At 64.9% G+C, this 56546-nt stretch carries 49 protein-coding genes, 2 pseudogenes and 1 riboswitch (2 of these 52 only partly in view); of the genes and pseudogenes, 30 read left to right on the top strand and 21 right to left on the bottom strand.

The window, feature by feature from the left end:
• A protein-coding gene (locus tag NGM28_RS11860) for a 1-acyl-sn-glycerol-3-phosphate acyltransferase (RefSeq protein WP_240066294.1) crosses the window boundary here: on the bottom strand, positions 1-313 show its 5' end (the start). Its footprint begins 854 nt before the window's first position; only the first 313 of its 1167 coding nucleotides appear in the window; the start codon lies at positions 311-313; its stop codon lies beyond the left edge, outside the window.
• A 125-nt stretch (positions 314-438) separates the two neighbouring features.
• Here NGM28_RS11860 and NGM28_RS11855 point away from each other — a divergent pair, with 125 nt between their 5' ends.
• From NGM28_RS11855 to NGM28_RS11845, 3 genes are read left to right on the top strand one after another with little or no spacing between them, the layout of a single operon-like run.
• A complete protein-coding gene (locus tag NGM28_RS11855; RefSeq protein WP_056795571.1) occupies positions 439-621 on the top strand; it encodes a CPXCG motif-containing cysteine-rich protein in 183 nt (60 codons plus the stop codon).
• Entirely contained in the window at positions 621-881 is a 261-nt protein-coding gene (locus NGM28_RS11850; protein ID WP_240066295.1) for a putative signal transducing protein, read from the top strand. The genes NGM28_RS11855 and NGM28_RS11850 overlap by 1 nt, the downstream gene beginning before the upstream one ends.
• 15 nt (positions 882-896) lie before the next feature.
• Positions 897-1517, top strand: coding sequence for an SOS response-associated peptidase (locus tag NGM28_RS11845; protein ID WP_240066296.1), 621 nt, complete (start codon positions 897-899; stop codon positions 1515-1517).
• 97 nt (positions 1518-1614) lie between these two features.
• Here NGM28_RS11845 and NGM28_RS28970 read toward each other — a convergent pair whose 3' ends face one another.
• The gene (locus tag NGM28_RS28970; protein WP_502943848.1) at positions 1615-2358 is read right to left on the bottom strand and encodes a methyl-accepting chemotaxis protein; all 744 of its coding nucleotides are present in this window, start codon (positions 2356-2358) and stop codon (positions 1615-1617) included.
• Between the two features lie 114 nt (positions 2359-2472).
• A pseudogene (locus NGM28_RS28965) lies at positions 2473-2673 on the bottom strand (HAMP domain-containing protein); the annotation flags it as partial.
• Positions 2674-3907: 1234 nt separating this feature from the next.
• Between NGM28_RS28965 and NGM28_RS11835 the strand changes: the two are divergent.
• Entirely contained in the window at positions 3908-4723 is an 816-nt protein-coding gene (locus tag NGM28_RS11835) for a M48 family metallopeptidase (RefSeq protein ID WP_240066298.1), read from the top strand.
• Between the two features lie 108 nt (positions 4724-4831).
• Here NGM28_RS11835 and NGM28_RS11830 read toward each other — a convergent pair whose 3' ends face one another.
• The 3 genes from NGM28_RS11830 to NGM28_RS11820 all read right to left on the bottom strand — a co-directional run bounded on the left by NGM28_RS11830 (position 4832) and on the right by NGM28_RS11820 (position 7682).
• Positions 4832-5416 carry a TMEM165/GDT1 family protein gene (locus NGM28_RS11830; protein WP_213661110.1) on the bottom strand — a complete coding sequence of 195 codons (585 nt, stop codon included), beginning with the start codon at positions 5414-5416 and terminating at the stop codon, positions 4832-4834.
• Positions 5417-5506: 90 nt separating this feature from the next.
• A riboswitch (yybP-ykoY riboswitch) is annotated at positions 5507-5628 on the bottom strand.
• 38 nt (positions 5629-5666) lie between these two features.
• Positions 5667-6665, bottom strand: a complete 999-nt coding sequence (locus tag NGM28_RS11825) for a methyltransferase (protein ID WP_252090256.1) — start codon at positions 6663-6665, stop codon at positions 5667-5669.
• Between the two features lie 51 nt (positions 6666-6716).
• Positions 6717-7682 (bottom strand): 2-hydroxyacid dehydrogenase, encoded by a 966-nt coding sequence (locus tag NGM28_RS11820; protein ID WP_252090254.1) that lies wholly within the window; start codon positions 7680-7682, stop codon positions 6717-6719.
• Between the two features lie 317 nt (positions 7683-7999).
• Between NGM28_RS11820 and NGM28_RS11815 the strand changes: the two genes are divergently transcribed.
• The 10 genes from NGM28_RS11815 to NGM28_RS11770 all read left to right on the top strand — a co-directional run bounded on the left by NGM28_RS11815 (position 8000) and on the right by NGM28_RS11770 (position 20965).
• Positions 8000-9682: a fatty acid--CoA ligase gene (locus NGM28_RS11815; protein WP_252090252.1), complete on the top strand. Its 1683-nt coding sequence runs from the start codon at positions 8000-8002 to the stop codon at positions 9680-9682.
• Positions 9683-10010: 328 nt separating this feature from the next.
• Positions 10011-11897 carry a DUF1302 domain-containing protein gene (locus NGM28_RS11810; RefSeq protein WP_240066302.1) on the top strand — a complete coding sequence of 629 codons (1887 nt, stop codon included), beginning with the start codon at positions 10011-10013 and terminating at the stop codon, positions 11895-11897.
• Positions 11898-11923: 26 nt separating this feature from the next.
• Entirely contained in the window at positions 11924-13288 is a 1365-nt protein-coding gene (locus NGM28_RS11805; protein WP_213659604.1) for a DUF1329 domain-containing protein, read from the top strand.
• A 266-nt stretch (positions 13289-13554) separates the two neighbouring features.
• Positions 13555-16272 (top strand): winged helix-turn-helix domain-containing protein, encoded by a 2718-nt coding sequence (locus NGM28_RS11800; protein ID WP_240066303.1) that lies wholly within the window; start codon positions 13555-13557, stop codon positions 16270-16272.
• A gap of 113 nt (positions 16273-16385) precedes the next feature.
• The gene (locus NGM28_RS11795; RefSeq protein WP_252090250.1) at positions 16386-17993 is read left to right on the top strand and encodes a tetratricopeptide repeat-containing response regulator; all 1608 of its coding nucleotides are present in this window, start codon (positions 16386-16388) and stop codon (positions 17991-17993) included.
• On the top strand, positions 17990-18682 hold the full coding sequence (locus NGM28_RS11790) for a sensor histidine kinase (protein WP_240066305.1): 693 nt from the start codon (positions 17990-17992) through the stop codon (positions 18680-18682). Before NGM28_RS11795 ends, NGM28_RS11790 begins: the two co-directional genes overlap by 4 nt.
• A gap of 181 nt (positions 18683-18863) precedes the next feature.
• Complete coding sequence (locus NGM28_RS11785) at positions 18864-19142, top strand: AbrB/MazE/SpoVT family DNA-binding domain-containing protein (protein WP_252090248.1); 279 nt, start codon at positions 18864-18866, stop codon at positions 19140-19142.
• Positions 19139-19486, top strand: a complete 348-nt coding sequence (locus NGM28_RS11780) for a type II toxin-antitoxin system ChpB family toxin (protein WP_252090246.1) — start codon at positions 19139-19141, stop codon at positions 19484-19486. The genes NGM28_RS11785 and NGM28_RS11780 overlap by 4 nt, the downstream gene beginning before the upstream one ends.
• A gap of 19 nt (positions 19487-19505) precedes the next feature.
• Positions 19506-20150: an MBL fold metallo-hydrolase gene (locus NGM28_RS11775; protein ID WP_240066308.1), complete on the top strand. Its 645-nt coding sequence runs from the start codon at positions 19506-19508 to the stop codon at positions 20148-20150.
• A 95-nt stretch (positions 20151-20245) separates the two neighbouring features.
• A complete protein-coding gene (locus NGM28_RS11770; RefSeq protein WP_252090244.1) occupies positions 20246-20965 on the top strand; it encodes a YiaD family glycine zipper/OmpA-like lipoprotein in 720 nt (239 codons plus the stop codon).
• 148 nt (positions 20966-21113) lie between these two features.
• On the opposite strand, the gene pta is transcribed toward NGM28_RS11770, so the two are convergent.
• Entirely contained in the window at positions 21114-23204 is a 2091-nt protein-coding gene (gene pta / locus NGM28_RS11765; protein ID WP_240066310.1) for a phosphate acetyltransferase, read from the bottom strand.
• 32 nt (positions 23205-23236) lie between these two features.
• Entirely contained in the window at positions 23237-23539 is a 303-nt protein-coding gene (locus NGM28_RS11760; protein ID WP_240066311.1) for a DUF3565 domain-containing protein, read from the bottom strand.
• Here NGM28_RS11760 and NGM28_RS11755 point away from each other — a divergent pair.
• The 3 genes from NGM28_RS11755 to NGM28_RS11745 all read left to right on the top strand — a co-directional run bounded on the left by NGM28_RS11755 (position 23538) and on the right by NGM28_RS11745 (position 25890).
• Complete coding sequence (locus NGM28_RS11755) at positions 23538-24023, top strand: FKBP-type peptidyl-prolyl cis-trans isomerase (RefSeq protein ID WP_213659612.1); 486 nt, start codon at positions 23538-23540, stop codon at positions 24021-24023. The genes NGM28_RS11760 and NGM28_RS11755 overlap by 2 nt on opposite strands.
• A gap of 146 nt (positions 24024-24169) precedes the next feature.
• Positions 24170-24652 (top strand): glutathione peroxidase, encoded by a 483-nt coding sequence (locus tag NGM28_RS11750; RefSeq protein WP_011532251.1) that lies wholly within the window; start codon positions 24170-24172, stop codon positions 24650-24652.
• A gap of 134 nt (positions 24653-24786) precedes the next feature.
• Positions 24787-25890 carry an NADH:flavin oxidoreductase gene (locus NGM28_RS11745; RefSeq protein WP_252090242.1) on the top strand — a complete coding sequence of 368 codons (1104 nt, stop codon included), beginning with the start codon at positions 24787-24789 and terminating at the stop codon, positions 25888-25890.
• Here the strand turns inward: NGM28_RS11745 and NGM28_RS11740 are convergent.
• Positions 25859-27061 (bottom strand): glycosyltransferase family 4 protein, encoded by a 1203-nt coding sequence (locus NGM28_RS11740; RefSeq protein ID WP_240066313.1) that lies wholly within the window; start codon positions 27059-27061, stop codon positions 25859-25861. The genes NGM28_RS11745 and NGM28_RS11740 overlap by 32 nt on opposite strands.
• Positions 27062-27195: 134 nt before the next feature.
• Here NGM28_RS11740 and NGM28_RS28960 point away from each other — a divergent pair.
• Positions 27196-27963: pseudogene (locus NGM28_RS28960) on the top strand (PAS domain-containing protein); the annotation flags it as partial.
• A 162-nt stretch (positions 27964-28125) separates the two neighbouring features.
• A complete protein-coding gene (locus tag NGM28_RS28955) occupies positions 28126-28557 on the top strand; it encodes a methyl-accepting chemotaxis protein (protein WP_431196945.1) in 432 nt (143 codons plus the stop codon).
• Positions 28558-28651: 94 nt separating this feature from the next.
• Here the strand turns inward: NGM28_RS28955 and cysZ are convergent, their stop codons facing one another.
• Complete coding sequence (gene cysZ, locus NGM28_RS11730) at positions 28652-29380, bottom strand: sulfate transporter CysZ (protein WP_240066314.1); 729 nt, start codon at positions 29378-29380, stop codon at positions 28652-28654.
• Positions 29381-29708: 328 nt separating this feature from the next.
• On the opposite strand from cysZ, the gene trxB reads away from it, so the two are divergent.
• Positions 29709-30671, top strand: coding sequence for a thioredoxin-disulfide reductase (trxB, locus tag NGM28_RS11725; RefSeq protein WP_240066315.1), 963 nt, complete (start codon positions 29709-29711; stop codon positions 30669-30671).
• A 122-nt stretch (positions 30672-30793) separates the two neighbouring features.
• Here trxB and nadC read toward each other — a convergent pair whose 3' ends face one another.
• Positions 30794-31642 (bottom strand): carboxylating nicotinate-nucleotide diphosphorylase, encoded by an 849-nt coding sequence (gene nadC, locus NGM28_RS11720; RefSeq protein ID WP_240066316.1) that lies wholly within the window; start codon positions 31640-31642, stop codon positions 30794-30796.
• Positions 31643-31884: 242 nt separating this feature from the next.
• Here nadC and NGM28_RS11715 point away from each other — a divergent pair, with 242 nt between their 5' ends.
• The 4 genes from NGM28_RS11715 to NGM28_RS11700 all read left to right on the top strand — a co-directional run bounded on the left by NGM28_RS11715 (position 31885) and on the right by NGM28_RS11700 (position 37852).
• Positions 31885-34041 carry a DUF1631 domain-containing protein gene (locus NGM28_RS11715; RefSeq protein WP_252090238.1) on the top strand — a complete coding sequence of 719 codons (2157 nt, stop codon included), beginning with the start codon at positions 31885-31887 and terminating at the stop codon, positions 34039-34041.
• Between the two features lie 191 nt (positions 34042-34232).
• The gene (gene ampD / locus NGM28_RS11710; RefSeq protein WP_240066318.1) at positions 34233-34799 is read left to right on the top strand and encodes a 1,6-anhydro-N-acetylmuramyl-L-alanine amidase AmpD; all 567 of its coding nucleotides are present in this window, start codon (positions 34233-34235) and stop codon (positions 34797-34799) included.
• On the top strand, positions 34796-35626 hold the full coding sequence (gene ampE / locus NGM28_RS11705) for a regulatory signaling modulator protein AmpE (protein ID WP_240066319.1): 831 nt from the start codon (positions 34796-34798) through the stop codon (positions 35624-35626). Before ampD ends, ampE begins: the two co-directional genes overlap by 4 nt.
• 213 nt (positions 35627-35839) lie before the next feature.
• Positions 35840-37852 carry a methyl-accepting chemotaxis protein gene (locus NGM28_RS11700; protein ID WP_240066320.1) on the top strand — a complete coding sequence of 671 codons (2013 nt, stop codon included), beginning with the start codon at positions 35840-35842 and terminating at the stop codon, positions 37850-37852.
• A gap of 149 nt (positions 37853-38001) precedes the next feature.
• Here NGM28_RS11700 and NGM28_RS11695 read toward each other — a convergent pair whose 3' ends face one another.
• Both NGM28_RS11695 and cra read right to left on the bottom strand, forming a co-directional pair.
• The gene (locus NGM28_RS11695) at positions 38002-38778 is read right to left on the bottom strand and encodes a TatD family hydrolase (protein WP_252090236.1); all 777 of its coding nucleotides are present in this window, start codon (positions 38776-38778) and stop codon (positions 38002-38004) included.
• Positions 38779-38780: 2 nt separating this feature from the next.
• Positions 38781-39776 (bottom strand): catabolite repressor/activator, encoded by a 996-nt coding sequence (gene cra / locus NGM28_RS11690; protein ID WP_240066322.1) that lies wholly within the window; start codon positions 39774-39776, stop codon positions 38781-38783.
• A gap of 296 nt (positions 39777-40072) precedes the next feature.
• Here cra and ptsP point away from each other — a divergent pair, with 296 nt between their 5' ends.
• The 3 genes from ptsP to NGM28_RS11675 are packed head-to-tail and all read left to right on the top strand — an operon-like array spanning position 40073 to position 45589.
• A complete protein-coding gene (gene ptsP, locus NGM28_RS11685) occupies positions 40073-42925 on the top strand; it encodes a phosphoenolpyruvate--protein phosphotransferase (RefSeq protein ID WP_252090234.1) in 2853 nt (950 codons plus the stop codon).
• Position 42926: 1 nt separating this feature from the next.
• Positions 42927-43874 carry a 1-phosphofructokinase gene (pfkB, locus tag NGM28_RS11680; protein ID WP_240066324.1) on the top strand — a complete coding sequence of 316 codons (948 nt, stop codon included), beginning with the start codon at positions 42927-42929 and terminating at the stop codon, positions 43872-43874.
• On the top strand, positions 43874-45589 hold the full coding sequence (locus tag NGM28_RS11675; protein WP_252090232.1) for a PTS fructose-like transporter subunit IIB: 1716 nt from the start codon (positions 43874-43876) through the stop codon (positions 45587-45589). The genes pfkB and NGM28_RS11675 overlap by 1 nt, the downstream gene beginning before the upstream one ends.
• A gap of 36 nt (positions 45590-45625) precedes the next feature.
• On the opposite strand, the gene lepB is transcribed toward NGM28_RS11675, so the two are convergent.
• Entirely contained in the window at positions 45626-46402 is a 777-nt protein-coding gene (lepB, locus tag NGM28_RS11670; RefSeq protein ID WP_252090230.1) for a signal peptidase I, read from the bottom strand.
• A gap of 75 nt (positions 46403-46477) precedes the next feature.
• Entirely contained in the window at positions 46478-46702 is a 225-nt protein-coding gene (locus tag NGM28_RS11665) for a DUF3820 family protein (protein ID WP_252090228.1), read from the bottom strand.
• Between the two features lie 203 nt (positions 46703-46905).
• Between NGM28_RS11665 and NGM28_RS11660 the strand changes: the two genes are divergently transcribed.
• The gene (locus tag NGM28_RS11660) at positions 46906-47382 is read left to right on the top strand and encodes a ferritin-like domain-containing protein (RefSeq protein WP_240066326.1); all 477 of its coding nucleotides are present in this window, start codon (positions 46906-46908) and stop codon (positions 47380-47382) included.
• A 109-nt stretch (positions 47383-47491) separates the two neighbouring features.
• Here the strand turns inward: NGM28_RS11660 and NGM28_RS11655 are convergent, their stop codons facing one another.
• Positions 47492-48997 carry a sensor domain-containing diguanylate cyclase gene (locus NGM28_RS11655; RefSeq protein ID WP_252090293.1) on the bottom strand — a complete coding sequence of 502 codons (1506 nt, stop codon included), beginning with the start codon at positions 48995-48997 and terminating at the stop codon, positions 47492-47494.
• Between the two features lie 461 nt (positions 48998-49458).
• On the opposite strand from NGM28_RS11655, the gene NGM28_RS11650 reads away from it, so the two are divergent.
• Positions 49459-49698, top strand: coding sequence for a hypothetical protein (locus NGM28_RS11650; protein ID WP_252090226.1), 240 nt, complete (start codon positions 49459-49461; stop codon positions 49696-49698).
• Entirely contained in the window at positions 49695-49946 is a 252-nt protein-coding gene (locus NGM28_RS11645) for a DUF3077 domain-containing protein (RefSeq protein ID WP_252090224.1), read from the top strand. Before NGM28_RS11650 ends, NGM28_RS11645 begins: the two co-directional genes overlap by 4 nt.
• 109 nt (positions 49947-50055) lie before the next feature.
• Here NGM28_RS11645 and NGM28_RS11640 read toward each other — a convergent pair whose 3' ends face one another.
• The 5 genes from NGM28_RS11640 to NGM28_RS11620 form a co-directional block, all read right to left on the bottom strand.
• Positions 50056-51366, bottom strand: coding sequence for an OprD family porin (locus tag NGM28_RS11640; RefSeq protein WP_252090223.1), 1311 nt, complete (start codon positions 51364-51366; stop codon positions 50056-50058).
• Positions 51367-51572: 206 nt separating this feature from the next.
• The gene (locus NGM28_RS11635) at positions 51573-51788 is read right to left on the bottom strand and encodes a hypothetical protein (RefSeq protein ID WP_240066783.1); all 216 of its coding nucleotides are present in this window, start codon (positions 51786-51788) and stop codon (positions 51573-51575) included.
• A gap of 130 nt (positions 51789-51918) precedes the next feature.
• Entirely contained in the window at positions 51919-53334 is a 1416-nt protein-coding gene (locus NGM28_RS11630; protein WP_252090221.1) for a heavy metal sensor histidine kinase, read from the bottom strand.
• 123 nt (positions 53335-53457) lie between these two features.
• On the bottom strand, positions 53458-54129 hold the full coding sequence (locus NGM28_RS11625) for a heavy metal response regulator transcription factor (protein WP_011532275.1): 672 nt from the start codon (positions 54127-54129) through the stop codon (positions 53458-53460).
• A gap of 9 nt (positions 54130-54138) precedes the next feature.
• Positions 54139-56546 carry the 3' portion of a multidrug efflux RND transporter permease subunit gene (locus tag NGM28_RS11620; protein ID WP_252090219.1) on the bottom strand. 685 nt of this gene lie beyond the right edge of the window, so the window shows 2408 of its 3093 coding nt (coding positions 686-3093); its start codon lies beyond the right edge, outside the window; its stop codon occupies positions 54139-54141.

Here is a 56546-nt window from a genome sequence, read left to right as displayed (position 1 = left end):
GGAACAGGTAGGCAGTGCCGGACTTGAGCTGTTCGACGCCGGTGTAGGTGACACCGTCGGTGGCGCGGTCGATGGTCCGGTCGACGTAGTACTCGACTTTATCCTGCAGCGTGGCGACGCACTGCACGCCCGCGAACTCCTGGCGCAGGCGCCGGGCGATCAGCGGTTTGAGCAGCCAGCCGAAGGCGCCCGCAGCGCGCGGGAAGCGGAAGTGGGTGAGGATATCGAGGAATGCCGGGTCGCTGAGCAGGCGCGCCAGAACGGCAGGGACCTCAGCGTCGTCGTACGGTCGGATGGCATCGAATTCGCCCATCATGCTCTCTTGTTGGAAACGGCTAGGGTAATAAGGTAGGGGTGGGGCCCGAAAAACGGCTCGGACACACGCAGGCCCTGTAAACAGACCGGCAATTATACGCACAAGTCACTCGGGAGGCCGCGATGCTGGAAACTGCGATCTACGATTGTCCCTATTGCGGTGAAGAAGTCGAGACGACTGTGGACTTGTCGGCTGGCGATCAGGAGTACATCGAGGACTGCCAGGTCTGCTGCAAGCCCATCCGTTTCGTGTTGCAGGTGCATGGCGAGGAATGGATGCTGGACGTCTATGGCGAGAACGACTGATGCAGCGAATCTATGACCCGGAAAACCTGCTGGAGGCGCAGATGCTGGTCGGCATGCTGGCCAGCGAAGGCATCGAGGTGCACCTGGTCGGGCGCGACCTGATGGGCGCTGTGGGCGAGCTGCCGGTGCAGGGGCTGCTGGGCCTGGCGGTACCCGATGAGCAAGCCGGTTACGCGCGACAGTTGATCGACGCGTACAATACTGCCCAGCCGCTTGTCGGCGAAGCGCCGGAGAGTTATCCCGGTACCCTGATCTGCTAGGTTCTGAAATCGCCCATGTGTGGACGCTACGCCCTGTTTCGCTGGACCCAGGCCTTCGCCGGCCTGCCTGGCTTCCCTTCGAGCCAGCAGGCCCAATGGAACATCTCGCCCGGTGCCTCGGTGCTGATCCAGCGTCAGCTCGATGGCCAGGCGCAACTGGCCAGCGCCCGCTGGGGGCTCACCCCGGCCTGGCTGACCGACCTGTCGCGCACCCCGGCCCAGGCCCGCGCCGAAACCCTCGCCGAGCAACCCATGTTCCGCGAAGCGCTGCGCCAGCGGCGTTGCCTGATGCCGGCCAACGGTTTCTACGAATGGCGCGGTACGGCGCGCAAACGCCCGTACTGGGTGACGCCGGGGGAGGGGGCTTCGCTGTTCTTCGCGGCGGTGTGGGAAGTCTATCCGGTGCAGGAGCAGGCGTGGCTGAGTTGTGCCGTGGTGACGCAAGCGGCGATGAACCAGCGTCGGCCGTTGATCCTGGACGAAGCCGAGCAGGCGATCTGGCTGGATCCGCAGACGTCGCTGGCGCGGCTGCACGAGTTGCTGGCCAAGCCACCGACCGCTTTGCGCGAAAGGGCGTTGGCATATTTCGTCAATGATCCGAAGCTCAATGGGCCGGAGTGCCTGACGCCCGCTTGAGCTGTAGGAGCGGCTTTAGCCGCGATACAAACGCGGTGCCTGGCACCGGCATTGCCGGTGTTCGCGGCTAAAGCCGCTCCTACAGGTCTGCTGCATTTCAGACCCTGAACTGATTGATCAGGCGCCGTTGCTGCTCTGCCAGCTTGGTCAGCTCGGCGCTGGCCTGGCTCGACTCGTCGGCGCCACCGGCCACCTCGCCGGCTACCTGGCCGATGTTGATCACGTTGCGGTTGATGTCCTCGGCCACCGCGCTCTGCTCCTCGGCGGCGCTGGCGATCTGGGTGTTCATGTCGTTGATCACCGATACCGCCTGGGTGATGCTCTCCAGCGATTCGGCGGCGCGGCTGGCCTGCTGCACGCTGACATCGGTCTTGCCCTGGCTTTCCTCCATCACCCTGACCACTTCCCGCGTGCCTTGCTGCAACTGCTGGATCATCTGCTGGATTTCTTCGGTGGCCTGCTGGGTTTTCTGCGCCAGGTTGCGCACCTCGTCGGCGACCACCGCGAAACCGCGGCCTTGCTCGCCGGCCCGGGCGGCCTCGATGGCCGCGTTCAGCGCCAGCAGGTTGGTCTGCTCGGCGATGGCGCGGATGGCCACCAGGATGGCGTTGATGTTCTCGCTGTCGCGGGCCAGGTCCTGGACCACGGTGACGGCACGGCCGATTTCGGTGGCCAGGGCACTGATCGAGTGCGAGGTGCCGCGCACGATATCCAGGCCTTCGTTGGCGGCGCGGTCGGCGTCGCTGGCGGCCTGGGCAGCCTGGGTGGCGTTGCGCGCCACATCCTGGGCGGTGGCGGTCATTTCGTGTACGGCGGTGGCCACCTGGTCGATCTCGGCCATCTGCTTGTGCACGCCCTGGTTGGTGCGGATGGCGATGTCGGCAGTGTGCTCCGACGAGTCGCTGACCTTCTGCACCGAACTGACCACCTGGCTGATCATCGTCTGCAACTTGGCCAGGAAGGTGTTGAAGCCCTTGGCGATGGCACCCAGCTCGTCGGCGCGGTCGCTTTGCAGGCGGCGGGTCAGGTCACCCTCGCCCTGGGCGATATCGTCGAGCATGGCGACCATCTGCTTGAGCGGCCGGGCGATGCCGTGCGCCAGCAGCCAGATCACCAGCAACCCCAGCGCGGCGATGCCCAGGCCGACCACGGTCATGCCGGCGATATCGGTGCGGCGCTGTTCGGCCAGGTCTTTCTGCAACTGGTTGACGTCGGCCATGACGGTACTGAGCGGCAGCTCCAGCAGCAGGGTCCAGCGGGCGTCGGTGCTGGCCACCTTGAACGGCAGGTACAGCTCGATGCGGTCCTTGGCAGTCTCGACCTTGTAGTGCAGGTCTTCGCCGACGAGGTTCTTGAGGGTGCTTGCTTCATCGGCATCCAGCACGTCGCTGGCCTTTTCGCCGAACTTGGCCGGGTCGCGGGTGTAGGCCACCAGGCGGCCGTTGCTCGACACCAGGGCCAGTTCGCCGGCGCCATTGTAGAGCTGGCGATCGGCGGCATTGAGCAGGTCCTGGATGAAGTTCACCGACAGGTCGGCACCGGCCATGCCCTTGAACTGGCCGTCGACCATGATGGGTTCGACGAAGGAGGCGAGCATGACCATCTTGTCGCCCACTTTATAAGGGGCTGGGTCGATCACGCAGGCCTTCTTCGACTCTTTCGGGCACAGGTAGTACTCGCTGGCGCGCACGCCAGTAGCCAGCACGGTGCGGTCGTCGACGTCGGCCAGCTTGTCCTGGCCGAGGCTGCCATCGCCGTTGCGGAACCACCAGGGCAGGAAGCGGCCGCTGGCGCTGTCGATGCCGACCATGCTGCTGCCGACATAGCGGGCGTCGTCGTGGTCGAGGGCGTTCGGCTCCCAGCCCAGGTAGGCACCGAGCACGCTCGGGTTGGCCTCGACGGTGCGCTTGAGCTGGTTGATCAGGTGTTCGCGGTCGACCCGCATCAGTGGCCGGCCGTCGGCGCCTTGCATGCCGATCATCGCGTTGCCGGTGGCCAGGCCGCGGGCGATCGACAACGGTGCTTCCAGGCCGCGCTGGATCTCACTGACCTGGGTGCGGGCCAGCGCCGACAGGCGCTGTTCGATCACACTTTCGAACTGTTGCTGGGTGCGCTGCTGTACCAGCGCCTGGGTGCGTTCGCCGGAGTACACGGCATAGAGCACCAGGGCGGCGACAATGCTCAGTACGATGGCACCGGCCAGGGCGGCCACGGAAAACTGGATCGACTTGAACTTCATGGAAGGCTCCGCGCGCAAGGAGGTCGTGTCCCAGGGTTATCGGCGGGCTAATACGAAAGCATGAGGGGTGTGGATAAATCTTCCCTGCGGCTCTGGCGGGGCCAGGCGACTAGGCCTAGGATACGCGGCACGTAAAAAGGGAGTGTTTCAAATGCGTAAGTCATTCGTTGTCAGCATGTTGAGCGCCAGCGTCCTGCTGGGCGGCTGCCAGGCGGTCAATACCACCAGTGGCGGTGCCGTGGGCGTCGAGCGCAAGCAGTACATGTTCAGCATGCTCTCGACCGATGAGGTCAACCAGATGTACGCCCAGTCCTATCAGCAGACCCTCGGTGAGGCGTCGAGCAAGGGCGTCCTGGATAAAAGCAGTGCCGACGCCAAGCGCGTGCAGGCCATCGCCGATCGCCTGATTGCCCAGGCGCCACAGTTCCGGCCGGATGCCGCGCAGTGGAAATGGGAAGTCAACGTCATCAAGAGCGACGAACTGAACGCCAACTGCGGCCCGGGCGGCAAGATCATCGTCTATACCGGCCTGATCGATCAGCTCAAGCTGACTGACGCCGAGATCGCCGCGGTCATGGGCCATGAGATTGCCCACGCCCTGCGCGAGCATGGCCGTGAAGCGATGTCCAAGGCCTATGGCGTGGAAATGGCCCGCCAGGGCGCGGGTGCGTTCCTCGGCCTGGGCCAGGACAGCATGGCGCTGGCCGATACCGTGGTGAACTACGCCATGACCCTGCCCAACAGCCGCGCCAATGAGAACGAAGCCGACCTGATCGGCCTGGAGCTGTCGGCCCGCGCTGGCTACGACCCGAACGCCGCGATCACCCTCTGGAACAAGATGAGCAAGGCGTCCGAAGGCGCGCCGCCTGAGTTCATGAGCACCCACCCGGCGTCGAGCAGCCGGATCGCCTCGTTGCAAGCGGCGATTCCGAAGGTGATGCCGCTGTATCAAGCCGCCAAGAAGTAAGTCACCGCGCCTCCCTGTAGGAGCCGGCGTTGCCGGCGAACACCGGCAACGCCAGTGCCATGCACCGCGGCGCCTGGTTCGCCAGCAAGGCTGGCTCCTACAGGATCCTCAGCCTATCCAGCCGCTGGTCTTCATCGCCGAATACACTGCGACGACGGCCAGCACGAAGAACGCCGCCGCCGCCAGTCGACGGATCAGCGTCAACGGCAGTTTCTCTGCGGCGAAGTTGCCCGCCAGCACCACCGGCACGTTGGCAATCAGCATGCCCAGGGTGGTACCGATGATCACCATGATCAGGTGCGGGTACTGTGCCGCCAGCATCACCGTGGCGACCTGGGTCTTGTCGCCGATCTCGGCCAGGAAGAAGGCGATCAACGTGGTCAGGAACGGCCCGAAGCGGCGTGCGTTGCTGGTTTCGTCATCGTCCATCTTGTCCGGCACCAGGGTCCACAGCGCGGTGGCGGTGAAGCTCGCGGCGAGGATCCAGTGCAGCACGGATTCGGTAAAGAAGCTGCTGACCCAGGCACCCACGGCGCCCGCGGCGGCGTGGTTGGCCAGGGTGGCGGCGATGATGCCGGCGATGATCGGCCAGGGTTTGCGAAAGCGAGCAGCGAGGATGAGCGCGAGCAGTTGCGTCTTGTCGCCGATTTCGGCGAGGGCAACGATGGCGGTGGGAACGAGCAGAGATTCCAGCATCAGGATTCCTACGGGGGCGGGTCGACACGGCTATGACACGTACGACCTCCCCGCCCCGGGTAAGGTGTGCGTGTCATAGGTCTTGTCAAACCCTGGACCTGTCTGCGCAGATCGTGGGTCGCACGCGCCATGGCCTGTGGGCCAAGTGTGTTGACGCGTACCGGGCGAGCGAGGGGCTCGCGGGAGACTACTCCCCTAGGACGGAGCGGATTCTGCCTACGCCGGGCGGTTTCGGCAAGCCCTGTTTTTACCCGCGTGTCGCCCGGTAGATGCGAAAGCCCTGTGCCTCGGCGCGGATTTCGCAGTTGCCCAAGGCGCCCTCGATGAGCGGCTGATAGCGCAGGAAGCTGTTGGCTACCAGGCGAATTTCGCCACCTTTTCGCAGATGTTCACCGGATTTTTTCAGCAGGTTTTCCGAAGCTTGGTAATCGGTGTGCACCCCGGTGTGGAATGGCGGATTGCTCAGGATCAGGTCCAGTTCACCCGGTGCGGCGTCGATACCATCACCGCTGATCACGTCGCCTTCCAGACCATTGGCTGTCAGGGTCAGGCGGCTGGCGGCGACGGCAAAGGCATCGACATCCAGCAGGGTGACCCGGCTCTGTGGGTAACGGCGCTTGATCGTTGCGCCCAACACGCCGGCACCACAACCGAAGTCGAGGACATGCCCACTGGGCAAACCGTCGAGGTGTTCCAATAGCAGGGCGGTGCCTTTGTCCAGGCGCCCATGGCTGAACACGCCTGGCAGGCTGACCACCTGCAAGGGGCCATCTTCCAGGGGCAGCTCGAAGCGCTCGGCCAGGCTCTCCAGCGGCTTGGCCTCGGGGGCGTTGTCTACGGTCACCTGCCACAGCTGGCAGTGGCGCGCGCTGTCGAGCTTGCGAGGCTTGCCGAACGCCTGCAGCTGTTTCGCCGCGCCCTCGATGCCGCCGCGTTTCTCACCGACCAGGTACAGCTCGCGCCCGGCCAGGCGCGCGGCCAGGGCGTTGAGCAGGTAGGCGGCCAGTTCACGGGACTTGGGCAGGAACAGGATAGCCGCGTCGAAAGCCACTTCGGGCACGCTCACACCATGGTGGCAGCGGCCGCCGAAACGGCTTTCAAGCAGAGCCTGGTCGCCTGCGTGCCAAGTCCAGCTGTGGGCCTTGGGCAATTGGCCGAGCAGGCCATCGGCGGGGGCGCCGGCGATCAGCAGCGGCCCCTGGAACAGCTCCGCCTGGCGGAGCATTACTTCACTGCGCGGGTCCATAAACGGCGCCTCCTGGAAAAAGTCGCGCAGTGTACCAGAGCCTTCGCCGGCTCAGCCGACCACTCGCCGCGGTTGCCCGGCAAAGAATGCCTGGGCGTTTTCGGCGAGCTGGCCGACGATGCGCTGGCGTGACTCCACCGCGCCCCAGGCGCTGTGCGGGGTCACGATCAGGCGGGGAATATCCGCCGCCAGCAACGGGTTGCCATTGACCGGCGGCTCGACACTGAGCACATCGGTTGCCGCGCCGCCCAGGTGACCGCTGCGCAGGGCATCGGCCAGGGCCTGTTCATCGATCAGCCCGCCACGGGCGGTGTTGACTACCAGTGTACCGGGCTTGAGCAGGGCCAGTTCGCGGGCGCCGATCATGTGCCGGGTGCGATCGTTGAGCGGGCAGTGCAGGGTCAGGGCGTCGACCTGAGGCAACAGTTCATCGAGTGGCAGCCGATCATCGCGGGCCGGGCGCCCAGGGATCTGCCCGCTGAGCACGCGCATGCCGAACGCCTCGGCCAGCCGCGCCACCGCACCACCCAGCTCGCCATGGCCGAGCAGGCCGAGGGTCTTGCCTTCGAGTTCGACGATGGGGAAATCCAGCAGGCAGAACTGGCTGGCCTTGGCCCATGCACCCCTGGCCACGGCCTGGTGGTAATCACACAGGCGCGTGGCCAGGGCCAGCAGCAGGGCCAGGGTGTGCTGGGCCACCGACGGCGTGCCGTAGCCCTGGCAGTTGCACACGGTGATGCCTTGAGCGCGGGCGGCGGCCAGATCGACGTTGTTGGTGCCGGTGGCGGCGACCAGGATCAGCTTGAGCTGAGGGTTGGCGGCCAGGCTGGCGGCGTCGAGCATCACCTTGTTGCTGATCACCGCCACGGCGCCCCGCAGGCGTTCGGCCACTTGCTCGGGACGGGTAGTGGCGAACAACTGAAGTTCATCGAACTGACCTTGCAGTGGGGAAAGGTCGAGGTCACCGAGGTCCAGGGAAGGGTGGTCGAGAAACACGGCGCGACGTGGATTGGGCATGGGGTCTCCGATGTGGGAGTGGTTCGGTCGCCGCGGTGGGTTTGGTCGGCGGGACTCTGTAGGAGCGGGTTTACCCGCGAACACGGGCGAAGCCCGTGCCATGCACCGCGTTGCCTGATTCGCGGGTAAACCCGCTCCTACAGGGGGCGCGATCCAACCTGGGCAGTGTCTGGCTCACCGGTGCCGTTCGTCAACGCCGGCATCGCCGCTCATACCTTTGCGCGGCAAATCATTCCTTCGGCTGATTTGACCGGCGCGTCACCGATCTAGAGTGGATCCCAGAGCTGTCCGGCCCGCATTACAGAAAAGGGATACCCATGTTGCAGACGCGCATCATCAAGCCCGCCGAGGGCGCCTACGAATTTCCGCTGCTGATCAAACGCCTGCTGATGTCCGGCAGCCGCTATGAAAAGACCCGCGAGATCGTCTACCGCGACCAGATCCGCCTCACCTATCCGCAATTGGGCGAGCGCATCGCTCGGCTTGCCAACGTGCTGACCGCAGCCGGCGTCAAGGCCGGTGACACGGTGGCGGTTATGGACTGGGACAGCCACCGTTACCTGGAGTGCATGTTCGCCATCCCAATGATCGGCGCGGTGGTGCACACCATCAACGTGCGACTGTCACCGGAACAGATCCTCTACACCATGAACCATGCCGATGACCGCCTCGTGCTGGTCAATAGTGATTTCATCGGCCTCTACCAGGGCATCGCCGGACAACTGACCACGGTGCAAGGGACCGTGCTGTTGACCGATGGGCCGGACAAGACTGCCGACCTGCCGGGCCTGCACGGCGAGTACGAGCAACTGCTGGCAGCGGCCAGCCCGCACTACGACTTCCCCGACTTCGACGAGAACTCGGTGGCCACCACGTTCTACACCACCGGCACCACCGGCAACCCCAAGGGTGTGTATTTCACCCACCGCCAACTGGTGCTGCACACCCTGGCCGAAACCTCCGTGCTCGGCAGCCTGGACAGCGTGCGGTTGCTGAGCAGCAACGATGTCTACATGCCGATCACGCCGATGTTCCACGTGCACGCCTGGGGCATTCCCTACGCGGCGACGATGATGGGGATCAAGCAGGTCTACCCCGGGCGCTACGAGCCAGACATGCTGATCAAGCTGTGGCGCGAAGAGAAGGTGACCTTCTCCCACTGCGTACCCACCATCCTGCAGATGCTGCTCAACTGCCCGTCGGCTGCCGGCCAGGACTTTGGCGGCTGGAAGATCATCATCGGTGGCAGCGCGCTCAACCGCGCGCTGTATGAGGCCGCACTGGCCAGGGGCATTCAGCTCACCGCCGCCTACGGCATGTCCGAGACCTGCCCGCTGATCAGCGCCGCGCACCTGAACGACGAGCTGCAGGCCGGTAGCGAGGATGAGCGTACCAGCTACCGGATCAAGGCCGGGGTGCCGGTGCCGTTGGTGGAAGCAGCCATCGTCGACGGAGATGGCAACTTCCTGCCTGCGGATGGCGAGACCCAGGGCGAGCTGGTGCTGCGTGCACCCTGGTTGACCATGGGGTATTTCCGCGAGCCGGAGAAGAGCGAAGAGCTCTGGCAGGGTGGCTGGCTGCACACCGGCGATGTCGCCACGCTCGATGGCATGGGGTTCATCGATGTCCGCGACCGTATCAAGGATGTGATCAAGACCGGTGGCGAGTGGATCTCGTCGCTCGACCTCGAGGACCTGCTCAGCCGCCATCCGGCGGTGCGTGAAGTGGCGGTGGTCGGCGTGCCAGACCCGCAGTGGGGCGAGCGACCATTCGCACTGTTGGTGGTGCGTGAGGGGCTGAACATTGATGCACGCAGCCTGAAGGAACACCTCAAGCCTTTCGTCGAGCAGGGGCATATCAACAAGTGGGCAATCCCTAGCCAGATCGCCATTGTTACTGAAATTCCCAAGACCAGTGTCGGAAAGCTCGACAAGAAGCGCATCCGCGTGGACATCAGCCAATGGCAGGCCAGTAACAGCGCATTCCTCTCCACGCTGTAACCGCCCTCGCGGGTCGCGCTCGCCAGATCGCGACCCGCACGCTAGAGAGGGTGGTGTCTTGTCAAACGGCAAAATTGAGCCATGCTTCACCACTGCCAGCGCACAGGCCGGTCTTTTGGGGCAGGCCAACAGCAGGAAGCGCAAATCACACTTTAGAGGGATCTAGCACCTGTGACCGCTGGCTATAGTCGGGCCAGGGGATTTTCAGGAATGGGGGAGGGCGCCGCGCATTGTCGTGGCGCCTCGGGCAGGAGCCGGCTTCACCAGGCGCTCGGCCGTTTCTGAAAGGACTCACTGCCATAACAAAAAAGTACATGGAGTAGCGTCGATGACATCTGCAAACCCGTTCTGGCGCCGGGCACGTCTGCCCTTGGCCGTCAGCCTCGCTTCCACGCTTGCAAGTCCTGCTTTCGCGGTCAGCTTCAACATCGGTGAAATCGAAGGCCAGTTCGACTCGTCGCTCTCCATCGGCGCCAGCTGGTCGACGGCCAACCCTAACAAGGACCTCATCGGGGTCAACAACGGCGGCAAGGGGTTGTCGCAGACTTCCGACGATGGCCACCTCAACTTCAAGAAGGGCGAAACCTTCTCGAAGATCTTCAAGGGCATCCACGACCTCGAGCTCAAGTACGGTGACACCGGCGTGTTCGTCCGTGGCAAGTACTGGTACGACTTCGAACTGAAGGACGAACACCGTGAGTTCAAGGATATCAGCGACTCCAACCGCAAGGAGGGCGCCAAGTCCTCGGGCGCGGAGTTGCTCGACGCCTTCGTCTATCACAACTACTCCATCGCCGACCTGCCGGGCTCGGTGCGCCTGGGCAAGCAGGTGGTCAGCTGGGGTGAGAGCACCTTCATCGGTGGCGGCATCAACTCGATCAACCCAATCGACGTGTCCGCGTTCCGTCGTCCGGGCGCCGAGGTGAAGGAAGGCCTGATCCCGGTCAACATGTTCTACATCTCCCAGAGCCTCACCGACAACCTGTCGGCCGAAGCCTTCTACCAGATCGAATGGGACCAGACCGTCGTCGACAACTGCGGCACCTTCTTCTCGCAGCCAGACATCATCGCCGACGGTTGCAACAACAACCTGCGTGTGCTCAACAGCAGCCGCACGGTGCCTGTGGCGGCCCAGCAGTTCCTCGCCACCCGTGGCGTGAACATCAACGAGGAAGGCGTGATGGTCGGCCGTGGCCCGGACCGTGACGCCCGTGACAGCGGCCAGTTCGGCGTCGCCATGCGCTACATGTTCGAGCCGCTGGACACCGAGTTCGGTGCCTACTTCATGAACTACCACAGCCGCGCGCCGATCTTCAGTGCCACCGGTGCCGCGCCTTCGGTATACGCCGGCCTGGCGGGTCTGCCGGCCCAGCTGAGGTCGCTGGCGCCGATTATCGTCGCGGGCAACTCGAAGTACTTCGTCGAGTACCCGGAAGACATTCGCCTCTATGGCCTGAGCTTCTCCACCACGTTGCCCACCGGCACGGCCTGGAGCGGCGAGTTGAGCTACCGCCCCAACGCCCCGGTGCAGTTGAACACCACCGATATCCTGTTCGCTGGCGTGCGTCCGATCGGTGGCGCGCTGGCCAACGCTTCGCTGCTCAACGGCGTTCCCGGCCAGGACCTGCATGGTTATCGCCGCAAGGAGATCACCCAGTTCCAGACCACCCTGACGCACTTCTTCGACCAGGTGATGGGCGCCAGCCGCATGACCGTTGTCGGCGAGGTGGGTGTCACTCACGTCGGTGGCCTGGAAAGCGCCCACGAAGTCCGCTACGGCCGCGACCCGGTCTATGGCCCTGGCCCGCTACCCGCCACGGGGGGGGCCGACACCTGCCAGGCACTCAATGCCAGCACCATCGCCGGTGCCGGTGCAGGTGCCTCCACCGCCAACCTCAACCGCAAGTGCGAGAACGACGGCTACACCACCAGCACCTCCTGGGGCTACCGCGCCCGGGTGATCTGGGACTACAACGACGTCTTCGCCGGGGTCAACCTCAAGCCCAACGTGGCCTGGTCCCACGATGTCTCCGGCTACTCGCCGGGCCCGGGCGGCAACTTCGAAGAGGGCCGCAAGGCGATCAGCCTGGGCCTGGACGCCGAGTACCAGAACACCTACACGGCCAGCCTGTCGTACACCAACTTCTTCGACGGCAAGTACACCACCGTGGATGACCGCGACTTCGTCGCCCTCAGCTTCGGCGTGAACTTCTAAGAACACTGATCCAGGACGACAACAGAATGAAGATGACCACACGTCTGCTGCAAGCCGGTGTACTGGGCCTGTCCCTGCTGGCGACCAGCGTCATGGCTGCGGTTTCCGCCGATGAAGCAGCCAAGCTAGGCTCGACCCTAACGCCAATGGGGGCGGAGAAAGCCGGTAACGCCGATGGATCGATCGGCCCTTGGGAGCCGCTGTCGAAGTCCGCCGGAACGGTCGATGCCAAGGGTTTCCTCTCCGACCCCTATGGCAGCGAGAAACCGCTGTTCACCATCACCAAGCAGAACGCTGCCCAGTACAAGGACAAGCTTTCGCCTGGCCAGATGGCGATGCTCGAGCGCTACCCGGACACCTACAAGATCCCGGTGTACAAGACCCACCGCGGTTCCACCGTGCCTGACGATGTCTTCGCCGCGATCAAGGAAAACGCAACCAAGACCACGCTGGTCGGCGGGGGCAACGGCCTTGAAAACTTCCGCACCGCCATCCCGTTCCCGATTCCGAAGGATGGTGTGGAAGTGATCTGGAACCACATCACCCGCTACCGTGGTGGCAGTGTGACGCGCCTGGTCACGCAGGCCACCCCGCAGCAGAACGGCTCGTACAGCCTGGTGTACTTCAGGGACCAGTTCGTCTTCCGCGACAAGATGAAGGATTACGACCCGAGCAACCCAGGCAACATCCTGTTCTACTTCATGCAGGAAGTGACCGCGCCAGCGCGCCTGGCCGGTACCGTGCTGCTGGTCCACGAAACCCTCGACCAGGTCAAGGAACCGCGCAAGGCTTGGATCTACAACGCTGGCCAGCGCCGCGTGCGCCAGGCACCGCAAGTGTCGTACGACGGTCCGGGTACCGCCGCTGACGGCCTGCGTACGTCCGACAACCTGGACATGTTCAACGGCGCGCCAGACCGCTACGACTGGAAGCTCGAAGGCAAGAAGGAGATGTACATTGCCTCCAACGCCTACAAGCTCGATGACCCGAAGCTCAAGTACGCGGACATCATCAAGCCTGGCCACATCAACCAGGACCTGGCGCGTTACGAGCTGCGCCGTGTCTGGCACGTGGTCGCGACCCTCAAGCCTGGCCAGCGGCACATCTACGCCAAGCGTGACTTCTACATCGACGAGGACACCTGGCAAGCTGCGGTGATCGACCAGTACGACGGTCGTAACCAACTGTGGCGCGTCTCCGAGGCCCATGCCCAGCCGTACTACAACGTGCAGGTGCCGTGGTACACCCTCGAGGCCATCTACGACCTGCAATCGGGCCGCTACCTGGCCCTGGGCATGAAGAACGAAGAGAAGAGCGCCTACGACTTCGGCTTCAGTGCCAGCAAGGCCGACTTCCAGCCAGCCGCCCTGCGTCAGTCGGGTGTACGTTGAGCTGATTGTCACCCACTCCGTGTGATCCCCCAGAACGCCCCGGCTTGCCGGGGTGTTTCTGTTTTGGCGTGGGCTGAATCCGGCAGGGATTTTCCACCCTGCATTGATGACGAGATATCGACCCCGCTGATGTCGATCAGTCTTGTTTCGTTTTGTCGTAGTCTTTTTTGCCCAATTCGCCCCCATCATCTTCAATTGCGTGGCGTTTGCCGCTAGTCTCGCAAAGATCCGTACCGCCGAAGCCTTACAATCAGAACGAGCCGGCCATGACAGACCTGTCCCGTACGCATGGAGTTGCCAGTCAGGCCTTGGGCCTGCTGGACGGGCGTTTCTTCCGGCCTCCGCTGCCGGAGGCGCATGTACCCAGAGCGCGGTTGTGCCAGCGTTTGCAGGCAGGGCTCATGGGGCGTTTGTTGTTGGTCAACGCACCGGCGGGCTTCGGTAAAAGTTCACTTGCCATCGAGTACTGCCAGGAACTGCCTTCTCACTGGCGCAGCCTATGGCTCGGCCTGAGCCAACGCGACGCTGACCCCGGGCGTTTCCTTGAACGCCTGCTCGAAGGTCTCCAGCAGTTCTGCCCAGCCTTGGGCGGGCAGGCCCTCGGGTTGCTCAAGATGCGTCAGCGTCACCAGCCTTTCGCCTTCGAAGAGTGGCTTGATGGCCTGCTCGACGAGCTGGCGCTCTACCTGCAACCCGACACGCCCTTGCTGCTGGTACTCGACGACTACCACCTCGCACAGGGGCCGGTGCTCGATCGCTGCCTGCAATTTTTCCTCAATCACCTGCCACCCGGCCTGGTGCTGCTGGTCACCAGTCGCCAGCGCCCCGATTGGCACCTGGCTCGCCTGCGGCTGTCACGGCAACTGGTAGAGCTCAACGAGCAGGACTTGCGCCTCACTCCAGACGAAGCACTGGCCGTGATCGGCCGCCAGCCCACCGGTTTGCGTGGCCAGGCCCTCGACAATCTGATCCAGCGCAGCGATGGCTGGGTCGCCGGCCTGCGTTTCTGGCAGTTGGCGGCCAGCGAGTCCGGTGACGACAACGCCTTGCCCCAGGCCCTGCATGGCGGCGAGGGGCTGATCCGTGATTACCTGCTGGAGGAGGTCATCGACATGCTGCCTGCGCCAGTGCAGGCATTCCTCTATGACACCGCTTGCCAGGAGCGCTTCTGTTCTGAGCTGTGCGATGCCCTGCGCGAGCGCCATGACAGTGCAGATGTCTTGCGCTATTTGCAGGCCCACCAGGTATTCCTGGTGCCGCTCGACGAGCACGGGCGCTGGTTCCGCTATCACCATTTGTTCTCCGACCTGCTGCGTAGTCGCCAGGCGACCGAGCCATTGGCGGCGCTGCACCTGCGTGCGTGTCGTTGGTTCGAAGGGCAGGGGCTGCTCGATGAGGCCGTGGAGCAGGCGTTGCGAGCGGGCCACCTGGATGTGGCCGCCGACCTGGTACAAAGCCTGTCCGAGGAGCAACTGCTTGCTGAACAGAACGTCGGCATGCTGCTGCGCTGGAAAATGGACCTGCCCGACAGCCTGCTCATCAGCACGCCACGGCTGATCGTGCTGTACAGCTGGGCCTTGGGGCTTGCCTGCCAGTTGGACGCCGCCGAAGAGCTTGCGGGCTACCTCAGCCGTTTCCTGCCAGCACCATCGGCCACGGCCCAGAAGTCGATGCTGGCCCAATGGCTGGCGCTCAGTGGCGTCATCGCCCGTGGCCGTGGTGACCGTGAGCGCACCCAGGCGTACTGCGGCGAGGCGTTGCAAAGCCTGCCCTGCAAGCGTTATGGCCAGCGCCTGGTTTGCCTGTCCACACTGTCCAACCTGGCCATCGCCGATGGCGATTTCTGGCGTGCGCGTGGGTGGAACCGTGAGGCGCTGGAACTGGCCCAGCGGGTCGGCAACCCCTTGTTCGAAGCGTTGGCCCACTACGACCGGGCTCGGGTACTGCATGCCCGCGGCGAAGTGCTGAGGGCGCAGGATGAAGTGCGCCAGGGGCTGCTGCGGCTGCAAGGGTTGTCGGGGCAGCGCTTGTACGCCGTGCGCGCACGCCTCACCCTGTACGAAGGTTACCTGCTGGCAGCGCGTCTCCAGCCTGTCCAGGGGCGCGCCCGCTTGCGTGCGGGCCTCAGCGAGGCACGTAGCTGCCGCGATATCAGCGTGTTGATCGGCCATTGCGTGATCGCTTCGCTCGATGGTCGTGAAGGGCGCTTCGCCGAGGCATTCGCAGAGTTGGCCGAAGCTGAGCGGTTGATGCATATCTGGGACGTGCCGCCGATCTTCTACCTGGCCATGATCACCCTGGTGAAATGCGAACTGTGGCTGGCCCAGGGGCGGACGGACCTGGCCGAATCCTGGTTGATGCGTCTGGGGCAAACCTATGGCGGCGAGCAACCTGCGGCTGCCCCCGAGTTTCACCCGCTGCTGCCACTGCATATCGAACTGCAGCAAGCGTTGCTGGAGCGCGTGCTGGCTCGCCCACGCGAGGCGGAGGCACGTTTGCGCACATTGGTCGAGCGAGGCCAGGCCAGTGGCGGCATGACACTGGTGGTCAGTGCGTTGTGCCAGTTGATCGGCCTGTTGCTCGGTGAAGGCCGGGAGCCCGAGGCGGGCAGGTTGTTGCCCCAGGCACTTGAGGCGGCTCAAGGTGGTGCGCTACAGGCATTCCAGCGGTTGCTCGAGGATCAGCCCACCTGGTTGCGCGAACAACTGGTGGGCCAGCCCGCCAGCCCTGCACAGGTTGACCTGCTGGCGCGTCTCCCTGAGGCTCAGGCGAATGACCTCGGCGCTACCGAGGCGCTCAGTGGTCGTGAACTGGCTGTGCTGGAGCTGATTGCCCAGGGCTGCTCCAACCAGCAAATCAGTGAGCGCCTGTTCATCTCGTTGCACACGGTCAAGACCCACGCCAGCCATATCAATGGCAAGCTGGGTGTCGAGCGCCGCACCCAGGCCGTGGCCAGGGCCAAGTCCCTGGGGCTGCTGGCGTAACCCCACCTGCGTCATTCCAGGGCTCATCTTTCCCGACCCGCTGCCGATACAGGATTCGGCGCCATGCATCGTCGCGCGCCTTCTCCCCATTTCTTCGCATACAGGTCGTGTTGATGCTGCAGTACGGGCAAAAAAGCTTTCTGATCGTCGACGATTTCACCGACTTTCGCACCTCGACCCGCTCCATGCTGCGGGAGTTGGGCGTGCGCGACGTGGATACCGCGGACAGCGGCGAGCAGGCGCTGCGCATGTGCGGGCAAAAGCGCTACGACTTCATTCTCCAGGACTTCCACCTTGGCGATGGCAAGAAGAATGGCCAGCAGGTGCTCGAGGACCTGATCCTCGACAAGCTCATCAGCCATGAGTGCGTGTTCATCATGGTCACGGCCGAGAGCAGCCAGTCCATCGTACTTAGTGCCATTGAGCACGAACCCGATGCGTACCTGACCAAGCCTTTCAATCGGGTCGGCCTGGCCCAGCGGTTGGAAAAACTCACCCAGCGCAAGACACTGCTCAAACCGATCCTCCAGGCGCTCGACCGTTCTCGCCCGGCCGAAGTGCTCGCGGCTTGTGCAGAACTGTGCAAGAAGGATCCGCGCTTCGCCCCGTTGTGCCTGCGCTATCGCGCCGACGCACTGCGTGACCTGAACCGTTTCGAGGAACTCGAGAAATTCCTCAAGAGCATCCTCGCCAGCCGCCCACAGCCGTGGGTCTACGCCGCACTGGGCAACCTGTTGCACAAGCGCGGCCAGAGCGCCCAGGCCCAGGGCGTCTACGAGCAGGCGCTCAAGGCCTTCCCGATCATGCCCAACCTGTATGACGGCATGGCGGAGGTGCTGGTTGCCCAGGGTGAGACCCGGCGTGCCCAGCACATGCTTGAAGAAGCGGTGCGTCTGTCGCCACTCGCCGTGCGCCGACAGGCCGCCTTGGGCAAGCTGGCCCTGGACAACGCCGACTTCGAGAGTGCTTCGAAGGCCTTCCGCCACGCCGTGAACCAAGGGCAGAGCTCACGCTACAAGGATGCCGAAAGCAACCTGGGCCTGGTCCAGGCCCTCATGAACAAGAACGCCGGTAATGGTCTCGATGCCCGTACCCGCGTCGAAATCAACACCGTGCTCAGCGAAGTGGCCAAGGAGAACGTCGAGGACCAGGGCCTGCAGGTGCGCGCACGTTTGATGAAGGCCGCCAGTCTGCAACAGGCCGGTGACGCGGAAACCGCGGCCAAGCTTACCGAGCAGGCCATGCAGCGTCTGGACAAGATGGAGCAGTTCTTCTCGGTCGAAGCGGCGCTGACCGTGGCCAAGCAGTTGCAGCAGCTTGGCCAGGATGCGGCGGGCACCTCGATTCTCAAGGGGTGCGTGGAAACCTACGGCGATGATCCCAAGGTCATGCAGAGCGTGGCCAAGCTCACCGATGACCCCACGGTGCTCGGTGCCGTGACCGAGGCGGTGGATCTGAACCGTCAGGGCGTGCGCAGCTATCAGGGTGGGCAGCTCAACGAGGCGCTGGGCATGTTCCGCAAGGCGCTGTCGTTGCAGCCGAAGAACATCAGCATCGCCTTGAACACCGCCCAGGCGCTGTTGCGCATCGGTGGCGAGGCGCCGTCGCCCGCCGTCATGCAGGAGTGCCGTAACTGCTTGACCAGCGTGGCCGGTATTCCCGCCAGCGACAGCCGCTACGACCGCTACCGCAAATTGCACATCCGGGTGTTCGGCGCATGAACCAGGACAACCAGGGGCTGGATTTCTCCACGGTGATCGCCTCCACCGTGCATGACCTGAAGAACTCGCTCTCGGCGCTGACCCATGCCCACAGCCAATGGCTGGCGCGCCTGCCCGAAGAACTGCGCGGCGGCACCGAGCAAGGCGTGGTGGAGCACGAGCTCAGCCACCTGAACGGCATGTTGGTGCAGTTGCTGGGGCTGTACAAGCTGGGGGTCAACCAGCTTCCCATCTGCCCGGACTACCACGAGCTCGACGATTTCATCGAGGCTCAGCTGGCAGCCCAGGAAGAGGTGATCAAGCACCGCGACATCCTTGCGACCTGGCGTATCGAGACCGAAAGCCCGCTGGGGTTCTTCGACCGCGAACTGGTCGCCTCGGTCGTCGCCAACGTGCTCACCAACGCTATCCGCTACGCCGGCCATGCGCTGCTGATCAGCATCGAGGAGGAGGGTGAGCAACTGGTGATCAGCGTCAACGACGACGGCACCGGTTATCCACAGCGCATGCTCGAGCGTCAGCACGATTATGTGCAGGGTATCGATTCGCAGAGTGGCAGCACCGGGCTGGGGTTGTACTTCGCCGCGCGGATTGCCGCGTTGCACGAGCGCAACGGCGTGCGCGGGCGGATTGAAATCGCCAATGGCGGAGCGTTGGGCGGCGGGTTGTTTCGGTTGTACCTACCCTAAGTGATCTCATGCTGGCTTCTTGCGAATGTGTTGCTTGATGCTCCCAAATTAGATCTGAGTCCCGAGGCAGCGTAGGCGATTTCCCTTTCGAGCCAGGCGGGCTTTCTTTAAGGCTGGTCGAATGACAATGTAGATACTCCGTTTCTACATTTTTCTTGCCATCGCCGAGAGGGTTTCTACTATGTATCTACCTTGGGAGATACTTATGCAGATCAAGATTCAGCAATGGGGCAACAGCGCAGCTATTCGTCTTCCTGCGGCGGTGCTCAAGCAAATGCGTTTAGGGGTGGGTTCGACCTTGAACCTGGATACGGCCGGTGAAACGCTGGTGCTCAAACCGGTCAGATCGAAGCCCCGGTACACACTCGAAGAGTTGATGGCGCAGTGTGACCTGGATGCTCCCGAGCCAGCGGACATGGCCGACTGGAACGCCATGCGTCCGGTGGGGCGTGAGGTGTGAAACGCGTCAAGTTCGCCAGGGGCGATATCGTTCAGGTCAATCTCGATCCCACCGTCGGCAGAGAGCAGCAAGGCGCAGCACGGCCTGCGCTGGTGCTGACACCTGCCGCGTTCAATACCTCGGGGCTCGCAGTGATCGCACCTATCTCCCAAGGTGGTGATTTTGCACGGCATGCAGGTTTTGCAGTTACCCTCAGCGGCGCGGGTACGCAGACGCAAGGCGTCATGCTCTGCAACCAGATCCGCACGGTGGACCTCGAAGCCAGAAACGCCAAGCGTATCGAATCTGTTCCGGAAGTCGTGATTCTAGACGCGTTGGCGCGTGTTCAAACCCTCTTCGATTAATTGCCTGTAGTGTTTATTCATGGAAAATGCATCGGTAGCGCTCATCCGCGAAACCTTCCCCGTAGGCCCGTTGCAGTGCAACTGCACCCTGATCGGCGACCCCGTCACCAAGAAAGCCATCGTCGTCGACCCGGGCGGTGACGAGCAGAAGATCCTCGCCCGCCTGCAGCACCACGGCCTGACGCTAGTGAGCATCATCCACACCCACGCCCACTTCGATCATTTCCTCGCCTCCGGCAAGCTCAAGGCGCTGACCGGCGCCACATTGCACCTGCACAAGGCCGACCAGCCACTGTGGGACAACCTGGAGATGCAGTGCCAGATGTTCGGCATGCCCTTCACCCCCGTACCGTCGCCTGACCGCTGGCTGAGCGACGACGAAGAGCTGGCCTGCGGCTGCGGCGTGGCGCTGCACACCCCCGGGCACACGCCGGGCTCGATGAGCTTCTGGTTCGCCGAGCACAAGCTGCTGATCGCTGGCGATACCCTGTTCCGTCGGGGCGTGGGCCGTACCGATTTGTGGGGTGGCGATCAGCGGGCTATCGTTCGTTCCATCAAGGAACGCCTGTACCGCCTGGATGAAGAGGCCATCGTGGTGACCGGCCATGGCCCGGATACCCGCCTCGGCGACGAGATGCGCGAGAACCCGTTCGTGCGCGCCTGAGGTTTCATGGAATTTTTTCGCTGCGCTGCAATCCAAGGCTGGCACAGATCCGTGAGTGATCCGCCGCACTTTTGAATTTCAGTAGGAGCTTGTCCATGTTCACCATGCGTTGTCTGATTATCGTCGCTACCGCCGCTGCCCTGATGTCCGGTTGTGCCAGCCCCAACCCGTATGACAACCAAGGCCAGTCGCAGGAATCCACAGGGATGAGCAAAACCGCCAAGTACGGTGGGCTGGGTGCGCTGGCCGGCGCCATCGCCGGTGCCGCCATCGACCACAACAACCGTGGCAAGGGCGCGCTGATCGGCGCCGCCGCGGTGGGCGCCGCCGCTGCCGGCTATGGCTACTACGCCGACAAGCAGGAAGCCGAGCTGCGTGCGAAGATGGCCAACACCGGCGTCGAAGTGCAGCGCCAGGGTGACCAGATCAAGCTGATCATGCCGGGCAACATCACCTTCGCCACTGACTCGGCGAACATCTCCCCAAGCTTCTATTCGCCGCTGAACAACCTCGCCAACTCGTTCAAGCAGTTCAACCAGAACACCATCGAGGTGGTCGGCTTCACCGACAGCACCGGCAGCCGCCAGCACAACATGGACCTGTCGCAGCGTCGCGCCCAGGCGGTCAGCAGCTACCTGACCTCGCAGGGGGTGGATGCTTCGCGGGTTAGCGTACGCGGCATGGGCCCGGACCAGCCGATCGCCAGCAACGCCGATGCCAATGGCCGTGCGCAGAACCGTCGGGTCGAGGTCAACCTGAAGCCGATCCCGGGCCAGCAGTATGACCAGCAGGGTACCGTTCAGCAGTACCCCTAAGTCGCCAAAACGTTGAGCCGGTGGGGCCGCTTCGCAGCCCATCGCGGGTAAACCCGCTCCTACAGGTACAGTACAAACCTCAAGGCTTGCGCTGTACCTGTAGGAGCGGGTTTACCCGCGATGGGGCGCGTAGCGGCCCCATCTGCATTCAGCGCACGGTGCTGGCCTGAATGGCCGTCAGCGCGATGGTATGCACGATATCGTCCACCTGCGCCCCGCGCGGCAGGTCGTTGACCGGTTTGCGCAACCCCTGGAGCATCGGCCCGAGGCTGACGCAGTCGGCGCTGCGTTGCACGGCCTTGTGGGTGGTGTTGCCGGTGTTCAGGTCGGGGAACACGAACACTGTGGCGCGTCCAGCTACGGGGCTCGATGGCGCCAGCTGGCGGGCGATCTCGGGGTTGGCGGCAGCGTCGTACTGCAGCGGCCCGTCGATCAGCAGGTCGTGCTCGGCCTGCTGCGCCAGGCGCGTGGCCTCGCGCACTTTTTCTACCTCTTCGTCACTGGCCGCCGAGTCGCTGGAATAGCTGAGCATCGCCACCCGTGGCACGATGCCGAACGACTCGGCCGATTCGGCGCTCTGCCGGGCGATCTCGGCCAGCTCGGCAGCGCTGGGGTGCGGGTTCATCACGCAATCGCCATACACCAGCACCTGGTCGGGGAACAGCATGAAGAACACCGACGACACCAGGCTGGCGCCCGGTGCGGTCTTGATCAGTTGCAGGGCCGGGCGGATGGTGTTGGCGGTGGAGTGCACCAGGCCCGAGACCAGGCCATCGACCTCGCCCAGGGCGAGCATCATGGTGGCGATCACCACCGGGTCCTCGAGTTGCTGCTCGGCCATTGGTGCGTTGAGGTTCTTGCTCTTGCGCAGCTCGACCATGGGCTCGACATAACGGCCGCGAATCAGCTCCGGATCCAGCACCTCCAGGTCGGGCGGCAGGATGATGCCTTGGGCCCTGGCGACGGCTTCCACCGCCTCCGGCTTGGCCAGCAGCACGCAGCGGGCGATGCCGCGCGCCTGGCACAGCGCGGCGGCCTGGACCAGCAACGGCTCGGCGCCTTCGGGCAGGACGATACGCTTGTTGGCCTGCTGGGCGCGCTGGATCAACTGGTAGCGGAACACCGCTGGAGACAGGCGCAGCTCACGGGGCGTGCCGCAGCGCTGATGCAACCAGTCGGCGTCCAGGTGGCTGGCGACGAAGTCGGTGATGAACTCGGCGCGCTCACGGTCATCCACCGGGATTTCGCGGTTCAGCGAGTTGAGCTGGTTGGCGGTGTCGTAGGAGCCGGTGCTCACCGACAGAATCGGCAGACCGGCCTGCAAGGCGCCGCGGCACAGGCCAAGGATGCGCGGATCGGGTTTGCTGTCGCTGGTCAGCAGCAGGCCGGCCAAGGGCACGCCGTTGATCGCCGCGAGGCTCACCGCGAGGATGATGTCGTCGCGATCGCCCGGGGTCACCACCAGCGTGCCGGAGGTCAGCAGCGGCACCGTATTGGCCACGGTGCGCGCGCAGATGATGATCTTGTTCATGCGCCGCTGTTCGTAGTCACCGGCGTTGAGCACCTGGGCACCCAGCAGTTCGGCGACATCGCGGGTGCGCGGTGCATTGAGGTCGGCCTGGTAGGGGATGCAACCCAGCAGGCGGAAGTCGTTGCCGCGCAGCAGCGGCGAGTGCTCGCGCAGGCGCGTGGCGAAGTCGGCCATGCTTTCGTCGGTGCGCACCTTGTTGAGGATCACCCCCAGCACCTTCGGGTCGCGTGGGCCACCAAACAGCTGGGCCTGCAGTTCGACCCGGCCGGACAGCTCGCTCAGCACTTCGTTTTCCGGCGCTGATACCAGGATCACCTCGGCATCCAGGCTCTTGGCCAGGTGCAGGTTGACCCGCGCCGCGTAGCTGGCGTGCCGGGTCGGCACCATGCCTTCCACGACCACCACGTCCTTGCCGACGCAGGCTTGCTGGTAGAGGCGGATGATCTCCTCGAGCAGTTCGTCCAGTTGCCCGTCGCCGAGCATACGCTCGACATGGGCCAGGCTCAGCGGGGTGGGCGGCTTGATGCCATGGGTGCGGGCAACCAGTTCGCTGGAGCGCTCCGGGCCGGTATCGCCGGGATGCGGTTGGGCGATCGGCTTGAAGAAGCCGACCTTGAGCCCGGCGCGTTCCAGGGTGCGGACCAGGCCCAGGCTGATGGAGGTCAGGCCGACACCAAAGTCGGTCGGCGCGATGAAAAATGTCTGCATGCGTGCTTCTCGAAATAAGCGGTGCAAGGAATTCAATGGCCAAGGGTAGCGCTAACGGCACCCTGGGCGCACCAGCCGCAGGCAAATGCCTGGCCGACCCGTTGCGCACGCTGGGCAGGGTCGAGCACCCAGGGGCGCGATTGCCAGGGGGGCTGGTGGCGCAGGTGCTGGGTGTGGCCGCAGGACAGATCGGCCACCCAGTGGCCTTCCTCGTCCTGGTGAAAGCCGAGGATCTGACTGACGGGCGATTGTTCGTCCATGGCGCGTTCGCAATCGGACGATGCCTTGGTTACACTTCCCGGTTCTACATTCTTTTGCAAAAGGTCTTGCCCCATGCTGATCGCCGCCAACAAGGCTGTCTCCATCGACTATACCCTGACCAACGACGCTGGTGAGGTCATCGACAGCTCCGCCGGTGGTGCGCCGCTGGTCTACCTGCACGGTGCCGGAAACATCATCCCGGGCCTGGAAAAAGCCCTGGAAGGCAAACAGGCCGGTGACGAACTGACCGTTGCCATCGAACCGGAAGACGCCTACGGCGAATACTCCGCCGAACTGGTCAGCACCCTGAGCAGCAGCCTGTTCGAAGGCGTCGACAAGCTGGAAGTCGGCATGCAGTTCCACGCCTCGGCGCCGGACGGCCAGATGCAGATCGTCACCATCCGCGACATCGACGGCGACGACGTGACCGTCGACGGCAACCACCCGCTGGCTGGCCAGCGCCTTAACTTCAAGGTCAAGGTCGTTGACGTGCGTGACGCCAGCGAAGAAGAAATCGCTCACCGTCACATCCACGGTGAAGGTGGCCATCACCACTGATTTTCTGCGCTAAGCTCAGAGAGTCGCCAGGCGCTCGGGCAAGCCGGACTTGCCCTCCTCGGGAGGGTAGACGGTTTGACCGCGCGCCTTTTTAGTGGGCGGGATTCGCCCCCAGCGGCAAATGGGAACCTGAGAGGGGAATCAACATGAGTGCATTTCACGACCTGACGTTGCAGGCGCTGGATGGCAAGGAGCTGCCCCTTGCACCGTTCAAGGGCCAGGTGGTGCTGGTGGTCAATGTTGCGTCCAAGTGTGGCCTGACGCCGCAGTACGCTTCGCTGGAAAAGCTCCATCAGCAGTTCAAGGGCAAGGGGTTCAACGTGCTCGGCCTGCCGTGCAACCAGTTTGCCGGGCAGGAGCCTGGGAGCGAAAAAGAGATCAACGATTTCTGCCGCCTCAACTATGGCGTGAGCTTCCCGATGGGGGCCAAGCTCGAGGTCAACGGCCCGCATCGTCACTCGCTGTATCGCTTGCTGGCGGGCGAAGGCGCCGAATTCCCGGGTGACATCACCTGGAATTTCGAGAAGTTCCTGGTGGGCAAAGATGGCCGTGTGCTGGCGCGTTTCGCGCCACGGACCGCGCCGGACGATCCGACCGTGCTGCAGGCGATCGAGAAGGCGCTGGCCTGAACAGCCCGAGGGGCCGCCGAGCGGCCCCTGCAATCTCTCGCGATACCCCGCAATCACTCAAATCAATGATGCTGTGCCCGCCACCAGGCTCCCCCTACTCTTTGGCGCAATTCCTCACCCGTCGGGAGCGCCGCATGTCCAGCAACCCTCTGTTCCAGCCCTTCACCCTTGGCTCCCTCGACTTGCCGACCCGCGTGGTCATGGCGCCAATGACCCGTACCTTCTCGCCGGGCGGCGTGCCCCATGACGGGGTGGTCGAGTACTACCGCCGCCGCGCCGCCGCCGGCGTTGGGTTGATCATCACCGAAGGCACCACGGTCGGCCACCTGGCCGCCAATGGCTACCCCAACGTGCCGCGCTTTCACGGCGAGGATGCCCTGGCGGGCTGGAAGAAGGTGGTCGACGCGGTGCACGCCGAAGGCGGGCGCATCGTGCCGCAGCTGTGGCATGTGGGCAGCGTGCGCCGTCTGGGCACCGAGCCGGACGGCAGCGTGCCGGGCTATGGCCCGAGTGGCAAGGAGAAGGATGGCAAGGTGGTGGTCCACGGCATGACCCACGAGGATATCCATGACGTCATCGCAGCCTTTGCCCAGGCTGCCCGTGACGCCCAGGCCATCGGCATGGACGGCGTGGAGATCCACGGCGCCCACGGTTATCTGATCGACCAGTTCTTCTGGGAGGCCAGCAACCGTCGTGATGACGAATATGGTGGCGATTTGGCCAGTCGTTCACGTTTCGCCATCGAGCTGATCCAGGCCGTGCGCGAAGCGGTCGGCCCGGACTTCCCGATCATCTTCCGCTTCTCGCAATGGAAACAGCAGGACTACAACGCGCGTCTGGTGGAGACGCCCGAAGCCCTGGCGGCCTTCCTCAAGCCGCTGTCCGAAGCGGGTGTGGACATCTTCCACTGCTCCACGCGTCGCTTCTGGGAGCCGGAGTTCGCCGGCAGCGAGCTGAACCTGGCCGGCTGGACCCGCCAGCTCACTGGCAAGCCGACCATCACCGTGGGCAGTGTCGGGCTGGACGGCGAGTTCCTGCAATTCATGGTCGACACCGACAAGGTGGCCAAGCCGGCCAGCCTGGAAGGGTTGCTGCGCAGGCTCGAGGACGAGGAGTTCGATCTGGTGGCCGTGGGCCGGGCCCTGCTGGTGGACGCGCAGTGGGCGCAGAAGGTGCGCGACGGGCGTGAAGCCGACGTGCTGCCGTTCAGCCGTGAGGCACTGACGAGCCTGGCTTGATTGCCAGCGTGGCGGCAGGAACTCCGCTTCCTGCCATCGCGCCACGCAGGTAACCCTCGAACTGCTCGACGATGGCCGGCCAGCCCTGGCGGCTGGCATGCTGCCGGGCATTGAGGCGTACCCGGCGCAGGGTTTCGCCTTCCTCGAGCAGCCAACAGGCGGCATCGATGAAGGCGGCCTGGTCGCCGGGCATGGCCAGGGCGCCGCTGTGGCCGTGGCGGATGTGCTGGGCGGCGGCGGCTTCGTCGTAGGCGACCACCGCCAACCCCGAGGCCAGGGCCTCCAGCACCACATTGCCAAAGGTCTCGGTGAGGCTGGGGAACAGGAACAGATCCCCGCTGGCATAGTGCTCGGCCAGCGCCTCGCCACGCTGCGCACCACAGAACACCGCCTGCGGCAGTTGCTGTTCCAGGCTCGCACGCTGTGGTCCGTCGCCCACCACGATCAGGCGCAGGCGCTTTTGTGGATAACTGCTTGCCAACGCTTCCAGGCAAGGGCGCAGCAGGGCCAGGTTCTTTTCCGGGGCCAGGCGCCCGACGTGCAGCACGGCGATGTCATCCGCGCCCAGGCCCCACTGTTCACGCAGCGTCTGGTTGCGCCGGGCCGGGTTGAACAGACCGGCATCGACGCCACGGGCCATCAGGCCCAGCCGCTCGAAGCCGCGTCGTTCCAGTTCCAGCCGTTGGCTGGCGCTGGGGACCAGGGTGATGGCGGTGCGCCGGTGGAACCAGCGCAGGTAGTGGGTGAGCATCCGCGCCAGCAGGCCCAGGCCGTATTGCCCGGAGTACTGCGGGAAGTTGGTGTGGAAGCCGCTGACCACGGCGATCCCCAGGCGTCGGGCGGCGCGCAGCGCGCTCAGGCCAAGCGGGCCTTCGGTGGCGATGTACAGCACATCCGGCCGCTGCCGGCGCCAACGGCGCAGCAGGCGGTGCATCGACACTTCGCCCCATTGCAACCCGGGATAACCGGGTAACGGCCAGCCTCGGCAAAGCAGCAGCGTTTCATCAGGTACACCCGCGGTGTCACCCGCCTGGCGTGGACGGACGATTTCCACCTGATGGCCCCGTTGCCGCAGCCCGTCACTCAGGCGGCCAAGGGTGTTGGCCACACCGTTGATCTCGGGTGGAAAGGTTTCGCTGACCAGGGTGATGCGCAGGGACGGTGTATTCATGACAAAAAGTTTCCGATGCCCCGATTGCGCTCATATGACGCCTTTGTGACGTGCAGATGACGCCTGATTTCCGGCGATTTCAGGCCAATGAATAATTCCTTGCAGGATGCTCAAGAACTGCATGGCCGCAGCCGATGCAGAGGCATTCGTCTACGGGAATTCGCTCCAGGAGAGCGGTCATGTTCAACAGCAAACTGAAGAAAGAAATCCAGCAACTGCGCGAAGAGTTGATGTCCATCGAGCAGGTCAAGAACAGCCTCGACAGCGAGATGCTGGTGCTCCAGCTCGATCCCCAGGGCCGTATCGAGTCGGTCAACGGCAATTTCGAGACCGAGATGCTCTACCGCGCCGAACAGCTGGTCGGGCGCAACATCGAGGATATCGTCCCGCCCCACGTGAAGAAGCTCGACTTCTACCAACGCATGAAGCACGCGATCACCCGTGGCGAGCACCTCAACGGTGCCTTCCGTCTGCTGCGTGGCAATGGCGAGGAAGCCTGGTTGCGCTCGATCCTGCAGCCGGTCAAGAACAGCGAAGGGCGGATCAAGTACTTCTCGCTGCATTCCAGCGACCTGACCCGCACCATCGAGACTTCCCGCGAGCATGAGAGCCTGATCAAGGCACTGATGCGCTCCACCGCGGTGATCGAGTTCAACCTCGATGGCCAGGTGATCACCGCCAACGACCGCTTCCTGCAGACCATGGGCTACAACCTGGAGCAGGTGCGCGGCAAACACCACCGCATGTTCTGCGAGCCGGAAGAGGCTGGTTCGGTCGGCTACCAGCAGTTCTGGGACAAGCTGCGCCGTGGCGAGTATGTCGCGGACCGCTTCAAGCGCATCGATGCACACGGTCGGGTGGTGTGGCTGGAGGCCTCGTACAACCCGATCATCGACGCCCACGACGTGCTCTACAAAGTGGTCAAGTTCGCCACGGTGATCACCGACCAGGTCAACCAGGAGCTGGCCGTGGCCCAGGCGGCGGACATCGCCTACACCACCTCCCTGGAAACCGACAGCAGCGCACGCAAGGCCACCGACGTGGTGACCCAGACGGTCGAGGTGATGCGCGGCCTGGAGGGTTCCATGCAGGATGCCGCCGAGGGTATCCAGGCGCTGGACAAGCAGTCCAAGGTGATCGGCGCGATCATCAAGACCATCAGCGACATTGCCGGCCAGACCAACCTGCTGGCGCTCAACGCCGCCATCGAGGCGGCCCGGGCCGGCGAGCAGGGGCGCGGTTTCGCGGTGGTCGCCGACGAAGTGCGCCAGCTCGCCTCGCGCACCAGCAGTGCTACCGAGGAGATCGCCAAGGTGGTGCAGCAAAACGAACAGTTGGCCCAGGCGGCGGTGGACATCATCGACACCAGCAAGCGCCAGGCCGAGCAGGGCTTGGCCCTCGCCGCCGATACCGGAGGGGTGATCGTGGAGATCCAGGAAGGGGCGAAGAAAGTAGTGGATGCGGTGGGGCAGTTCTCCAGCCAGCTCAGTTCCTGACCTGAACCTGTAGGAGCCAGCTTGCTGGCGAACCGGGCGCACCGCGTCGCTCCGGTTCGCCAGCAAGCTGGCTCCTACAGGGATAGCGCGCGGGTCAGCCGCGCTCACGCACCCAGAACAGCGTGGCGCCCGCCACCGCCGCCGGCATCATCAGCACGTTCACACCCGGGATCATCAACGCCAGGTACGTGATCCCGCCAAACCCCATCGACTGCCAGCGCTTCTGCCGCAGCCAGGCCAGCATGTCCTGCCAGCTCATCTTGTTGTTGTCCGCCGGGTAGTCGATGTACTGGATAGCCATCATCCAGACACCGAACACCAGCCACAGCGGCGCGGCGATCACGTTGACCACCGGGATGAACGACAGGATGAACAGGCCGATGGCCCGTGGCAGGAAGTAGCCGAGCTTGCGCATTTCCCGGCTCAGGGTGCGTGGCACCATGGCTAGCAGCTCCGCCCAACTGAAGGGTGGGAAGGTGTCCTGGCCGCGCACCACCACCTCGACCTTTTCCGCGAGAAACCCGTTGAACGGCGCGGCGATCACGTTGGCCAGCAGCGTGAAGGTGAAGAACACCATCAGTAGCACCAGGGCGACGAACAACGGCCAGAGGATGTAGGTGAGGAAGCTCAGCCAGTCGGGCAGGGTGGGCATCAGGCTGTCGACCCACAGGCTGAACTGGTGCCCGGCGAAGTAGATCAGGCCGCCGAACAGCAGCAGGTTGACCGCCAGGGGCAGCAGCACGAACAGCCGCAGGCTCGGGCTCAGGACCAGCTTCAGCCCTTCGCGCAGGTACTGGGGGCCGGAAAGGACGGGGGCTTGCATCGGAATGCTCCGCAGAAGGAAAACGCGCTGACCTTACAGAGTTTGGCGCGGCGACGAAAGGCACGCGGTGGCCGGGAAACGGCCTGTAACAAAGCGCCTGGGCATTGCCTATCGGTTTCTTCCCAGGATAGAGGCTGCCTATGAGGTGGATTGTCGAAGGATATTTCCTTACTCTCTGCGGCCTCGCTACAGTGCGCTCAACTTTTTTGGTTTCAGGACCTGCGCGTTGTAGCCTTCCCCAAGTGCTGCGTGGGTCCCTTTTAATTCCAGCTGGCGCAGCCGGTACACAGGTATCGGCCCGGTGCGGCCGGCTCGACAGGAGTTCGACATGTCCGAAGTACGTCATTCGCGCGTCATCATTCTCGGTTCCGGCCCTGCCGGTTACAGCGCCGCGGTCTATGCCGCCCGCGCCAACCTCAAGCCGCTGCTGATCACCGGCATGCAGGCCGGCGGCCAGCTGACCACCACCACCGAGGTCGACAACTGGCCGGGCGACCCCCATGGCCTGACCGGCCCGGCCCTGATGCAGCGCATGCAGGAGCACGCCGAGCGCTTCGAGACCGAGATCGTCTTCGACCACATCAACGCCGTGGACCTGGCCAACAAGCCGTTCACCCTGCGTGGTGACAGCGGCACCTACACCTGTGACGCACTGATCGTCGCCACCGGTGCCAGCGCTCGCTACCTGGGCCTGCCTTCGGAAGAGACCTTCATGGGCAAGGGCGTGTCGGCCTGCGCCACCTGCGACGGCTTCTTCTACCGCAACAAGCCGGTCGCGGTGGTGGGCGGCGGCAACACTGCCGTGGAAGAGGCGCTGTACCTGGCCAACATCGCCAGCAAGGTGACCCTGGTGCACCGTCGCGACACCTTCCGCGCCGAGAAGATCCTGATCGACAAGCTGCACGCCCGCGTGGCCGAAGGCAAGATCGAGCTCAAGCTCAACGCCAACCTGGACGAAGTGCTGGGTGACAACATGGGCGTGACTGGCGCGCGCCTGAAGAACAACGACGGCAGCTTCGACGAAATCAAGGTCGACGGCGTATTCATCGCCATCGGCCACACCCCGAACACCTCGCTGTTCGAAGGCCAGCTGACCCTGAAGGACGGCTACCTGGTGGTCCACGGCGGCCGTGAAGGCAACGCCACCGCCACCAACGTCGAGGGCGTGTTCGCCGCTGGTGACGTGGCCGACCACGTCTACCGCCAGGCCATCACCTCGGCCGGCGCCGGCTGCATGGCCGCGCTGGACGTCGAGCGCTACCTGGACGGCCTGGCCAACGCCGCGCACTAAGCGTTGCGTTGGTTCGCCGGCAAGCCGGCTCCTAAAAGCCCCTGTAGGAGCCGGCTTGCCGGCGAACAGGACCTACAAAAAAACCGGCCTTATGGCCGGTTTTTTCATATCCGCGATTCGACTTACAGGCTAAGGCGCATCGACAGGTCCACCGCCTTCACATCCTTGGTCATCGCACCGATCGAGATGTAATCCACGCCCGTCTCGGCGATCACCCGCAAGGTGGTTTCGTTCACACCGCCGCTGGCTTCGAGCTTGGCCTTGCCGTTGTTGATGCGCACCGCCTCACGCATCTCATCCAGGGTCAGTTCGTCGAGCATGACGATATCGGCCCCCGCCGCCAACGCCTGGCGCAGCTCGTCCAGGCTTTCCACCTCGATCTCCACCGGCTTGCCCGGCGCGATGCGGTGCGCCGCCGCCACGGCCTGGGCCACGCCGCCGCTGGCGGCGATATGGTTTTCCTTGATCAGGAAGGCGTCGTACAGGCCGATGCGGTGGTTGTGGCAGCCGCCGCAGGTGACCGCGTACTTCTGCGCCAGGCGCAGGCCGGGCAGGGTCTTGCGGGTGTCGAGCAGGCGCACCTGGGTGCCCTCCACCAGGTCGGCGAGCAAGCGCGCGCGGGTGGCCACGCCCGAGAGCATCTGCAGGAAGTTCAGGGCCGAGCGCTCGCCGCTGAGCAGCGAGCGCGCGGGGCCTTCGAGGTGGAACAACGCCTGGTTGGCCGTCGCCCGTTCGCCGTCCGCGACTTGCCAGTGCACTGCCACCCGCGGGTCGAGCTGGCGGAATACCGCATCCACCCAAGCAGTGCCGGCAATCACGCAGTCCTCGCGGGTGATGATGGTCGCCTTGGCCAGGCGCTCAGCCGGAATCAACTGGGCGGTGATGTCGCCGCTGCCGATATCTTCCAGCAGCGCGCGGCGCACATTGGCTTCGATTTCGGCGGTCAGGTCGGCGAGGCGTAGGTTCGGCATGGTCGGCTCCACAAGCTAGGTGCCGGCGATTATAGGGCAGGGGGGCAGCCTGTACAGCTGTCGCGCCGATGACCTTTGGTCAGGTCGTGCGAGCAACCGGGCGAATGCACTGTCAGTGAGGCGTGCGAATGGCGTGCTAGCAGCTATCAGAATTTTCATCGATAATGGCGCCTTGTATTTGGCGTCATAGCTTTGACGACCCCTTCCAGTCGAACAACGTTACATCCAGCAAGGAGTCCGGGATGCATAAAGAAGGCAAGGTGGTGCCCTTGGCGGCCGCCATCGACCGGGGCGTGCGCACGCCCTCGCCGAGCCTTCCCGTGTTGCTCCTGCAAGTGCGCGACAAGGCAGCCTTGCAGCTACGCCAAGGCTTGCAGGCGTTGTTCGACAATGCCGACGACACCCTCTTCGAGATGGCCGACAAGGCCGGCGCCCGGGTTGATCAGAACCTCTACTTCGAAGCCATGCGCGACCTGCGGTTGAAGCGCAAGAGCATTGAGCGCGGGTTCCTCGATCTGTTCCACGAAGCCTTTGCGCTGATTGGCCGGAACGACCTGTTCGATTCGCTGATGCCGACGCCGGGGGCCTGCGGCGAGACCGAACTTGAGCGTTCCATCGTTGTACAGGGCATGGTCGACCAGGTGCTGTCGCGCGACGGCTTTTTTCTCCAACAGCTGAATCAGCGCTTTGCCGTGCTGCTCGATCGGGACCTGGACGAGCGACGTAACCCGCTTGGTCCTGCCCGTCTCTGTGATTATTTCCTGGCGGCAGGGCGCAACCTGGGCGTGGGTACGAGCGTCAAGATGGTCTTGCTCAAACTCTTCGAGCGCTATGTGTTGCGTGATCTCGACCTGTTGTATGGCGAGGCCGGCCAGCTGCTGGCCAGTGCCGGTGTGCTGCCTGACCTGCAACCTGCGCCACGCCGCCGCGCCGAGGACCTGCGCGACATTGCCCGGCGCGTGCCAAACAACCCCGTGCAAGCCGGCGAGGCGGGGGCCGACGCAGCCGGGCAGGCTTTCTTCGCCTCGGTGCAGGGACTTCTGGCGCCTTCGCGGGGAAGCATCGCGCCGCGTCTGCAGGCCGTGGGCTCGGCGCAGCCGATCGGCACGAGCGACCTGCTGCGCCTGCTCACCCACCTGCAGCATTACGTACCTGGCGCTGGCGAGCCGGACGACTTCAACCTCGGCCAGCAGTTGGAGCAATTGCTGCTGCGGGTCAGCGTGCGCAGCGGTACGCGCCGGCGTATCGCCACCGACGACGAGGACATGATCAACCTGGTGGGCCTGCTGTTCGGCTACATCGAGGGCGACGACAATTTACCCGTCAGCCTGCGTGGGTTGATCGGTCGCCTGCACATTCCTCTGCTCAAGGTCGCCTTGATCGACAAGGCGTTGTTCTGCCGCGCCACCCATCCGGCGCGGCGCCTGCTCAACGAAATCGCCACCACGGCCATCGGCTGGGAGAGCGACGCAAACGGCCTGCGCGACAGCCTGCACCTGCGGGTGGAGCGCATCGTCCAGCGGCTGCTCAATGATTTCTCCGAAGATTGCGGGCTGTTCAGCGAGCTGCTCGACGAGTTCCTGGCCTTCAGCCAGGACGAGCGGCGGCGCAACGAGTTGTTCGAGCAACGCACGCGCGACGCCGAGGAAGGTCGCGCCCGTACGCTGCTGGCCCGACAGCGGGTGCAGCATGAGCTGAACCAGCGCCTGCGGGGGCGAGTGTTGCCCGAGGGGGTGCTGCGGATGCTGGTGCAGTCCTGGAGCCAGGTGCTGCTGCTGGCCTGGCTCAAGCAGGGCGAGGCCTCGACGGCGTGGACCGAGGGCCTGGCGACCATCGACACCCTGCTCGTCAGCATTGTCCCGGCCCCTGAGCCAAGCCTGCTGCTTGAGCAGGTACCAGGCCTGCTCAAGGCATTGCGCGAAGGGCTGGCGGGGGTGGCGCTGGACTCGGCGGCCACCCGTGAGTTCTTCCTGCAACTGGAGCGGCTGCACCTGCAGGCGTGCGCGGGGAAGGTGGAGGAGGCCGATGGGGCGTTGGCCCTGGTACGCGTCGAAGACGACATCGTACTGGCCATCACCGACGAGCCGGCCTGCGGGCCACGCCCATGCCTGGATGATCAGGAGCCTGCGTTGCGCCAGGTGCAGCACCTGCGTATCGGCACCTGGGTCGAAGTGCTGGACGATGATGAACCGTTGCGTTGCAAGTTGGTGGCGCGGGTGGATATCAACGACCGCTTCGTCTTTGCCAACCGTACCGGGATGAAGGTGCGTGAATGGAACCGCGCCGGGCTGGCCATGGCGCTGCGTCTGGGAGAAGTTCGCCTGCTCGATGGCGGGTTGCTGTTCGAGCGGGCGCTGGAGGCGGTGCTTGAGGGTTTGCGCCGGCAGCAGGGGCGCTGAAGCCGTAGGACTGTATGTTGGCTGTACTGGCCCTTTCGCCGGCAAAGCCGGCTCCTACAGCGTGGGGCGCTGTTCGCGAGGTGATCCGACGCTTTGCGCTCTGTTGCGGCCCTTACAATGATTCACATGCAATCGGCCGCGCCGGCGAGGCATACTGCGGTTCTGTACCCGGTGTTTTCAGGATCTGCTCCATGCAATTGGACCGTGCGACCGGTTGGTTCTCCGGCGTGACCCGCTGCCCTTCGCCGAACTTCAACGCCCGCCCCGACGGCGAGGCCATCTCGCTGCTGGTCATCCACAACATCAGCCTGCCGCCGGCCTGTTTCGGCACTGGCAAGGTCCAACAGTTCTTCCAGAACCGCCTGGACCCGGACGAGCATCCCTACTTCGCCAACATCAAACACCTCACGGTGTCCGCCCACCTGTTCGTCGAGCGCGACGGCAAGGCGACCCAGTTCGTCTCGCTGCTCGACCGCGCCTGGCATGCCGGGGTATCGCGCTTCGAAGCGCGCGAGGGCTGCAACGACTTTTCCATCGGTATCGAGCTGGAGGGCACCGACGAACTGCCCTACACAGATGCCCAGTACGCCACCCTGGAGCAGCTGACCCGTGAGATCTGCGGCGCCTGGCCGGTGATCGGGCTGCAACGCATTTGCGGCCACAGCGACATCGCCCCGCAGCGCAAGACCGACCCGGGCCCGGCATTCGACTGGCCGCGCTACCGCGCCGCCCTGCAGCGTAACGAGGACAAGGCATGAGTTTCCTGGTGTTGGTGCTGGCGCTGTGGGTCGAGAAGTTCTCCGCCCTGCGCCACCGTGTGCAGCGTGATGGTTTCTTCCTCGGCGAACTGGTGCGCCTGGAGCGCAGCGGCAAGGTCCACCCCTGGTGGACCCTGGCCATCCTGATCCTGGCGCCGGTGGCGGTGCTGGCCTTGCTGCTGCACGTGCTGGAGCCGGTCGCCTATGGCCTGCTGGCCTTGCCGGTGCACTTGCTGGTGCTGGTGTACAGCCTGGGGCGTGGCGATGTTAAGGCGGCCTTGGGGCCGTTTCGCGATGCCTGGCGCCGGGGCGACGACCAGGCCGCGCTGCACGTGGCCGAGCGTGACCTGGGCCTGGCCGCCGATGATGCCCAGGGCCTGATCAAGCGGGTGCAGGGGCATTTGCTGTGGCAGGCCTACCAGAGCTTCTTCGCGGTGATCTTCTGGTACTTCCTGCTCGGGCCGGGCGCGGCGCTGGCCTACCGCCTGCTCGCCCTGACCGCCGACCACAGCCGCCAGCCAGCGCTACAGGCCCTGGCCGGGCAATTGCGCCATGCCCTGGACTGGTTGCCGGTGCGGGTCATCGCGGTGAGTTTCGCGCTGGTTGGCAACTTCGTCGCGGTCACCCGGGTGATGCTGCACGAGCTGCTCGACTGGCATATCAGCGCCGGGCACCTGGTGGCCAAGGTCGGGCGGGTGGCCGACGATATTCCGGAAGAGGAAGACCGCCAGCGCGGGCTGGAGCGGCTGGACAGCCTGTGGGAACTGCTGCTGCGCTGCGCGGTACTGTGGTACGCCTGTTTTGCGCTGTGGACCGTGCTGGTCTGAGCTTTGGCGGCGCCTGGAGCACCTGTAGGAGCGGCTTCAGCCGCGATCACCCGCGCAGCGGGTGCCCACACCGCATCGCGGCTAAAGCCGCTCCTACAGGTGAGCTTAACCATAAGTTACAAACCTTGATTCCAATCTGCGCTATACAAAGCGTTGGGCCATAGATGGCCTAGTGCTACCCCGCAGAACAACAAGAATTCAAGGAGGTGACCTGTGAAGCAGCTGCTCTATCCGGCCATCGCACTGATGAATCGCCTGAGCTTCGGCATGAAGTTCAGCTTGATCAGCGTCCTGTTTTTCCTGCCCATGCTCGCCACCAGCTTCTATCTGGTGCGCGATGCCTACAACCAGTTCCATGCCACCCACGTCGAGCTGCAAGGCCTGCGGCCGCTGGGCGATAGCCTGGCCCTGCGCGGCGACCTGGAAACCCTGGGCAATCTCCTGCAGATCAATGCCGTGCTCGGCCAGTCGGGCCAGGCCGGTGATGTGGAGACGCGCATCGCCGCCTTGCAGGACAAGGTCCAGGCCCAGCTCGACGCGCTCAGGGGCGGCGATTCGGTGATCGAGGCCAAGCGCGGCGAGCTGGCCGATGCCTTTGCCCAGGCGCGTGGCGAGACGTCGCTGCAGAACAAGGTGGCGCTGTTCGACAAGCTTCTGGCCCAGGCCCAGGTGCTGGGTAAGTTGATCGCCAGCCAGGCGGGCCTGAGCCAGGACAGCCAGGCCTCGGTACGCCAGTTGGGGGAATTGGTCGGTAGTGCCACCGCGCAGGTCACCCAGGCGCTGGGCGAGGGGCGGGCGATGGGATCGGTGGCCCTGGGGCGCGGCTTCATGGACTCCTCCGGCAGTGCTCGCTTCGAAGACCTGTTGCAGCGCCTTGAACGGTTGTCCGCCGACTATGCCATCCGCCTCGACGATGTCCTGGCCAGCGATGCTGCCGCCAAGGCCGACCTCGCCGCTGTTGCCCAGGCCAGCCAGGCCACGGTCAAGCAGGCGTCGACGCTGTTCGAAGATCAGGTGGTGGTGGCTGAAAGCCTGGACACGCCGTGGGCCGGCTTCTACCAGCAGACCAGCGACCTGATGGCCCAGACCTACCGCCTCAACGACGCGGTGCTCACCCACCTGCACGGGCAGCTCGAGGAGCGCCTCGGCGAACACCGCCTGCGCATGATCGGCCTGGTGGTCGCGCTGGCCTCGGTGTTCGTGTTGATCATCTACCTCTACAGCGGTTTCTACGTTTCCACCCGCGAAACCCTCGGTAACCTGGGCAGTGCCATGGACAAGGTGGCGGCCGGCGACATGACGGTCAGCTTCCAGGCCCGCAGCCAGGACGAACTGGGTGAACTGGGGCGGGGCTTCAACGAGACCGTGCGGCGCATCCGCGGGCTGATCGAGCAGGTGGGCCACACCGTGACCACGGTCGAGGAACAGGCTGGCCAGGTGCTGTCGGTGTCGGCCCGCAGCAACCAGGCAGTCAGTGGCCAGCGCGAGCAGATCGAGCAAGTCGCCACGGCGATGAACCAGATGAGCGCCACTTCGCTGGAGGTCGCACGCAGCGCGGCATTGGCCGCCGAGGGCGCGCAGCGGGTCAACCATGAAAGTGCCTCCGGCCGGGATCTGGTGGAGAGCCAGCAGGGCAGCATCGCCCGCCTGGCCGGCGAGATCGACCAGAGCGTGGCGGCGGTCAACCAGCTGGCGGGCGACAGCCAGGCGATCGGGCGGGTGCTGGAGGTGATTCGCAGCATCGCCGAGCAGACCAACCTGCTGGCCCTCAACGCCGCCATCGAGGCCGCCCGGGCCGGCGAGCAAGGCAGGGGCTTCGCCGTGGTCGCCGACGAAGTGCGTACCCTGGCCAGGCGTACCCAGGACTCCACCGAGGAGATCGCGCAGATGATCCAGCGTTTGCGCGAGGGGGTCGGGGCAGCGGTGAAAGTCATGGGCAGTAGTCACCAGATGGCTGCTGGCACAGTCGACGAGGCGCGTCAGGTGCAGCAGGCACTGGGCAATATTCTTGGCGCGGTGGGCGGGATCGTCGAGCAGAACCAGCAGATTGCCGCCGCCGTCGAGCAGCAGACGGCCGTGGCCCACGATATCGACCTGAACATCGTGGCGATCAACCGCGCGGCCCAGGACACCACCGAGGGGGCTTGCCAGACCGAGGACGCCAGCCGGGCACTGTCGGCGCAGGTGGTGGAGCTCAAGCGTCTGATCGGAGCGTTCAGGGTCTAGCCGGCAGCGGCTCGACCCCTGTAGGAGCGGCCTTGTGCCGCGAATGGGCTGCGTAGCAGCCCCAGTGACAGTTGTCGTGACGCAGAATGCCGGGGCCGCTTTGCGGCCCTTTCGCGGCGCAAGGCCGCTCCTACAGGGATCGCGTTGGTCTACCAGCCAAAAACCTCACAGGCATTCCGGCTGCTGGCCTCAGCCAACAATCCGACTTCTACCCCCATCACCTCCGCCAATGCCCCCGCAATCGCCGGCAGATGCTCCGGGCTGTTGCGCTGCCCGGGGAACATCGCCGGCGCCATGTCCGGCGCGTCGGTCTCCAGCACCACGCTCTCCAGTGGCAGGCGCGGCAGGGTCTTGCGCAGGCGCAGTGCCTGGGGCCAGGTGGCGGCGCCGCCGAGCCCCAGCTTGAAGCCGAGCCTGATGTATTCCCGCGCCTCCTCATAGCTGCCGGCAAAGGCATGGATGATCCCCGCCCGTGCCGGTGTGTAGCGCTTGAGCGTGGCGATCACCTGGGCATGGCTGCGGCGCACGTGCAGCAGCGAGGGCAGGGCGAAATCGCAGGCCAGTTGCAGTTGGGCCTCGAACAGCGCCTGCTGGCGCGCCGGGTCCAGCTCCGGCAGGTAGAAGTCCAGGCCGAACTCGCCCACCGCGCACAGGCGTGGATCACCGTGCAGGCGCTCCAGCCATTCACGCAATTGCACCAGGTGTTCGGGGCGATGCTGGTCGAGGTAGATCGGGTGCAGCCCCAGCGCGGCGTAGACACGCTGGTCGCGACAGGCCAGGTCCCACACCCGCTGGAGGTTCTCCTGATACACCCCCAGCACCACCACCCGCTCTACGCCGTGCGCCGCCGCGTTGTCCAGCAACTGCTCGCGATCGGCGTCGAAATCAGGGAAGTCGAGGTGGGTGTGGGTGTCGATCAGGCGCATGGTCAGGCCAGGGCGATACGTTGCTTGAAGGTGCGGCCAATGGCATGCACACCGGGTTCGTAGCGTTTGTGCTCGATGGCGGCCAGCGCCAGCTCCAGCGCGGTGGCGGCGATCAGGCCGTGCTGCTGGGCCATGGCGTTGACCGGCAGCGGCAGGAAATCGAGCAACTGGTTGTCGCCGAAGGTGCCCAGCTGCAGTTGGCGCGAATCGGCCGGGCGCGCCTGAAGCGCGTCGAACACCCCTTGCAGCAGCACATAGGAGGTGGTCACCAGGGCATCCGGCAAGCCACCCAGCTCGTCGATCAGTTGCTGCATCAGGCGCTGGCCGCATTCGCGGCTGAACGCTTCGCCCTGGTAGCGGCGCACGTCACCGGCAAAGCCTTGCAGGGCCTCGTCGAAGCCACCGGCGCGGGCCTGGCTGACCGACAGCTCCGGGCGCGCGCCGATCAGGGCGATGCTGCGCGGTTGGGTCTTGAGCAGGCTTTGGGCCAGCTGGCGGCTGGCGTCGCGGTCGTCGCTGATCACCGAGCAGAAATGCGCCGGGTCCAGGCGCCGGTCGATGGCGATCACCGGCAGGCCCTTGGCCTGCAACTCACGGTAGCTGTCGTCCTCCGGAGGCAGGCAGCTGGCGACGAACAGTGCGTCGCAGCGGCGGGCGCGGAACAGCTGCTGCAACTGGCGCTCGCTGTCGGGCTGGTCGTCGCTGCTGGCGATCAGCAGCTGGTAGCCGCGGGCCCGGGCCCCTTGCTCCAGTTGCTTGGCGATGCGGGCGTAGCTGGGGTTCTCCAGATCCGGGAGAATGAAGCCCAGTGTGCGCGTGTGCCGGCTGCGCAGGCCCGCGGCCTGGGGGTTGGGGGTGAAGCCGTGGGCCTCGACCACCGCGCGCACGCGCTCGACGGTGCTGTTGCTGATGCGCTGCTGTTCGGCCTTGCCATTGATGACGTAGCTGGCGGTGGTCACGGACACACCGGCCAGACGGGCGATATCGCTGAGTTTCACCGAATTTTCCTTGTTATTTCCGGGGCTGACTGCTTGCCTGACCGGGTAGTTTCACCCATCGGCAGGCCCGCGCGCAGACGACCATTGTCGCAATTGTCCGACAGGATGGGGCTTTTTCGTCGGAAGATTATCGAGTAACGTGGCCACTTGGTCAGATTAAACGATTCAGCACTGGAAATTTTTCTGCCGAGAAACCAGTTGTTTGCCCGCCATGCTGATCGTTCGAGCGGTATCTAGCCGCCAAATCCACAACAATACCTGGGTCGCCGACGTGGGCGCCGCAAAAGGAGAAGGTCATGCTCGAGCTTGCCGTGGAGCAGATTGCCATGGGCCAGAAGGCCGCCGACAAGGGCGAGGCGCTGGCCTTGCTGGCCGGGCGGCTGGTGGCTGATGGGCTGGTGGCCGAGGGGTACCTCGCAGGGCTGCATGCCCGCGAGGCGCAAGGCTCGACCTTCCTCGGCCAGGGCATCGCCATCCCTCATGGCACGCCACAGACCCGCGACCAGGTATTCGCTACCGGCGTGCGCCTGATGCAGTTTCCCGAGGGCGTGGACTGGGGCGACGGCCAAGTCGTCTACCTCGCCATCGCCATTGCCGCCCGCTCCGACGAGCACCTGCGCCTTCTGCAACTGTTGACCCGCGCCCTGGGCGAAACCGACCTGGCCGAAGCCCTGCGCCGGGCCAGCTCCGCCGAAGCGCTGCTCAAGCTGCTGCAAGGCGCCCCCCGCGAGCTGGCGCTGGACGCACAGTTGGTCGGCCTAAGCCTGGCCGCCGAGGACTTCGACGAGCTGGCCTGGCGCGGCGCCCGCCTGCTGCAACGCGCCGGCTGCGTCGACAGCGGTTTTGCCGCGGTGCTGCAACAAGCCGAACCGCTGCCTTTGGGCGAAGGCCTGTGGTGGCTGCACAGCGAGCGCCAGGTGTTGCAGCCTGGCCTGGCCTTCATCACCCCTCAACAACCCCTGCGCTACCGCGACCAGCCGCTCAATGGCCTGTTCTGCCTGGCCAGCCTAGGCGCTGCTCACGAAGCGCTGCTCGAGCGCCTGTGCGAAGTGCTGATCGAAGGCCGTGGGCAGACGCTCTACCAGGCCACCAGCAGCCGCGCCGTGCTCGAAGTGCTCGGTGGCGAGGCGCCCACCGACTGGCCCAGTGCCCGCGTGGTGCTGGCCAATCCTCATGGCCTGCATGCCCGCCCGGCCAAGGTGCTGGCGCAACTGGCCAAGGGCTTCGAGGGCGAAGTGCGGGTGCGCCTGCTCGACAGTGGCCAGCCCGCGGTATCGGTGAAAAGCCTGAGCAAGCTGCTCAGCCTGGGTGCGCGCCGTGGCCAGACGCTGGAACTGGTCGCCGAGCCGGCCATCGCCACCGATGCCCTGCCGGTGCTGCTGGCGGCCATCGAGCAAGGTCTGGGCGAGGACGTCGAGCCGCTGCCGGCGACCGTGCCGCCGACCGTCGAGCCAGCGGCCGAAGCCCTTCAGGCGCCGATTCCAGGCAGCCACCTTCAAGGTGTCGCTGCATCGCCGGGCATCGCCAGCGGCCCGGCCCACGTCTGTGTCGAGCGAGAGATCGACTACCCTCTGCGCGGTGAATCCCCCGCGCAGGAGCGTCTGAAGCTACGCCAGGCCATCGAAGCCGTGCACGGCGACCTTCAAGCGCTGGTACAGCGCAGCGACAAGGCCATCGGCGAGATCTTCGTCACCCACCAGGAAATGCTCGCCGACCCGGCCCTGACCGACGAAGTCGAGTTGCGCCTGGCTCAAGGCGAGAGCGCCGCCGCAGCCTGGATGGCAGTGATCGAAGCCGCCGCACGCCAGCAGGAGGCGCTGCATGATGCCCTGCTGGCCGAGCGCGCCGCCGACCTGCGCGATATCGGTCGCCGGGTGCTGGCGCAGTTGTGCGGCGTGCAGGACACCCCGGCGCCCGAACAACCCTACGTGCTGGTGATGGCCGAGGTCGGCCCGTCGGATGTGGCGCGCCTGGACCCGGCCCGGGTCGCCGGCATCGTTACCGCCCAAGGCGGCGCCACCGCCCACAGCGCCATCGTCGCCCGTGCCCTGGGTATCCCGGCCGTGGTTGGCGCCGGGGCTGCGGTGCTCTTGCTGGACAGCGGCACCCCCCTGTTGCTCGACGGCCAACGTGGCCGGGTGGTGGTCGTACCGCCTGCCGATGAACTGCAGCGTGCCCTGGCCGAGCGCGATGCCCGCGAACAGCGCCTGCAAGCCGCCTGGGCCAACCGCCACGAGCCGGCGATCACCCGTGACGGCCACCGCGTGGAAGTGGTGGCCAACATCGGCGAAAGCAGCGGTATCGACAAGGTGGTGGAGCAGGGCGCCGAAGGCGTGGGCCTGCTGCGCACCGAACTGATCTTCATGGCCCACCCCCAGGCGCCCGACGTGGCCACCCAAGAAGCCGAGTACCGCCGCGTGCTCGATGGCCTGGCCGGTCGGCCGCTGGTGGTGCGTACCCTCGATGTGGGTGGCGACAAGCCGTTGCCTTACTGGCCCATCGCGGCGGAGGACAACCCCTTCCTCGGCGTGCGCGGCGTGCGCCTGACCCTGCAACGGCCCCAGGTGATGGAGGACCAGTTGCGCGCCCTGCTGCGCGCCGCCGGCGACCGGCCGCTGCGGATCATGTTCCCCATGGTCGGCCAGGCCCACGAATGGCGCGCGGCCAAGGCCATGGTCGAGCGCCTGCGCCAGGAGATCCCGGTCAGCGACCTGCAGGTCGGCATCATGGTCGAGGTGCCCTCGGCCGCCTTGCTGGCGCCGCAACTGGCCCGCGAAGTGGACTTCTTCAGCATCGGCACCAACGACCTCACCCAGTACACCCTGGCCATCGACCGCGGCCACCCGAGCCTGTCAGCCCAGGCCGACGGCCTGCACCCGGCGGTGCTCAACCTGATCGACATGACCGTGCGCGCCGCCCATGCCCATGGCAAGTGGGTGGGCGTGTGCGGCGAGCTGGCGGCCGACCCGCAGGCGGTCGCCGTGCTGCTGGGCCTTGAGGTGGACGAGCTGAGCGTGTCCGCCCGCAGCATCCCTGAAGTCAAGGCCCTGGTGCGCCAGGCCAACCATTCGACGGCCCGCGCCCTGGCGCGCGAGGCCCTGCAACAAGACAGCGCCGAAGCGGTCCGGGCGCTGGTGGAGCGTTACTGAGATGGCCAAGATCCTCACCCTCACCCTCAACCCTGCGCTGGACATCACCGTCAGCCTCGAGCACCTGCGCCCGGGCCAGGTCAACCGCAGCCAGGCCCAGTACAGCCATGCTGCCGGCAAGGGCTTGAACGTCGCCCAGGTGCTGGCCGACCTGGGGCACGATGTCACCGTCGGCGGCTTTCTGGGCTGCGACAACCTGCAACCTTTCGAGGCGCTGATCGGGCGACGCGGTTTCGCCGATTGTTTCGTGCGCGTGCCGGGCGAGACCCGCAGCAATATCAAGCTGGTCGAAGCCGATGGCCGGGTCACTGACATCAACGGCCAGGGCCCGCAAGTGGACGAAGCTGCTCAGGCCGAGTTGCTGCGCAGGCTTGCGCAGATCGCGCCCGGCCATGACGCGGTGGTGGTGGCCGGCAGCCTGCCGCGTGGCATCAGCCCGCAGTGGCTGCGTGCACTGCTGGATACCCTCAAGGCCCAAGGCCTGAAGGTGGCGCTGGACAGCAGCGGCGAAGCGCTGCGTGCCGGTTTGCAGGCGATGCCGTGGCTGGTGAAACCGAACACCGAGGAACTGGGCGAGGTGCTGGGGCTGGCGGTGAACACCCTGGCTGAACAGCGCGCCGCCGCCCGGCAATTGCTGGCCACCGGCATCGAGCATGTCGTGGTGTCCCAGGGCGAGCAGGGCGTGAACTGGTTCGCCAGTGGCCTGGCGCTGCACGCCCAACCCCCTCAGGTGCGCATCGCCAGCACCGTGGGCGCGGGCGACTCGCTGGTGGCCGGGATGGTCCATGGCCTGCTGCAAGACGAGCCCGCCGCAGACACCTTGCGCCGCGCCACGGCCATCGCCGCCCAGGCGGTGACCCAGGTCGGTTTCGGCATTGACGACCGTGACCAGCTGGCACGGTTGCAAGCCGGCGTACAGCTGACAGAACAACAAGAAGAGGGCTGCTGATGAACATCGCCATTGTCACCGCCTGCCCCAACGGCCAGGTCTCCAGCGTGCTCAGCGCGCGCCTGCTGGCCGCCGCCGCCCAGCGTCGCGGCTGGAGCACCAGCGTCGAAGTGCAGGACGCCGAACACCCAGAACGCCGCCTGACCCCGGCGCAGATCGCCGAGGCCGACTGGGTGCTGGTGGTCAGCACCGGCCCGGTGGACCTGGCGCGCTTCGCCGGCAAACGCCTGTACCAGAGCACCCCGGCCCAAGCCCTGGCGGACCGCGAAGGTTTCCTCGACGAGGCGGCGGCCAAGGCACAGGTTCAGGACGTGGCCCCGGCCGTGGCCAGCGCTGCGGTGAAGATCGTCGCGGTGACCGCCTGCCCCACGGGCGTGGCACACACCTTCATGGCCGCCGAGGCCCTGCAGCAGGCCGCCCAGGCGCTGGGCTACCAGCTCACCGTCGAAACCCAGGGCTCGGTCGGTGCGCGCAATCCCTTGTCTAGCGAAGCCATCGCCGAAGCCGATGTGGTGCTGCTGGCCGCCGATATCGAAGTGCCCACGGCCCGCTTCGCCGGCAAGCGCATCTACCGCTGCGGCACCGGCATCGCCCTCAAGCAGGCCCGCGCCACCCTGGACAACGCGCTGAACCAGGCCAAGGTCGAGAGCACAGGCACCAGTGCCCCGCAAAAGGCCGAGAAGGCCGGCATCTACAAGCACCTGCTGACCGGGGTGTCGTTCATGTTGCCGATGGTGGTGGCGGGTGGCCTGCTGATCGCGCTGTCGTTCGTATTCGGCATCGAGGCCTACAAAGAGGCCGGCACCTTGCCCGCCGCGCTGATGCAGATCGGCGGCGAGGCGGCGTTCAAGCTGATGGTGCCATTGCTGGCGGGTTATATCGCCTGGTCCATCGCCGACCGCCCGGGTTTGGCCCCGGGTATGATCGGCGGTCTGCTGGCCGGCACCCTGGGCGCGGGTTTCATCGGCGGCATCATCGCCGGTTTCCTCGCCGGCTACAGCGCCAAGGTCATCGCCCGCTGGGTGCGCCTGCCAACGAGCCTGGAAGCGCTCAAGCCGATCCTGATCATCCCGCTGCTGGCCAGCCTGTTCACCGGCCTGGTGATGATCTACGTGGTCGGCCAGCCGGTGGCGGCGATGCTCGAAGGGCTTACGCAGTTTCTCGACAGCATGGGCACCACCAACGCCATCCTGCTCGGGCTGTTATTGGGCGGCATGATGTGTGTCGACCTCGGTGGGCCGATCAACAAGGCGGCCTATGCGTTCTCGGTGGGGCTGCTGGCCTCGGCCAGCTACGCGCCGATGGCCGCGACCATGGCCGCCGGCATGGTGCCGCCGATCGGCCTGGGCATCGCCACCTTCCTGGCCCGGCGCAAGTTCGCCCAGAGCGAGCGCGAGGCCGGCAAGGCGGCGCTGGCGCTGGGGTTGTGCTTCATCTCGGAGGGGGCGATCCCGTTTGCCGCCAAGGACCCGCTGCGGGTGATCCCGGCGAGCATCGCCGGGGGCGCGCTGACCGGTGCGCTGTCGATGTACTTCGGCTGCAAGCTGATGGCACCCCATGGCGGGTTGTTCGTGCTGCTGATCCCCAACGCGATCAACCACGCGCTGCTGTACCTGCTGGCGATCCTGGCGGGGAGCCTGGTGACGGCGGTGGTGTATGCCGTGATCAAGAAGAGCGAGCAGGTGGAGATGGTGGTGGCGCCTGCCAAGGGGTAGCGTCTGGTTGCTTGCCGGGGCCTTGCCCCCAGGCAGCTATTCGAAGGTTGTACCGATCCTGGTGTAATCGCTTGAAGCAAAGATCCCTGTCACTTTGGCGGTAACGTTGGCTTCCAGTATCTGCCCCATGAATCGACTGTCATTGGAGTTGTCGCGGTTGTCGCCCAGCACGAACACATGGCCCGGCTCGACCACCACGGGGGCCAGCGTCAGCGAGTGTGGGTGTCTGACCATTTCTGGCAACGCATGGAAAAGTCCCAGGTTGCTGCCATTGACGATCAGCTCGCCATTGACGATCTCCAGCGTGTCGCCGGCCACGCCTGCCACGCGCTTGAACTGAGTTGTGCCGTTTTCTTCGCTGTACAGCACGATGTCACCGACCTTGGGGGCGTCGGCCCGGCAATCACCGATGATGTAATCACCGACTTGCAGTGCAGGTCGCATCGATGTCGAGGGGATTATTCCGACCTGGAATCCGAGCAAAGGACCGGTCACTTGCAGCAGCCCTACAAGCATGATGAGTATCGCCACTGCATAGGCGGCCAGTCGCTTACCTGAGGGTTGCTTGCCGGCTCGGCCGCGATGTGCAATCCAGGCTGCCGTGCAGGCCAGTACAAGGTTCAAGGTGTCGGTGATGGCAAGACCGGCGATCAGCGCCGTGGGCGAGGCGAACCATCCAACCAGATAGAACAGGAATACTTGCGAGGCGATGGCGGCCAGCGCCCAGTACAGCCGACCCACATAGAACAGGCCCCAGAAGGGTATCAGCAAGCACAACACAAACGCCCACGTGGCGGATTGACGGGATTGCATGGGAGGCGATTCATCCGTGAGAAGGGCGGGAGTGTGTTTGTCGGCGTGCCCTGGCGAACCTTGAGCGGATTCCCCTCAAATGTTGCGCCCCTTGGCTCGCAACGGCTTCAACAGGTCACCCAACCCGTTGTGGTCGATCTCGTGCATCAACGCCAGCAACCCGCCCAGTTCGCCGGGCGGGAAGCCCTTGCGGGCGAACCACGCCAGGTAGTCGCCCGGCAGGTCGGCGATCAAGCGGCCCTGGTACTTGCCGAAGGGCATGGTGCGGGTGACCAGCAGTTGCAGTGATTCAGGTTTCATCAGCTCGGGCCTGGGCAGGGTTGGACCGCGAACCATACTGCAATCTGCACGACGGCCCAAGCGGCGATCATGCAGAACGCTGCTTTTCGGGTTTTGCTGAGATCTTCTAAGTAATTGATATTGAATAAGTATTTTTACAGCTCAGGGCTGGCATGAAGCCTGCTCCGTTACAGGTGACTTCCACCTGCCAAGGAGTAGTTGCCATGAGCAATCCCAACAAAGACGTGATTGACGTACTCAACGACCTGATCGAATACAGCAAGGATGGCGAGAAAGGCTTCAAGGCGTCCGCCGACGATGTGAAGAACCCTCAACTCAAGGCGTTCTTCGTCCAGCGCGCCGGTGAGTGCGCCAATGCCGCAGGCGAGCTGCAGGGCGAAGTGCGTCGCCTGGGCGGTGATCCGGAAACCAGCACCAGCATCAGCGGTGACTTGCACCGTGGCTGGGTCAACCTCAAGTCGATGGTCACCGGCAAGGATGAAACCGCCGTGCTCAATGAAGTGGAGCGGGGCGAGGACCATGCCCTCAAAGCCTACAAGGAAGCTCGCGAAAAGTTGGTCAAGCTGGGGCGTAGCGTTAGCGACCCGACCTACGTGCTGGTAGAGAAGCAACTGCAGGGCGTGCAGCGCAATCATGACCAGGTGAGGGCGCTGCGTAACGCGGCCCGCGCTGGGTCTTGAACTTCGGGGCCGCTTTGCGGCCCATCGCGGCTGAAGCCGCTCCTACAGGTGTCCCGCCGTTCCTGTAGGAGCGGCTTCAGCCGCGATGGACTGCCAGGCAGCCCCAAGCTCACATTGCCGGGTCCTGGGGCCCTTCTACCCGGTTCCGACCATTGGCCTTGGCCCGGTACAACGCCTCGTCCGCATCACCTAGAAGCGCCGCCAGATCCTGCTGGGTGCCCGGGATGTGCAAGCCGATACCCACGCTGACAGTCACCGCACGCACATCGTCACCGAACGGCGGCATCGCTTCGACGCTGCCCCGGATACGCTCGGCCAACAGTTGGGCGCCGGCAAGATCCGTCTCTGGCAGTACTACCTGGAATTCCTCCCCGCCATAGCGCGCGGCCAGGTCAGCCGGGCGCCGGATGCACAGCTCGATGGTCTTGGCCACCTCGCGCAACACGTGGTCGCCGCCTGCATGGCCATGGCGCTGGTTGAACGCCTTGAAATGGTCCACATCCACCATCAGCACCGCCAGCGGCCGGCGATTGCGCTGGGCGCGCGCCCATTCCTGGCGCAGCACCTGGTCCAGGCGACGGCGGTTGGCCAGGCCCGTGAGGCTGTCGGTGGCGGCCAGGGTCGCCAGGCCCTGCTCGGCTTCATGGCGACGGCGCAGTTCGCGGCCCAGCAGCAGGGTGAGCCAGAGAATGCCGATGCACAGCACGCCGGTGGCCACGCTGACCAGGATCGCCGTGCGCCGCCACGACTGGAACACCTCGTCCGAGGAGTGCACCACCAGCACGATCAGCGGCAGGTCGGCGACCCGGGCGAAGGTGTAGATACGCTGAACGTCATGGGTGCTGGAGCGGGCCGTGAAGCTGCCGCTGCGCTCGCTGAGGATGCGTTTGAAGTTGGGGCGTTCGCTGAAGCTGGCGCCGATCAGCGGGTCCTGCGGGCGGGTCGGTTGGCGCGCCAGCAACTGCCCGTCGGTGTTGAGCAGGTTGATACTGCTGTCCACACCGATGTCCAGGCGTTCGAACAGTTGGTTGAAGTACGACAGGCGCAAGGCACCGGCGGCCAGGCCGAGGAATTCGCCGTTGCTGCCAGTGATTCGCCGGCTGAAGCTGATGCACCAGTCCAGCTCGCCCAGGCGCGCCTTGAACGGTGGGCTGATCAACAGGCCCATGCCGGGGCGGTCGCGGTGGGTCTGGAAGGGCACGGTGTCGGCGAAGTTGGCCTGGCGCGGGATGATGCTGGTGGAGTCGCCGACCACATCGCCTTTGTTATCGAGCCAGAGGATGTCGCCGCGGATGGGCGCGGTGAACGCCTGGTTGAACAGGATCTGTTGGCGCAGCTTGGGCGGCACGTTGAGCAGTTCCGGGTGTCGCACCGCCCAGACCAGGCCCTTGAGCGACTGGTCGTAGAGTTCGACGTTGCGCAGGATGTCGCTTTCGATCAATTGCACGATGTTGCTCGACGAGCGCATCGCCGACTGCTCGACGCTGTCGCGCTCGCGGGCCAGCAGGTAGCTGACGATGGCCACGATGGCGAGCACGGCGAGGCAGCTGCCCAGGTTGAGGATCAGCTCGGGGTGTGACTTGTACAGGGCGGATCGTGGTGATCGGGTGGGCAACGTCATGCTCGCAACTGCATAAGCCCCGGGATCCATGGGGAATGGGCCGGAAAGCGGCGGGCGATATTCTAGGGAAGCGGGGATTGTCGGACAAGATTAAAGGTGTTCCGCCCGACGGAAATGATTCAGTAGGGCTATCGCGGGGCGTACGACAATTCTGAATCTGCAACCGAATGCTTCAGCCGAGCATTGCTTCGGACCTATCCTACGCAACTGCCGGAAGGGTCCGGATATGCCGGGAAATTCATCAGGGCTAACGTCGTCGGGTCGCCAAATGGGTGACCGGGTGTGAGAACCCGACGATATGACTGTTAGCCATCTTAATGGCAGCCGTGTTCGGGCAGACCCTTGGTCTGGCCGGGTTTCATGTCCTCGGTTTCTCACCCCGTACACGGTTGCCACCCAATCCCGTGAGAAAGGTTCAAGTGGCGATTTCTTCCAATCGACATGAGCGATTCAGAATGAAAAAGCGAGTACCTGACCCACCCATCCCCTACATCTCCATCATCAATCACCTCACCGTCGACGAAGTCCGGGACCACGCCGCGGTCCTGATGTCGACGATCCACAAGACCGCCGATGTCTACCTGGCCTTCAAACCCGAAGACCGCCCCGAAGTGCTGGTGGACAACCTCTGCATCCTTGCCCAGTTGCTCCAATGCCTGTTCGAACACACCAGGTCGCAGGAGGTGGCGCCATGAGCGAAAAGCCCGAACCCGGCTACACCGCAGGCGAGGAGACCTTTCTCGAATGTTTTCGTGTTCAGCCCGGTGTGCCCTTCAGCCGGGCGTTCGATGAAATCTCAGTGTTGCAGGGCTGCATCCTGCACCTGACCACCGAGGCGGAATTCGAAGGGGATTTGCTGGCGGGGAGTGCGGCGCGGATGCTCAGTGCCATGGCCAAGGCGCTGATCAATGACCTGGAGATCGGGTTGAATCGAAATCGGTGAGTGGGGCCGCGTTGCGGCCCATCGCCGGCAAGCCGGCTCCTACAGGGGACCCAGGTAGGAGCCGGCTTGCCGGCGAAACGAGGGCGAAGCCCTCGCCCCCGATCCCGGATCAGAACACGTTCAGCGGATAATCCACGATCACCCGGAACTCGTCGTTGTCCGCCGTCGACGAGTACGCCGCGTTGGCGCGGTGCGTGGCATAGCGCAGCAGCACCGACAGGTCCTTCAGCTGGCCTTCCTGGAACACGTACTTCACGTCGAAGTCACGCTCCCAATGCCGGACGTTCTCGCCCTCGGCGTTGTAGAAGTTGTAGTACTGGGTGTCCTGGCTGGCCTTGGTCAGGTCGGCCTTGCCGCGCGAGTACGACAGCGTCGAAGTCAGGCCAGGGATACCGAGGCCAGCAAAGTCGTAGTTGTACTGCAGCTTCCACGAGCGCTCGTTCGGCGCGTTGAAGTCCGAATACATGCGCGAGTTGTCCAGGTAGATGCTGTCACCGAGGTTGATGTAGTCGAACGGCGTGTCGCCGTTGACCCGCTGGTAGGCGGCGGTGACGCTGTGGTACCCGGCGGCCACGGTGAAGTGCACGCTCCAGGTGTTGTTGTCGATGTCGCCCAGCTTCGACTGGCCGGTGTCCTGGGTGTGGTAGAAGTGCACGCCGGGGTTCAGGCTGACCAGGTCGTTGATCGGGTAGGTGTAGTCGAAATCGGCGTAGTACTGGTTCCAGATGTCCTTCAGCTCGGCGGCGTAGACGTTGGCGGTGACGCCCTCGGTGCCGCTCCACGACGCGCCGGCCCAGCTCAGGTTCTGGCTGTCCTGCTCGGGCGTCTGGTTGCTGTAGTAGGTGTTGATGCGGCGGTGGCCGCTCTGGTTGTACGGCTTGGTGAAGCTGACCTTGCCGCCTTCGAGCATCAGCCCGTCGATGCTGCGGTTGGTCACGGCGACGCCGCGGAAGGTCTGCGGCAGCATGCGGCTTTCGCCACCGGCGATCACCGGGTTGGTGAGGAACAGGTCACCGGCCTTGAACTCGGTGTCGAAGCCCTTGAGCTTGATCGCGCCGCCGGCGGTGGAGAAGGCGTGGCGCGCTTTGTCGCCAGGGGTGCTCGGCAGGATCGAGGTGCCGGCGTGGCCGGAGCCGCCGTCCAGCTTCAGGCCGACCATGGCGTGGGCGTCGAGGCCGAAACCGATCACGCCCGGCGTGTAGCCGGACTCGAAGCGGGCGACGGCGCCTTGGCCCCACTCGCGCTTGTCCTTGATCTGGGCATTCTTCTCGTTGCGGTTGAAGTAGGCATTACGGAAATGCAGGTTCAGCGTGGAACCTTCGATGAAGCCATCAGCCTTGGCTTCATCGGCCTGTGCGGCCACGGGCATCGTTGCGGTCAATGCAACGAACAACGGGGTGAAACGAAACGCAAAAGACACCGGTACAAACTCCTTTGGTCAAGCGATGGGGCAGTTTTTTATTGTCGTGCCTGCAAGTTTCTTATTAGAGACGTAACAGCCGGGCTGATATTTTCGACACATAAAAAAAGCCGCTGCGGGGCAGCGGCTTGGAAAGGCTAACATATCGTCACAGGCAGTGCCCATGGTGTAGCCAAGGGAAATCTGGAGACGCGGGTGTGGCCCGATCAGCTGTCGGCGTTGTCGTCGACCGACACCTTGGAAGCAGTCTGCTGCACGTCTTTGGCAGCGTCGGCCTGGCGTGCCGCGAAGGCTTCCTGGTGAACAGTGGCAAGTTCGGCGTTACGGGCGACGAAGGCCGGGGATTCTTCCGCCATGGCCAGGGGCGACAACAACAGGGAAGACAGGACGAACACGCTGGCAATACCCATACTGTTGGACATTTGATGCAACCTTCTTGCGGGGCAAGTGCTAATGGAGACAGGGCTTAAGTTAGTCCCGTAAACACATGGGAAACAGAGGCCGTTTAGATAAGCACTGTTGCGCAAAAAGTAATGATCAAGATGAATAACTTCAGATTTTTACCGCAAACCCGCGTAGTTGAGCGTTCGGCAGGCTAATGCCAAATGTGTTGGCGCCGGCTTCGCTGTGCACGAAAACACTGCCGCCATGCATCACGGCGATGGCCTTGACGATCGCCAGCCCCAACCCATGGTTGCCACCCCCGCTGTTGCTGCGCGCCGCATCCACCCGATAGAACCGCTCGAACAGCATCGGCAGGTGCTCCTCGTCAATCGCCGGCCCCGGGTTGCTCACGGCGATGCTCACCTGCTCCTCACCTGCCTCGATACGCACCTGGATCACCTGGTGCGGCGCCGTGTGCTGCACAGCGTTGTTCAGCAGGTTGATCAGCGCCCGGCGCAGCTGGGCCTTTTCGAAACAGGCCTGGGCGTCGCCGCTGACGCTGACGCTGACTTGGGCGTCTTCGAGGATGTAGTCGAGGTAGTCGAGGGTGGTGGCCACTTCCTCGGCCAGCGAGGCGCTGGTCAGCGAGGTGGCCTTGCTGCCCTGGTCGGCGCTGGCCAGGAACAGCATGTCGTTGATGATGCTGCGCAGGCGCTCCAGCTCTTCGAGGTTCGATTGCAGCACTTCGAAGTAGTGTTCGGCGCTGCGCCCGCGGGTCAGGGCGACTTGGGTCTGGCCGATCAGGTTGGTCAGCGGCGAGCGCAGTTCATGGGCGACGTCGGCATTGAAGGCTTCGAGCTGTGAATAGGCCTGGGTGACGCGGTCGAGGGCGGCGTTGAAGGCGCCGGCGAACTGCGCCAACTCCGGGGGCAGGTCGTGGGTCGGCAGGCGGCCGTCCAGGCGCGGCGGGGCCAGGGCCTGGGCTTCGTCCGACAGGGCTTGCAGGGGCTTGAGGCCGATGCGCGCCACCCAGTAGCCGAGCAGCGAGGCCAGCAGCACGCCGAAGGCGGCCAGGCCGACGATGGCCACCAGCAGGCTGTGCTGGGCCTGCCAGAAGGTCTCGGTGTCGATGCCGATCAGGAAGCGCAGCGGCGGGCGGCCACCCAACGCCGGCAACTCGCTGACCAGCACTTTGTACGGGTAGGGGCTGCTGGCCAGGCGCAGGTCGCGCATGCCTGGCGCGCCCTCGGCGAAGGCGCGGACCTGTTCGGTGGGGTGGCCGTATTCGAAGGCCGGGTCGCTGCTGACCACCCAGAAGCGGATGCGCCGGTCTTCTTCGCTCAGCAGGTTGAGCTTGTTGTTGATCTTGGCCCAGTGCTCGGGGGTGCCGAAGCGGTTGAGGGTGGATTCGAGCACGCTGAAGCGTGCGTCCAGTTCGGCGGCCGGCAGCAGGTCGAGGCTGCGGTCGACCTGGCGGTACAGGGCGCTGCCGATCAGCACGAACACCGCCAGGGCCACCAGGGTGAACAGGGCCGAGAGGCGCAGGGCGATGGAGTTGCCGGGTTTGCCTGGGAAAAGGTTCATGGGCGACTACCCCAAGGGGCTGCTTTGCAGCCCTTTCGCGGCACAAGGCCGCTCCTACAGGAGGCCGCGATCCTCTGTAGGAGCGGCCTTGTGCCGCGAAAGGGGCGCGCAGCGCCCCCAAGGCTACCCACGGTGCTCCAGGACATAGCCCATGCCTCGAATGGTATGCAGCAGCTTGTTGTCGAACGGCCCGTCGAGCTTCGCCCGCAGGCGCTTGATCGCCACCTCGACCACATTGGCGTCGCTGTCGAAGTTGATGTCCCAGACCAGTTCGGCGATGGCGGTCTTCGAGAGGATCTCACCCTGGCGCCGGGCCAGCACGCTGAGCAACGAGAACTCCTTGGCAGTGAGGTCCAGGCGTTGCCCCGCGCGGGTGGCCTTGCGCGCCATCAGGTCAATCCACAGGTCGGCGACCTGGATCTGCAAGGGCTCATGAATGGCGCTGCGCCGGGTCAGCGCCTGCAGGCGGGCGACCAGTTCAAGGAACGAGAACGGCTTGCCCAGGTAGTCGTCGGCGCCTTCGCGCAAGCCATGGATGCGGTCCTCGACCCGCTCACGGGCGGTGAGCATGATCACCGGCGTCTGCTTGCGTGCCCGCAGCGCGCGCAGCACGCCGTAACCGTCCAGGCCCGGCAGCATCACGTCGAGCACGATCACCGCGTAGTCGCCTTCCAGGGCCAGGTGCAGGCCGTCGATGCCGTCGCGGGCCAGGTCGACGGTGAAGCCTTGCTCGCTCAGGCCGCGATGCAGGTAGTCGGCGGTTTTCTCTTCGTCTTCGATGATCAGCACACGCATGGTCTTGTCTCAACTGGCGCTTGGCGCGGCGGCCGGGGTGGCCCGGCGGCGGTGGAACAGGTGTTCCAGGGCCAAGTATATGACCGGGGTGGTGAACAGCGTCAGGGCCTGGCTCACCAGCAGGCCGCCGACCACGGCGATACCCAGCGGCTGGCGCAGCTCGGCGCCGGTACCGAAGCCGAACATCAGCGGCACCGCGCCGAGCAGGGCGGCGAGGGTGGTCATGATGATCGGGCGGAAGCGCACCAGGCACGCCTGGCGGATCGCCTGCTCGGGCGTCATGCCCTGGTGGCGCTGGGCCTCGAGGGCGAAGTCGATGAGCAGGATGCCGTTCTTCTTGACGATGCCGATCAGCAGCACCACGCCGATCAAGCCCATGATGCTGAAGTCCTGGCCACTGGCCCAGAGCAGGATGATCGCGCCCAGGCCTGCGGACGGTAGCGTGGAGATGATGGTCAGCGGGTGCACGAAACTCTCGTAGAGCACGCCGAGGATGATGTACACCGCCACCAGTGCGGCGAGGATCAGGTACGGCTGGCTCGACAGCGAGCTCTGGAACGCCTGGGCCGCGCCCTGGAAATTGCCGGCGATGGAATCGGGCATGTCCAGCTCGCGCTGGGTGCGTTCGAGGATCTGCACCGCGTCGCCCAGGGCCACGCCGGGGGCCAGGTTGAACGACAGGTTGGCGGCCGGGAACAGGCCGTCGTGGCTGATCGACAGGGGGCCGGTGCTGGGCGGCGCGACATGAGCCAGGGCCGACAGCGGCACCATCTCGCCGGACAACGGCGAGCGCAGGTAGAAGTAGTTGAGGCTCTCGGCTTTGCCGCGCTGGCGGGCGTCCAGTTCGAGGATCACCTTGTACTGGTTGGTTTCGGTCTGGAACTCGCTGATCTGGCGCTGGCCGAAGGCGTCGTACAGGGCCTGGTCGACGTCGGTGGTGGTCAGGCCGAAGCGCGCGGCGGCCTGGCGGTCGATGTCGATGCGGGTGACGCTGGCGCCCAGTTGCAGATCGTTGGACAGGTCGCGGAACGCCGGGTTTTCCCGCAGGCGCTCGGTCAGGCGTTGCGTCCACTGGTTCAGCGCCACGCCGTCGTTGCTCTTGAGCACGTACTGATATTGGGTGCGCGATGGGCCGGAGCTGAGGTTGATGTCCTGGCCAGCACGCATGTACAGGACGATGCCCGGCACCTGGGCCAGTTTCGGGCGGATCCGGTCGATCCACTCGCTGGCCGATACATCGCGCTCGCCCCGTGGCTTGAGCGAGATCCAGAAGCGGCCGTTGGCGATGGTCTGGTTGCTGCCGGTGACCCCGACCGAGTGCGAGTAGGCGCGCACGGCCGGGTCGTCGCCGATGATCTTGGCCAGGGCCAGGTGCTTGTCGATCATCGAGGAGTACGAGACATCTGCTGCCGCCTCGGTGGTGCCGAGGATGAAGCCGGTGTCCTGCAGGGGGAAGAAGCCTTTGGGGATGCCCACGTAGCCGGCCACGGCCAGGGCCAGGGTGAGGCCGAACACGCCGAGGGTGATACGCCGATGGGCCAGGGCGCGGTCCAGGCCTTTCTCGTACCAGCGCAGCAGGCGCGGGCCGAACCCGCCCTCATGCTCGCCGGGCGGGCGGCGCATGAACAGTGCGGACAGGGTCGGGGCCAGGGTCAGCGACACCACCACAGAAATCAGGATGGTGGCCGTGGCGGTCAGCGCGAATTCCTTGAACAGCCGGCCTACTACGCCGCCCATGAACAGCAGCGGGATAAACGCGGCGATCAGCGAGAAGCTGATCGACACCACGGTGAAGCCGATTTCGCCGGCGCCCTTGAGCGCGGCGGTGCGGCTATCGTCGCCGGCTTCGAGGTGGCGGTGGATGTTCTCCACCACCACGATGGCGTCGTCGACCACGAAGCCCACGGCGATGACGATGGCCACCAGCGTCAGGTTGTTGAGGCTGAAACCGGCCATGTACATCAGTGCGCAACTGGCGATCAACGACACCCCCAGCACGCTGGAGACGATGAAGGTCGCCGACCACTGGCGCAGGAACAGCGCCATCACCCCGATCACCAGGGCCACGGCGATCATCAGGGTCAGCTCCACCTCATGCAGCGAGGCGCGGATGGTCTGGGTGCGGTCCTGCAGCACCGAGACCTCGACCGAGGCCGGCAGCATCTCCTGCAGGCGGGGCAGGGCGTCGAGCACCCGGTCCACGGTATCGACGATGTTGGCCCCGGGCTGGCGGAAGATCACCAGGTTCAGGCCGGGCTGGTCGCCGGACCAGGCCTTCACATAGGCGTTCTCGGCGCCGTTGATCACCTTGGCCACGTCGGCCAGGTGCACCGGCGCGCCGTCGCGGTAGCTGACGATCAGCCTGGCGTAGTCCTCGGGGTGGAACAGCTGGTCGTTGGCGGCGATGGTCGACACGC

Origin of the sequence: Pseudomonas sp. MWU13-3659 (assembly GCF_023757525.1) — a bacterium.
GTDB lineage: Bacteria > Pseudomonadota > Gammaproteobacteria > Pseudomonadales > Pseudomonadaceae > Aquipseudomonas > Aquipseudomonas entomophila_E.
Note: the sequence above shows the minus strand (reverse complement) of the source record. Positions and strands in the feature narration are given on the sequence as shown.

Excerpts from the sequence above, each read along its gene's own strand:
- NGM28_RS11695 (WP_252090236.1), bottom strand. The coding sequence starts at position 38,778 with ATGCGCCTGATCGACACCCACACCCACCTCGACTTCCCTGATTTCGAC.
- NGM28_RS11785 (WP_252090248.1), top strand. The coding sequence starts at position 18,864 with ATGTATCTACCTTGGGAGATACTTATGCAGATCAAGATTCAGCAATGG.
- cysZ (WP_240066314.1), bottom strand. The coding sequence starts at position 29,380 with ATGCAAGCCCCCGTCCTTTCCGGCCCCCAGTACCTGCGCGAAGGGCTG.
- NGM28_RS11815 (WP_252090252.1), top strand. The coding sequence starts at position 8,000 with ATGTTGCAGACGCGCATCATCAAGCCCGCCGAGGGCGCCTACGAATTT.
- NGM28_RS11740 (WP_240066313.1), bottom strand. The coding sequence starts at position 27,061 with ATGAATACACCGTCCCTGCGCATCACCCTGGTCAGCGAAACCTTTCCA.
- NGM28_RS11845 (WP_240066296.1), top strand. The coding sequence starts at position 897 with ATGTGTGGACGCTACGCCCTGTTTCGCTGGACCCAGGCCTTCGCCGGC.
- NGM28_RS28955 (WP_431196945.1), top strand. The coding sequence starts at position 28,126 with ATGCGCGGCCTGGAGGGTTCCATGCAGGATGCCGCCGAGGGTATCCAG.
- NGM28_RS11775 (WP_240066308.1), top strand. The coding sequence starts at position 19,506 with ATGGAAAATGCATCGGTAGCGCTCATCCGCGAAACCTTCCCCGTAGGC.
- ampE (WP_240066319.1), top strand. The coding sequence starts at position 34,796 with ATGAGTTTCCTGGTGTTGGTGCTGGCGCTGTGGGTCGAGAAGTTCTCC.
- nadC (WP_240066316.1), bottom strand. The coding sequence starts at position 31,642 with ATGCCGAACCTACGCCTCGCCGACCTGACCGCCGAAATCGAAGCCAAT.
- NGM28_RS11805 (WP_213659604.1), top strand. The coding sequence starts at position 11,924 with ATGAAGATGACCACACGTCTGCTGCAAGCCGGTGTACTGGGCCTGTCC.
- NGM28_RS11635 (WP_240066783.1), bottom strand. The coding sequence starts at position 51,788 with ATGTCCAACAGTATGGGTATTGCCAGCGTGTTCGTCCTGTCTTCCCTG.
- NGM28_RS11810 (WP_240066302.1), top strand. The coding sequence starts at position 10,011 with ATGACATCTGCAAACCCGTTCTGGCGCCGGGCACGTCTGCCCTTGGCC.
- pfkB (WP_240066324.1), top strand. The coding sequence starts at position 42,927 with ATGGCCAAGATCCTCACCCTCACCCTCAACCCTGCGCTGGACATCACC.
- NGM28_RS11630 (WP_252090221.1), bottom strand. The coding sequence starts at position 53,334 with ATGAACCTTTTCCCAGGCAAACCCGGCAACTCCATCGCCCTGCGCCTC.
- NGM28_RS11825 (WP_252090256.1), bottom strand. The coding sequence starts at position 6,665 with ATGGACCCGCGCAGTGAAGTAATGCTCCGCCAGGCGGAGCTGTTCCAG.
- trxB (WP_240066315.1), top strand. The coding sequence starts at position 29,709 with ATGTCCGAAGTACGTCATTCGCGCGTCATCATTCTCGGTTCCGGCCCT.
- NGM28_RS11675 (WP_252090232.1), top strand. The coding sequence starts at position 43,874 with ATGAACATCGCCATTGTCACCGCCTGCCCCAACGGCCAGGTCTCCAGC.
- ampD (WP_240066318.1), top strand. The coding sequence starts at position 34,233 with ATGCAATTGGACCGTGCGACCGGTTGGTTCTCCGGCGTGACCCGCTGC.
- NGM28_RS11850 (WP_240066295.1), top strand. The coding sequence starts at position 621 with ATGCAGCGAATCTATGACCCGGAAAACCTGCTGGAGGCGCAGATGCTG.
- NGM28_RS11745 (WP_252090242.1), top strand. The coding sequence starts at position 24,787 with ATGTCCAGCAACCCTCTGTTCCAGCCCTTCACCCTTGGCTCCCTCGAC.
- NGM28_RS11645 (WP_252090224.1), top strand. The coding sequence starts at position 49,695 with ATGAGCGAAAAGCCCGAACCCGGCTACACCGCAGGCGAGGAGACCTTT.
- NGM28_RS11750 (WP_011532251.1), top strand. The coding sequence starts at position 24,170 with ATGAGTGCATTTCACGACCTGACGTTGCAGGCGCTGGATGGCAAGGAG.
- NGM28_RS11755 (WP_213659612.1), top strand. The coding sequence starts at position 23,538 with ATGCTGATCGCCGCCAACAAGGCTGTCTCCATCGACTATACCCTGACC.
- ptsP (WP_252090234.1), top strand. The coding sequence starts at position 40,073 with ATGCTCGAGCTTGCCGTGGAGCAGATTGCCATGGGCCAGAAGGCCGCC.
- NGM28_RS11650 (WP_252090226.1), top strand. The coding sequence starts at position 49,459 with ATGAAAAAGCGAGTACCTGACCCACCCATCCCCTACATCTCCATCATC.
- NGM28_RS11820 (WP_252090254.1), bottom strand. The coding sequence starts at position 7,682 with ATGCCCAATCCACGTCGCGCCGTGTTTCTCGACCACCCTTCCCTGGAC.
- lepB (WP_252090230.1), bottom strand. The coding sequence starts at position 46,402 with ATGCAATCCCGTCAATCCGCCACGTGGGCGTTTGTGTTGTGCTTGCTG.
- NGM28_RS28970 (WP_502943848.1), bottom strand. The coding sequence starts at position 2,358 with ATGGCCGAGATCGACCAGGTGGCCACCGCCGTACACGAAATGACCGCC.
- NGM28_RS11665 (WP_252090228.1), bottom strand. The coding sequence starts at position 46,702 with ATGAAACCTGAATCACTGCAACTGCTGGTCACCCGCACCATGCCCTTC.
- pta (WP_240066310.1), bottom strand. The coding sequence starts at position 23,204 with ATGCAGACATTTTTCATCGCGCCGACCGACTTTGGTGTCGGCCTGACC.
- NGM28_RS11855 (WP_056795571.1), top strand. The coding sequence starts at position 439 with ATGCTGGAAACTGCGATCTACGATTGTCCCTATTGCGGTGAAGAAGTC.
- NGM28_RS11800 (WP_240066303.1), top strand. The coding sequence starts at position 13,555 with ATGACAGACCTGTCCCGTACGCATGGAGTTGCCAGTCAGGCCTTGGGC.
- NGM28_RS11835 (WP_240066298.1), top strand. The coding sequence starts at position 3,908 with ATGCGTAAGTCATTCGTTGTCAGCATGTTGAGCGCCAGCGTCCTGCTG.
- NGM28_RS11770 (WP_252090244.1), top strand. The coding sequence starts at position 20,246 with ATGTTCACCATGCGTTGTCTGATTATCGTCGCTACCGCCGCTGCCCTG.
- NGM28_RS11790 (WP_240066305.1), top strand. The coding sequence starts at position 17,990 with ATGAACCAGGACAACCAGGGGCTGGATTTCTCCACGGTGATCGCCTCC.
- NGM28_RS11760 (WP_240066311.1), bottom strand. The coding sequence starts at position 23,539 with ATGGGGCAAGACCTTTTGCAAAAGAATGTAGAACCGGGAAGTGTAACC.
- NGM28_RS11715 (WP_252090238.1), top strand. The coding sequence starts at position 31,885 with ATGCATAAAGAAGGCAAGGTGGTGCCCTTGGCGGCCGCCATCGACCGG.
- NGM28_RS11795 (WP_252090250.1), top strand. The coding sequence starts at position 16,386 with ATGCTGCAGTACGGGCAAAAAAGCTTTCTGATCGTCGACGATTTCACC.
- NGM28_RS11625 (WP_011532275.1), bottom strand. The coding sequence starts at position 54,129 with ATGCGTGTGCTGATCATCGAAGACGAAGAGAAAACCGCCGACTACCTG.
- NGM28_RS11660 (WP_240066326.1), top strand. The coding sequence starts at position 46,906 with ATGAGCAATCCCAACAAAGACGTGATTGACGTACTCAACGACCTGATC.